The sequence below is a fragment of the Mycobacterium sp. genome, from assembly GCF_052143115.1.
Taxonomy (GTDB): domain Bacteria; phylum Actinomycetota; class Actinomycetes; order Mycobacteriales; family Mycobacteriaceae; genus Mycobacterium.
On record NZ_JBKQTQ010000108.1, the window covers coordinates 56949 to 109940 of the forward strand.

General features: G+C 64.4%; 50 protein-coding genes (1 of these 50 cut by a window edge). 19 read left to right on the plus strand and 31 right to left on the minus strand.

Annotated features, from left to right (window positions below; translation table 11 throughout):
* The 4 genes from ACLQI9_RS11290 to ACLQI9_RS11305 all read right to left on the minus strand — a co-directional run.
* On the minus strand, nt 1–317 hold the 5' portion of the coding sequence (locus tag ACLQI9_RS11290) for an FAS1-like dehydratase domain-containing protein (protein ID WP_442379175.1). It extends 157 nt beyond the left edge of the window; the window shows 317 of its 474 coding nt (coding positions 1–317); the start codon lies at nt 315–317; its stop codon lies off the left edge, out of view.
* A 71-nt stretch (nt 318–388) separates the two neighbouring features.
* On the minus strand, nt 389–814 hold the full coding sequence (locus ACLQI9_RS11295) for a nuclear transport factor 2 family protein (protein ID WP_442379159.1): 426 nt from the start codon (nt 812–814) through the stop codon (nt 389–391).
* 16 nt (nt 815–830) lie between these two features.
* Nucleotides 831–2441: an AMP-binding protein gene (locus ACLQI9_RS11300; protein ID WP_442379161.1), complete on the minus strand. Its 1611-nt coding sequence runs from the start codon at nt 2439–2441 to the stop codon at nt 831–833.
* Nucleotides 2441–3616: a Rieske 2Fe-2S domain-containing protein gene (locus ACLQI9_RS11305; RefSeq protein ID WP_442379163.1), complete on the minus strand. Its 1176-nt coding sequence runs from the start codon at nt 3614–3616 to the stop codon at nt 2441–2443. The genes ACLQI9_RS11300 and ACLQI9_RS11305 overlap by 1 nt, the downstream gene beginning before the upstream one ends.
* A 139-nt stretch (nt 3617–3755) precedes the next feature.
* Between ACLQI9_RS11305 and ACLQI9_RS11310 the strand changes: the two genes are divergently transcribed.
* The gene (locus ACLQI9_RS11310) at nt 3756–4991 is read left to right on the plus strand and encodes a cytochrome P450 (RefSeq protein WP_442379165.1); all 1236 of its coding nucleotides are present in this window, start codon (nt 3756–3758) and stop codon (nt 4989–4991) included.
* Between the two features lie 5 nt (nt 4992–4996).
* Here the strand turns inward: ACLQI9_RS11310 and ACLQI9_RS11315 are convergent, their stop codons facing one another.
* Both ACLQI9_RS11315 and ACLQI9_RS11320 read right to left on the minus strand, forming a co-directional pair.
* A complete protein-coding gene (locus ACLQI9_RS11315; protein ID WP_442379177.1) occupies nt 4997–5188 on the minus strand; it encodes a ferredoxin in 192 nt (63 codons plus the stop codon).
* A gap of 66 nt (nt 5189–5254) precedes the next feature.
* On the minus strand, nt 5255–7654 hold the full coding sequence (locus ACLQI9_RS11320) for a CoA transferase (RefSeq protein ID WP_442379167.1): 2400 nt from the start codon (nt 7652–7654) through the stop codon (nt 5255–5257).
* Nucleotides 7655–7845: 191 nt separating this feature from the next.
* Here ACLQI9_RS11320 and ACLQI9_RS11325 point away from each other — a divergent pair, with 191 nt between their 5' ends.
* Together ACLQI9_RS11325 and ACLQI9_RS11330 are read left to right on the plus strand one after the other, a co-directional pair.
* Nucleotides 7846–8667, plus strand: a complete 822-nt coding sequence (locus ACLQI9_RS11325) for a FadR/GntR family transcriptional regulator (RefSeq protein ID WP_442391686.1) — start codon at nt 7846–7848, stop codon at nt 8665–8667.
* Nucleotides 8668–8680: 13 nt separating this feature from the next.
* Nucleotides 8681–9400: an SDR family oxidoreductase gene (locus ACLQI9_RS11330; RefSeq protein ID WP_442384940.1), complete on the plus strand. Its 720-nt coding sequence runs from the start codon at nt 8681–8683 to the stop codon at nt 9398–9400.
* Nucleotides 9401–9410: 10 nt separating this feature from the next.
* Here ACLQI9_RS11330 and ACLQI9_RS11335 read toward each other — a convergent pair whose 3' ends face one another.
* Entirely contained in the window at nt 9411–10262 is an 852-nt protein-coding gene (locus ACLQI9_RS11335; protein ID WP_442384942.1) for an LLM class flavin-dependent oxidoreductase, read from the minus strand.
* 90 nt (nt 10263–10352) lie between these two features.
* On the opposite strand from ACLQI9_RS11335, the gene ACLQI9_RS11340 reads away from it, so the two are divergent.
* Genes ACLQI9_RS11340 through ACLQI9_RS11360 form a run of 5 tightly spaced genes read left to right on the plus strand, consistent with a single transcriptional unit; the run spans nt 10353 to nt 16150 of the window.
* A complete protein-coding gene (locus tag ACLQI9_RS11340; RefSeq protein ID WP_442384944.1) occupies nt 10353–11441 on the plus strand; it encodes an acyl-CoA dehydrogenase family protein in 1089 nt (362 codons plus the stop codon).
* Entirely contained in the window at nt 11441–12559 is a 1119-nt protein-coding gene (locus ACLQI9_RS11345) for an acyl-CoA dehydrogenase family protein (protein WP_442384962.1), read from the plus strand. The genes ACLQI9_RS11340 and ACLQI9_RS11345 overlap by 1 nt, the downstream gene beginning before the upstream one ends.
* Before the next feature lie 2 nt (nt 12560–12561).
* Nucleotides 12562–13710 (plus strand): acyl-CoA dehydrogenase family protein, encoded by a 1149-nt coding sequence (locus ACLQI9_RS11350; protein ID WP_442384946.1) that lies wholly within the window; start codon nt 12562–12564, stop codon nt 13708–13710.
* Nucleotides 13707–14651, plus strand: coding sequence for an acyl-CoA dehydrogenase family protein (locus tag ACLQI9_RS11355; RefSeq protein ID WP_442384948.1), 945 nt, complete (start codon nt 13707–13709; stop codon nt 14649–14651). Before ACLQI9_RS11350 ends, ACLQI9_RS11355 begins: the two co-directional genes overlap by 4 nt.
* Nucleotides 14648–16150: a class I adenylate-forming enzyme family protein gene (locus tag ACLQI9_RS11360; protein ID WP_442384950.1), complete on the plus strand. Its 1503-nt coding sequence runs from the start codon at nt 14648–14650 to the stop codon at nt 16148–16150. Before ACLQI9_RS11355 ends, ACLQI9_RS11360 begins: the two co-directional genes overlap by 4 nt.
* Before the next feature lie 14 nt (nt 16151–16164).
* Here ACLQI9_RS11360 and pstS read toward each other — a convergent pair whose 3' ends face one another.
* Entirely contained in the window at nt 16165–17262 is a 1098-nt protein-coding gene (pstS, locus tag ACLQI9_RS11365) for a phosphate ABC transporter substrate-binding protein PstS (RefSeq protein ID WP_442384952.1), read from the minus strand.
* 500 nt (nt 17263–17762) lie between these two features.
* Here pstS and ACLQI9_RS11370 point away from each other — a divergent pair, with 500 nt between their 5' ends.
* The 4 genes from ACLQI9_RS11370 (at nt 17763) to ACLQI9_RS11385 (ending at nt 22622) form a co-directional block, all read left to right on the plus strand.
* Nucleotides 17763–19268 (plus strand): MFS transporter, encoded by a 1506-nt coding sequence (locus ACLQI9_RS11370; RefSeq protein WP_442384954.1) that lies wholly within the window; start codon nt 17763–17765, stop codon nt 19266–19268.
* Nucleotides 19269–19417: 149 nt separating this feature from the next.
* On the plus strand, nt 19418–20452 hold the full coding sequence (locus ACLQI9_RS11375) for a hotdog fold thioesterase (protein WP_442384956.1): 1035 nt from the start codon (nt 19418–19420) through the stop codon (nt 20450–20452).
* 90 nt (nt 20453–20542) lie between these two features.
* Complete coding sequence (locus ACLQI9_RS11380) at nt 20543–21736, plus strand: amidohydrolase family protein (protein WP_442384958.1); 1194 nt, start codon at nt 20543–20545, stop codon at nt 21734–21736.
* A gap of 40 nt (nt 21737–21776) precedes the next feature.
* The gene (locus ACLQI9_RS11385; RefSeq protein ID WP_442384960.1) at nt 21777–22622 is read left to right on the plus strand and encodes an enoyl-CoA hydratase-related protein; all 846 of its coding nucleotides are present in this window, start codon (nt 21777–21779) and stop codon (nt 22620–22622) included.
* A gap of 66 nt (nt 22623–22688) precedes the next feature.
* Here the strand turns inward: ACLQI9_RS11385 and ACLQI9_RS11390 are convergent, their stop codons facing one another.
* The 9 genes from ACLQI9_RS11390 to ACLQI9_RS11430 are packed head-to-tail and all read right to left on the minus strand — an operon-like array spanning nt 22689 to nt 31685.
* Nucleotides 22689–24389, minus strand: a complete 1701-nt coding sequence (locus tag ACLQI9_RS11390; RefSeq protein ID WP_442375933.1) for an FAD-binding protein — start codon at nt 24387–24389, stop codon at nt 22689–22691.
* Nucleotides 24386–25768 (minus strand): aromatic ring-hydroxylating oxygenase subunit alpha, encoded by a 1383-nt coding sequence (locus tag ACLQI9_RS11395; RefSeq protein ID WP_442375934.1) that lies wholly within the window; start codon nt 25766–25768, stop codon nt 24386–24388. The genes ACLQI9_RS11390 and ACLQI9_RS11395 overlap by 4 nt, the downstream gene beginning before the upstream one ends.
* Before the next feature lie 22 nt (nt 25769–25790).
* Nucleotides 25791–27326, minus strand: a complete 1536-nt coding sequence (locus tag ACLQI9_RS11400) for an acyl-CoA synthetase (RefSeq protein ID WP_442375935.1) — start codon at nt 27324–27326, stop codon at nt 25791–25793.
* A gap of 17 nt (nt 27327–27343) precedes the next feature.
* Entirely contained in the window at nt 27344–28216 is an 873-nt protein-coding gene (locus tag ACLQI9_RS11405) for an enoyl-CoA hydratase-related protein (protein ID WP_442375936.1), read from the minus strand.
* 17 nt (nt 28217–28233) lie between these two features.
* Nucleotides 28234–28470, minus strand: a complete 237-nt coding sequence (locus tag ACLQI9_RS11410) for a biotin/lipoyl-containing protein (protein ID WP_442375937.1) — start codon at nt 28468–28470, stop codon at nt 28234–28236.
* Entirely contained in the window at nt 28463–29461 is a 999-nt protein-coding gene (locus tag ACLQI9_RS11415; protein WP_442375938.1) for an alpha-ketoacid dehydrogenase subunit beta, read from the minus strand. The genes ACLQI9_RS11410 and ACLQI9_RS11415 overlap by 8 nt, the downstream gene beginning before the upstream one ends.
* 4 nt (nt 29462–29465) lie before the next feature.
* Nucleotides 29466–30404 (minus strand): thiamine pyrophosphate-dependent dehydrogenase E1 component subunit alpha, encoded by a 939-nt coding sequence (locus ACLQI9_RS11420; RefSeq protein WP_442375960.1) that lies wholly within the window; start codon nt 30402–30404, stop codon nt 29466–29468.
* A 50-nt stretch (nt 30405–30454) separates the two neighbouring features.
* Entirely contained in the window at nt 30455–30775 is a 321-nt protein-coding gene (locus ACLQI9_RS11425) for a hypothetical protein (protein ID WP_442375939.1), read from the minus strand.
* A gap of 46 nt (nt 30776–30821) precedes the next feature.
* Nucleotides 30822–31685 (minus strand): mycofactocin-coupled SDR family oxidoreductase, encoded by an 864-nt coding sequence (locus ACLQI9_RS11430; RefSeq protein WP_442375940.1) that lies wholly within the window; start codon nt 31683–31685, stop codon nt 30822–30824.
* A 235-nt stretch (nt 31686–31920) separates the two neighbouring features.
* Here ACLQI9_RS11430 and ACLQI9_RS11435 point away from each other — a divergent pair, with 235 nt between their 5' ends.
* Both ACLQI9_RS11435 and htpG read left to right on the plus strand, forming a co-directional pair.
* Nucleotides 31921–33138 carry a CaiB/BaiF CoA transferase family protein gene (locus ACLQI9_RS11435; RefSeq protein WP_442375941.1) on the plus strand — a complete coding sequence of 406 codons (1218 nt, stop codon included), beginning with the start codon at nt 31921–31923 and terminating at the stop codon, nt 33136–33138.
* Between the two features lie 46 nt (nt 33139–33184).
* Nucleotides 33185–35116: a molecular chaperone HtpG gene (gene htpG / locus ACLQI9_RS11440; RefSeq protein WP_442375942.1), complete on the plus strand. Its 1932-nt coding sequence runs from the start codon at nt 33185–33187 to the stop codon at nt 35114–35116.
* Nucleotides 35117–35144: 28 nt separating this feature from the next.
* On the opposite strand, the gene ACLQI9_RS11445 is transcribed toward htpG, so the two are convergent.
* Together ACLQI9_RS11445 and ACLQI9_RS11450 are read right to left on the minus strand one after the other, a co-directional pair.
* Nucleotides 35145–36410, minus strand: coding sequence for an acyl-CoA dehydrogenase family protein (locus tag ACLQI9_RS11445; RefSeq protein WP_442375943.1), 1266 nt, complete (start codon nt 36408–36410; stop codon nt 35145–35147).
* Nucleotides 36410–37561 (minus strand): acyl-CoA dehydrogenase family protein, encoded by a 1152-nt coding sequence (locus ACLQI9_RS11450; RefSeq protein WP_442375944.1) that lies wholly within the window; start codon nt 37559–37561, stop codon nt 36410–36412. The genes ACLQI9_RS11445 and ACLQI9_RS11450 overlap by 1 nt, the downstream gene beginning before the upstream one ends.
* A gap of 182 nt (nt 37562–37743) precedes the next feature.
* On the opposite strand from ACLQI9_RS11450, the gene ACLQI9_RS11455 reads away from it, so the two are divergent.
* Entirely contained in the window at nt 37744–38577 is an 834-nt protein-coding gene (locus tag ACLQI9_RS11455; RefSeq protein WP_442375945.1) for a hypothetical protein, read from the plus strand.
* A complete protein-coding gene (locus ACLQI9_RS11460; RefSeq protein WP_442375946.1) occupies nt 38574–39239 on the plus strand; it encodes a hypothetical protein in 666 nt (221 codons plus the stop codon). Before ACLQI9_RS11455 ends, ACLQI9_RS11460 begins: the two co-directional genes overlap by 4 nt.
* A 9-nt stretch (nt 39240–39248) precedes the next feature.
* Here the strand turns inward: ACLQI9_RS11460 and ACLQI9_RS11465 are convergent, their stop codons facing one another.
* From ACLQI9_RS11465 to ACLQI9_RS11485, 5 genes are read right to left on the minus strand one after another with little or no spacing between them, the layout of a single operon-like run.
* Nucleotides 39249–40220, minus strand: a complete 972-nt coding sequence (locus ACLQI9_RS11465; RefSeq protein WP_442375947.1) for an alpha/beta hydrolase — start codon at nt 40218–40220, stop codon at nt 39249–39251.
* A gap of 5 nt (nt 40221–40225) precedes the next feature.
* Nucleotides 40226–40672, minus strand: coding sequence for a hypothetical protein (locus tag ACLQI9_RS11470; RefSeq protein WP_442375948.1), 447 nt, complete (start codon nt 40670–40672; stop codon nt 40226–40228).
* A 4-nt stretch (nt 40673–40676) separates the two neighbouring features.
* Nucleotides 40677–41837, minus strand: coding sequence for an amidohydrolase family protein (locus ACLQI9_RS11475; protein WP_442375949.1), 1161 nt, complete (start codon nt 41835–41837; stop codon nt 40677–40679).
* Nucleotides 41834–42943: an amidohydrolase family protein gene (locus ACLQI9_RS11480; RefSeq protein ID WP_442375950.1), complete on the minus strand. Its 1110-nt coding sequence runs from the start codon at nt 42941–42943 to the stop codon at nt 41834–41836. Before ACLQI9_RS11480 ends, ACLQI9_RS11475 begins: the two co-directional genes overlap by 4 nt.
* Nucleotides 42940–43299, minus strand: coding sequence for a Rieske (2Fe-2S) protein (locus tag ACLQI9_RS11485; RefSeq protein ID WP_442375951.1), 360 nt, complete (start codon nt 43297–43299; stop codon nt 42940–42942). Before ACLQI9_RS11485 ends, ACLQI9_RS11480 begins: the two co-directional genes overlap by 4 nt.
* Before the next feature lie 124 nt (nt 43300–43423).
* Between ACLQI9_RS11485 and ACLQI9_RS11490 the strand changes: the two genes are divergently transcribed.
* Together ACLQI9_RS11490 and ACLQI9_RS11495 are read left to right on the plus strand one after the other, a co-directional pair.
* The gene (locus ACLQI9_RS11490; protein WP_442375952.1) at nt 43424–44656 is read left to right on the plus strand and encodes a cytochrome P450; all 1233 of its coding nucleotides are present in this window, start codon (nt 43424–43426) and stop codon (nt 44654–44656) included.
* Nucleotides 44653–45810 carry a Zn-dependent alcohol dehydrogenase gene (locus ACLQI9_RS11495; protein WP_442375953.1) on the plus strand — a complete coding sequence of 386 codons (1158 nt, stop codon included), beginning with the start codon at nt 44653–44655 and terminating at the stop codon, nt 45808–45810. Before ACLQI9_RS11490 ends, ACLQI9_RS11495 begins: the two co-directional genes overlap by 4 nt.
* Here ACLQI9_RS11495 and ACLQI9_RS11500 read toward each other — a convergent pair.
* The 6 genes from ACLQI9_RS11500 to ACLQI9_RS11525 all read right to left on the minus strand — a co-directional run bounded on the left by ACLQI9_RS11500 (nt 45788) and on the right by ACLQI9_RS11525 (nt 50568).
* A complete protein-coding gene (locus ACLQI9_RS11500) occupies nt 45788–46534 on the minus strand; it encodes an SDR family NAD(P)-dependent oxidoreductase (RefSeq protein WP_442375954.1) in 747 nt (248 codons plus the stop codon). The two genes, ACLQI9_RS11495 and ACLQI9_RS11500, sit on opposite strands and share 23 nt — an antisense overlap.
* Nucleotides 46531–46971: a VOC family protein gene (locus ACLQI9_RS11505; protein WP_442375955.1), complete on the minus strand. Its 441-nt coding sequence runs from the start codon at nt 46969–46971 to the stop codon at nt 46531–46533. Before ACLQI9_RS11505 ends, ACLQI9_RS11500 begins: the two co-directional genes overlap by 4 nt.
* A 91-nt stretch (nt 46972–47062) precedes the next feature.
* On the minus strand, nt 47063–47551 hold the full coding sequence (locus ACLQI9_RS11510; protein ID WP_442375956.1) for a hypothetical protein: 489 nt from the start codon (nt 47549–47551) through the stop codon (nt 47063–47065).
* 171 nt (nt 47552–47722) lie between these two features.
* Nucleotides 47723–48943, minus strand: coding sequence for a cytochrome P450 (locus tag ACLQI9_RS11515; RefSeq protein WP_442375961.1), 1221 nt, complete (start codon nt 48941–48943; stop codon nt 47723–47725).
* A 25-nt stretch (nt 48944–48968) separates the two neighbouring features.
* Nucleotides 48969–50000 (minus strand): LLM class F420-dependent oxidoreductase, encoded by a 1032-nt coding sequence (locus tag ACLQI9_RS11520; RefSeq protein ID WP_442375957.1) that lies wholly within the window; start codon nt 49998–50000, stop codon nt 48969–48971.
* Between the two features lie 97 nt (nt 50001–50097).
* Entirely contained in the window at nt 50098–50568 is a 471-nt protein-coding gene (locus ACLQI9_RS11525) for a pyridoxamine 5'-phosphate oxidase family protein (RefSeq protein ID WP_442391687.1), read from the minus strand.
* 94 nt (nt 50569–50662) lie between these two features.
* Here ACLQI9_RS11525 and ACLQI9_RS11530 point away from each other — a divergent pair, with 94 nt between their 5' ends.
* Nucleotides 50663–52159 (plus strand): acyl-CoA carboxylase subunit beta, encoded by a 1497-nt coding sequence (locus tag ACLQI9_RS11530; protein ID WP_442391688.1) that lies wholly within the window; start codon nt 50663–50665, stop codon nt 52157–52159.
* A gap of 3 nt (nt 52160–52162) precedes the next feature.
* Here the strand turns inward: ACLQI9_RS11530 and ACLQI9_RS11535 are convergent.
* On the minus strand, nt 52163–52992 hold an 830-nt coding region (locus ACLQI9_RS11535), incomplete at its 5' end, for an SDR family oxidoreductase (protein WP_442391689.1).

A 52992-nucleotide genomic window follows, 5' to 3' on the forward strand; every position in this document is an offset into this window, starting at 1 on the left:
ACGGTCAGCAGGTCGCCCTCGACGATGGGCAGCGGAAATTCGGCCTCGTTGGCCGCATTGATAAAGGTGGTCCCGGGCAACGGCACCCGGATGGCGATGGCCGACACGGGCGGTCGCCCGGTCGGCTCCCACGGCGGCGGCGTCAGCCACCCCATCAGCAGCCCGGGCGGCGCCAACAATCCTCCCCAGGTACGCGTGGCGAATTCGGCGTCCCAATATGACGGATTGCCGTCACGGACCGTGGCAGCGAACATCTGGATCCGGGCCGCACTGACCACGGTGCCGGCAGTTCTTGGCTCGGATGCCACACCGACCATCCGCAGGGCGTCCTCATAGGTCCCGAACGCCAGCCGGTAGCTGATGGGTTTCACCTAGGGCGCCGCTTCCGTCACACCGTCAGCGAATGCCCGTTCGACACCGAATCCCATTCGAGCTCACGCGAAGTGAAGTACCAGCCGCCACGTTCGTAGACGAGTTGGTCCCGAAAGGTTCCGGTGGCACGCAAGTTGGTAGCGCCGTCCTCGCCGACGGCGAAAAGCAGTGCGACGCAACGCTGGGTCGCGTTGATGCCGTCGACGGTGATTTCATGATCGACGCTGGCCAGCCGTTGGTTGCCGCCGTCGAAGGCAGCACTCAAATCGGTGAATTCCTCACCGTCGCGGGTGAAACGGGCACCAGAGTGGCGGAACGTCGTGATCCAGCCTGTGCGGTCACCGTCGGAATAGCATCGGTTATGGCGTGCGGTCAGATTCAGGATGGCATCGCGCCCCGCCGCGCCGTCGAGTACGTACTGCTGTTGGTAGGTCATGGCCATCTGTTTTCTCCCTGTCTCACCGGCTGACGATGTATCCGTGACTTTCTCGGTCCCAGGCGCCGGGTCCGACACCTCGGCTGCGAAGAATATCCTTGCGAACCCGCCCGATAATGGTCTTCGGCAGCTCGTCGACTACCTCCACATATCGCGGCACACAGAAGTACGGCATCCGGGCGCTACAGAAGTCCAGCAGCTCCGGGTAATCCAGCGCGGAGTCCGGTCGCACCGTGACGACCAGCAGGATGTCGTCCTCGCCCAGGTCGCTGGGCACGCCGACCGCTGCGGCTTCGAGCACCGCCGGATGCCCCATCACAACGGTCTCGACTTCGACCGACGAGACGTTCTCGCCGCGACGGCGCAACGAATCCTTCACCCGGTCCACGTAAGTCAGGTTCTGGTCGCTGTCCAGCACGCCGAGGTCTCCGGTGCGAAACCACGGCGGGTGCCGGTCGACACCACCGCCAGCATGCACGTAGCCCTCGCTCATGACGTGCGGGTAGCGGGGCCGGCACGCGATCTCCCCCACCGATCCGTCCGGGAGCGGCTCGCCGTCCGGGTCGACGATCCGCACGTCGAAACTGGGATTGGGCCGGCCCGATGTTCCGGGCACGCCTTCGTCGGCAACGTTTTTGACCGCGATCGGAAAGGCCTCGGTCATGCCGTACATGGTGACGATTCGGCACCCGTAACGCTTTTCGATGTCGCGATACACCGAAGCGTCGATCGGTGCCGCGGAGATGTACCGTAGCGGCAACTGCACATCGCGTGGGTCGGACGGCTGGCGCAGCAGCATCGAGACCATGGCGCCGGCACCGGCGAATCCGACGGCGCCGCACGCGCGCACCTCGTCCCACACGCTTCCGGGGTGAAAGGCCGGCGCCAGCACGGTTGTCCCACCGACGAGCATCGGTGCCAGCACCGAGGGCGCCGCGCTCAGATGGAACAACGGCATCGCCGTCCACAGCACCTCGCCGGAGCCAAACCCCCAGGCCGACGCGACCGTCGCGGCCGTGGTGAACAAGTAATGCCAGGTGGTGGCAACCGCTTTCGATGCCCCGGTGGTGCCCGACGTGAAGAACAGCGACCCGATATCCCCGACGTCGCCGAGGTGCTCGCCGCCGGTACCCGCGGCCCCATGATTCAGTACCTCGTCGGGTGAATCGTCGTGTACCACAATGCTCGCCAGCCCGGGCAGCCGATCGGCCAACTCATCGACCCGCGACTGTCGCTCAGCGTCCGTGACAACCACCTTGGCTCGTGACAATCGAAGAGCGTGCAACAGGAAGTCGCCTTTGTTGGCCGCGTTCACCGCCGCGGCCACCGCACCGATACGTCCGGCCCCCAACCAGAAGTAGACCCACTCCGGGCAGGTGGCGGTGAACAGTGCGATGCAATCGCCTGGCCTAATTCCCAAGTCCAGCAGGGCATTAGCCGCCGCGCAAGACCGTCGCCGCATCTGCTCGAAGGTCACCTCGATGCCGGCAATGGACATCATCACCCGGTCGGGGAATTGCTCGGCACGCCGATCAAGTACTGTCGTGACAGTGAACCGATCGACGCCGAAATCGGCTGGGCCGATGGGCTTTCCGTCGCATGCGGGTGCCGCCCCAGCCGGCACGCGGGACATCAGGCTCCTGCAGCCGCCGGGTCAGGATCACCGTTGGCGGTGTAGCCGAAGTCCTCGGAGGAGCGTTCTTCACCTGGGTAAAAGCGATGCGCCCAGCGCCGCAGCGCCGCGTAGTCGTGCGCCTCTTCGGGAGCGAGGTTCGGCTTCTCCAGGTATTTCATGTTCTCCCAGGTGAAGAAGTCCTGTTTGATGACTTCTTGTTGCAGCGCAAGGAACTTGGCGGCACGGCCGGTGGGCTTGTCACCGGTGTCTCCCGGCTCGCGGACGGAGGCCTGGGTGTAGAAGTAGTCGGTGTAGTCCTCGTCGACGGGTGTTTGCCCGGTGACCTCGATGGTGGCCACCAGTTCGCTGGGGAAACGGACGAGACCCAGCCCCAGCGAGTAGTTGTCGTAGATGATCTTGGCGTCGACCGGCCCGTCGGGCGTCAGCCAGGTCGTTGCGCGACCGCCGCCGAAATGAGCGCTGACCGTGGCGTGTAGGTGATAGCCGGACACCTCGAACGATGTGGTGTTCGCGGGGTTGGCGGCCTTGTGCACGTACTGGACGTGGTACGGGTCGGCGGCGTTCTCGATGATCATCTGCGCGTGCACCTTGACGCGGTTGAGCATCCGGCTGTGCGGGTGCAGCGGGTAGTACTCGTTGGTCTCCAGCTCGGGCAGTACCGGCGGTTGCCAGTACGGCGCGCGGCCGTGCCGCTCGTGCCAGACCAGCATGTAGCCATACCACTCCGTGCTGTGGTAGGTGCGGACGCGGACGTTGTTCTTACAGCCGATCTTGCTGTACGGGATCAGCGCATTGGTTCCGTCACCGCGCCACCGCCACCCGTGCCAGGGACAGACAATGTTCTCCCCCTCCACCGTGCCGCCGACACCCATGTTGGCGCCAAGGTGCTGACAGTAAGCGTCCAACACGTTCAGCTGGCCGGACTCGGTGCGAAACAGCACCAGCTCCTCGCCGAAGTAGTGCACACGCTTGACTTCGCCGGCCGCCAGGTCCGAGGCAAAACCGACGATGAACCATCCGGTCGGAAATCGGTACGGCGACAGGCTGATGCCGCTCGCCCCGAACTCTCGTTCGGACGGATCTATGGAGGAGTCCGAAACCGTGTCCGTCACTGTCTGCTCCTTTTGCGTCCATTTCCCGCGCCAGCCAGGTGGCAGACGGCCGCGCTTCATACTCGCCGCGCGTGGACGACTCCCGTCTATTTTTACTATTTTAAGCATTGAACGTCAACGCGGGTCGTTGGTGGCGGTAGGGTTGGGTCAGCCAACGGCGCCAGCGCGGTTTTGGCGTCCGAGTGAATCGAGGTTGCGGATGACGGCTTCGGCGGTCGACCTGTCCGATTTCGCATTGTGGCGCAACGGCTTTCCTGATGAGCTGTTCGCCGAGTTACGCGGCACCCGACCACTGTTCCGCCACGGCGTGACGCCGGGTGTCGCCAAGACAGTTAAACGGGACTTTTGGATGGCCACCAAACACCGGCATGCCGTCCGCCTGCATCGCGATGCCGACTCCTTTACCGCCGCCGACGGACCGCTCATCCAGCCCGCCGACCTGTTCTCGTCGTATCCGACCATCATCAACATGGATCCGCCGGGGCTCAACAAACGCCGCAAGCTGATCTCCAACGCCTTCAACCCGCGAGCGATCGCCAAGCTGGAGGACGGCATCCGGGCCCGCGCGGCGCGGATGATCGACGACCTCCTCGCCAAGGGCGAAGGCGACTGGATCGAGGATGTCGCCGACGCGCTGCCGATGACGGTTATCGGCGACATCATCGGCATACCGGAGGAAGATCGGCCGCGGGTCTTCGATTGCCTCGACCGCATCCTGAAGTCGCGGACACCCGAGTCGCAGCCGAACCAGGAGCAGGACGTTGACTTCTTCGGCTGGATCTTCAACTACGCGATGGAGCTCACCGCGGAAAAGCGGCGGAACCCCACCGACGACATCTGGAGCACGCTCGCATCGGCGGTGATCACCGGCGACGACGGCGAGCAATTCAGTCTGGCTGCCAACGAACTCGAGTTCTTTTTCTTCGTACTGGCATTCGCCGGCAGTGACACGACGAAGAACGCCCTGGCGATCGGGCTGCAGGCATTCGTCGCGAACCCCGAGCAGATCGATCGGTATCGCGAAGAAGAGACACTGCGGGCTGGCGCCGTCGAGGAGGTGCTGCGCTGGGCTTCACCGGTGGCTTATTGGACGCGCACCGCCAAGGTCGACATCGAGATGGATAGTCAGCACATTCCCAAAGGTGATCGTGTGGTCTCCATGCTGCGCTCGGCGAACCGGGACGAGGAGGTCTTCGACCAGCCGTTTATCTTTGACATCGCGCGCCAACCCAACCCGCATGTCGCATTCGGCGGTGGCGGCCCGCACCATTGCCTGGGCGCCATGCTGGCCCGCGCCGAGCTGCGCGCGGTCTTCGACGAACTGCTGTTGCGCGGTGACCGGATCGCCCTCGGCAAGGCCAAGGTCACCTATCCAAACCTGACCACCAACATGTCGATCTACGACGAGATGGCCATTACGCTGACCGACCGGTGAACGGTTCAGTCCGCGATCCGCAAGGCGGCCTTCGGGCACTGATCGACCGCGGCGCGCACATCTATCTCCAAATGCTCCGGAACTTCGCCCTCCGCAACGTGCACGACGTCGGAGTCCCCGATCTCGAATACGTCCGGCGCCAGCGATTCGCAGAATCCGTTTGCCTCACATAATGTCTCGTCGACGATCACTCGCATTGAATACACCTCCTCATTGCCCGGCTCCTCCTCGGGCCGCTGCTCGGCCCGCATCGTCGCCGGGCGCTATAGACCTTTGGGGCGGGTTCCGATCACCCCGGCAGACGCCAAACCCGCGAGGTCCTGATCATTCAGCCCGCACAGATCGCGCAGTACCTCTTCATTGTGCTCGCCGAGCGTCGGCGGCGGACGCATAAGCCAGGTGCGCCGTCCGTCGAGCGGAGCGAACGGCGGCCGCGGGTAGCGGCCGGGGCCGGTGCGCGGATGGTCGAGCGGCTCCAGAAACCCGCGGTCATTGAGTTGCGGGTTCTCGGTGACCAGCGACGGCGACACCACCGGTGCGGCGGGAATGCCCACGCCGGCAAGGTTTTCCACCGCGCAACCCAGATCCTGGCCGGCGAACCAGTCCTGCAGCCGACGATCGATGTCGTCGCCCCCCTCGCGCCGTCCGGCGACGGTGCCGTAGCCGTGGTCCTCCGTCCAGGACGGCCGGCCCATCAGGTCAACAAGCGAGCGCCACTGCTGGTCGGTGCCTACGGTGACGGCAATCCAATCGTCGTCGCCCGCGCAGCGGTAGAGATTCTGGACGCCACGGCCATGACCACGGTTGCCGCGGCGGCTCAGCGTCACCCCGAATACCTCGGCTTCCATCGGCTGAATTGCGGTGGCGTTCAACACCGTTTCGATCATCGGCAGTTCGACGACCTGGCCGACTCCGGTGCGCTCGGCAAAGTTCAGCGCAGCCAGCACCGCGAACGCGGCGTGCACGCCGGCCAGCGGATCGCAGGCTCCCCTCGGCGGCACGGGCGGACCGTCGGGCAAACCGGTGACCCAAGCAAGCCCGGCGATCTGCTCCATGGTGGGCGCGAAACCAACGCGGTCACGCCACGGGCCGTCCAGCCCGAACGCCGGCATCCGGGCCATGACCAGCCGCGGGTTGACCGCCAACAAAGCATCCGCGGTGAGCCCGAAGTGGTCCATCACCCGCGCGGAGAAATTCTCGATCACCACGTCGGCGTCGGCGACCAAGCCGGTGAACAGCCGACGGCCTTCGTCAGACCCCAAATCCAGAGTTACCGAACGCTTGTTGGTGTTCATGGCGTGGAACACCCAGCCGTACTCCCACCAGTCGTCGACATCTTTGCGCATGCCGCCCGAGTACCGGATGCCGTCGGGACGCTGGATCGACTCCACCTTGACGACGTCGGCGCCGAAAGCCGCGAGCAGGTGCGTCGCGGCGGGCCCGGCCCAGAACGCGGTCAAGTCGACGACGCGAAGGCCCTCGAGCGGCAGCCCAGGTTCTATTGGTGGCACGCTTTGCTCGCGCTCGGGCCAGGGTCGGGTGTTATCGGCCTCGCCCAGCGACGGCGCGCTGCGCAGCGACGCGGACCGGCAGCGCGACATCAACCATGGCGTGCGGGGCTGGTGAAAGCCCGCCGGGTTGCGCACGAAAGCCCCGCGTTCCGTCGCGTAGGCCGTGTCCCGGACCGTGGCGCCGTTGCCCAAGGCCGCGATCGGCAGCCGGAACAGCTGCCCGAGTTCCACGACTTCCTCGACGGTGCGTTCGGCCAGCCAGGGACGGATCCGGTCCCGGATGAAGTCGCGGTATTCCCATCGGCCGATCTGAAAACTCAGCTGCGGAATCTCGCTCAGCTCGGGGCAGTCGACCATTGCCGCGAAATCGAGCCATTGCTGGCCGGTGACCATGGTGATCCCGATGTAGCCGTCCTTGGCCGGCTCGATCGACGGCACTTCGACCGTGCGCGATACCGGCGGCGCTTGCAACAGCTGGGAGTGCAGCCATTCGCCACTTTGCATCAGCGTGATCGCTTCCAGCATCGACAAATCCAGGTGCTCGCCGGGACCGCCGCGCTCGACGCGGCGGCGCAGCGCCAGCGCGCCGAATGCGGCGGACACCCCGCCCATGTACTCCCCGAGGTCACCACCGATCGCGATCGGTGGCCCGGCCGGATCGCCGCGGAAACCGGTTAAGCCCGACCACGCCTGCAGCGTGAATTCGCTGGCGGCACGGTCGGCGTAGGGACCGGTCCAGCCGAAGTCGGAGATCGTGACGACGACGGCCCGCGGATTATCCGCCAGCAACCGCTGCGGATTGATGCCCAGGCCCGCCGCCTGCGACCGGGTGGCCGTCACCACGACGATATCGGCGCCGGCAAGCTCGTCGTGCAAACGCCGGTCGGACCGCGGGCCGGCGGCGGCCCAGGTCAGGCTGCGCTTGCCGGCATTGAGGTAGCCGAACAGGGGCGAATCCGTCCCGTCCGGCACCGTCGAGCAGCTGGCAGTGAACCGCCGCAACGGATCCCCTTGCGGCGGTTCGATTTTCCTGACCTCAGCACCGGCATCGACCAGCAGCTTCCCGCAGTAACTGCCGGCGATCCGGTCGCTGACCTCGACAACACGGACGTCGTCCAGCGGTGTCGGTCGGCTGTCGTGCCCGTCGCTCAACCTGTATCCGTCTACATCGTCGGGGTCGTTGTCTATGCCATCTTAGTAACTTTGCCGGTCATGATTCGATGACGATGAACCGGGCGCTTGACCTGCGCGGCTATTATGCCATTACTGCTAAGATTGCAGTTAATGGAGTTCGCGGGTGCAGCGGCCGCGGCTCTGTCCGATCGTTTCGCTGCTGGAATCGGATGACTGCGCTGGGAATTGGCCCCGAGGCCCGACGCCGTTTGTCGGCGCCCAGGATCGCCGAGATCGTCGCCGATGAGTTGCGGCGCCAGATCATCGACGGCGAACTGGCCGACGGCGATTTGCTGCCGCGGCAGGAAATGCTCGTCGAGCAGTTCAATGTCAGCCTGGTCTCACTGCGAGAGGCGCTGCGCATCCTCGAGACCGAAGGGCTGGTGTCGGTCCGGCGCGGCAACCGTGGCGGTGCGGTTGTGCACGCTCCGGCAAAGACCAGCGCCGCCTACATGTTGGGTCTGCTGTTGCAGAGCGAGTCGGTTGTCGTCGCCGATCTGGGGACGGCGATATTGGAGCTCGAACCTGCGTGCGCGGCATTGGCGGCTCAGCGACCCGACCGCGCCGACACCATCGTCCGCGAGCTCAAAGAGATCAACGACGCGATGGCCGCGCATCTGGAGGACGGACCCGAATTCACCGAAATCGGCCGTAAATTCCACGATTCCGTCGTGCGTGGCTGCGGAAACCGCACGATCATCGCCGTGGTCGGCACCCTGGAGACGTTGTGGACCAGTCACGAACAGCAATGGGCCGACGAGAGCGCGGCTAAAGGCACCTACCCCTCGCTGGCCAAACGTCGCGCCGTGCTCAACACCCACGTCAAGTTGGCCGAGATGATCGAGGCCGGTGACGTCGACCGGGCACGTCGCATCTCTGCCCGGCACCTTTCCGACACGCAAAGCCACGTGTTGGCCGCGGGGCCCGACCAACGGATCTATGCGTTGTCACCGCAAGCGCTGTCGCGCCCGCGGGACAACCGCCATCTGTAGATCGCGGACGAGCGTGCGAACCGCGCTGGTCACCGGCGGCAGTGGCGGAATCGGCAAGGCCTGCGCGGGCAAACTGTGCGAACTGGGTTACGACGTCGTGTTGTCGGCCCGACGTGAGGGCCCGTTACGAGCGGCCGCCGACGAGATCGGGGCACGTTTTATCGCTGCCGATGCCTCTGATCCCGTCGGCTTTGCGCAAGCGATCAGCCCCTTGGAGACAATCGATTTGGTGGTACACGCCGCCGGAACGCTCGGTGGGACCTACGCACGCAAGCAGACTTTTGAGCAATGGCAGACGATCATCTCGGCGAACCTGGATTCCTGCTTCGTAGTCACCGCGGCCGTGCTGCCGCGCATGCGGGCCGGGTCACGGCTGGTGTTCATCTCGTCCTCCGCGGCGCACGAGCCGATGATGGCGCGGACCGCATACTCGGCGTCCAAGGCAGGGATGAACGCATTCGCCCGGGCGCTGGCACTCGAAGTCGACCGAGACGGCATCGCGGTGCATATCGTGACGCCGGGACCGGTGGAAACCGAGATGCTGCAGGATGTTCCGTTCGAGATGAACACGATTCAGGTGTCTGATGTCGCCCAAGCCGTGGCGTGGCTTGACACCGTGGACCCGTCGGTCGACCTGCCGGAGATCCGGCTGCACGCGGTGCGGCGAGGGCCCTTTGCCCGCGAGCCCGTTGTGCCCACCGAGGCTCGCCGGCGGGCGGCACAGCACCGATAAGCGGGCGGGCTTATCCCGGGAAGGCTTTGATCACCGTTTCGCCGAATTCGTGTAGCGATTCCGGGACGGCGAAATCGGCGAACCAGACATAGAACCGCTCGACGCCCTGGTTAGCCAGGCCGGTGAAATGTCCGATCAACTCGTCGGCGTCTCCGCATACCAGTCCGGAGCCGAGATTGCCGAACCGCCGGGTGCTCACCTCTCGCACGGCGTTGGGGTCGCTGTCCTTGCGAACGAAGCCCACCATCTGCTGAACCGACACCCGAGCGGACCCGGTGGCGGGGGCCAACCGCGCCAGCCGATCGAGATGGTTGGCCGGTATGTTCCACCAATCCGCATATCTGCGAACAAGTTCCATCATCCGGCGCCCGGTGCCGCCGAGGATCAGCGGTATCCGGTGTTGGGGCAGTGGCAATTGCCTGCGGTCCGGCGCCTCGTCGCGCCCCCAATACTGCATGATCAGGCCCAGATGCCGCTCGAGTTGCTCACCGCGGGCTATCGGATCTTCGTGGCCGACATCGAATCTGGCGAACTCAGCAGGCCATGAGCCGGAGCCGAGGCCGAGCTCGAACCTGCCGTCCGAGGCCTCAGACAAGGTGACCGCCTGTTTGGCCAGTACTGCCGGATGGCGAAACGCGTCGCAGAGCACCAAATGACCGATTCGCAACCGCTCGGTCTTCGCGGCTACCCAAGTCGCGATGCTCATTGCCTCCCAAATGCTTTCATCCCGCAGCCCTGGAGCCTCGAGGTGGTCGATGAACGCCACTCCGCTGAACCCGCTGGCTTCGGCGTGACGCGATCGCTCGACGATGTCGGCGACCGGCAGCCTCACTTGCGGCAGGAACAGATACCAGTCAGCCATAGCTGACCACCATACGGAGCCGTCCGGCAGACGCCGCACCGATTGACGTGCGTCGCGCTAGTTTACTATTTTTACTATGTTAGGGGCCTTATGGATGTCGGACTGAACTCCGGTCAGCTGGCGCTGCGTGACAGCGTGCGTGACGTCTTGCGCACCGAATGCCCGCCCGGAGTCGCCCGGCAGGCGATTACCGACCCGGAACACTGGCGCACCGTGTGGAAGACGGTCGTCAACCTTGGCTGGACCGAACTCGCCTTGCCCGCCGACGGCGGCGATGATTCCAGTGACTCCTTCGGTCGCATCGATCTCGCCGTTGTTCTCGAGGAATGCGGTGCGGCCATCGCCCCCATTCCATTGCTGTCCAGCATCGGTCTGGCGGCAGGTGTCCTGCGGGTCGCCGGTCCCGCGGTTGCCGACGTGCTGGCTGACGTCGGCGGCGGTGTGGTGGCCGCGTTGGCCGCTCACCCGCCCGGTTGTCGGCTGCCGGGTGTGCCGATGACGCTGCAGCGCGGACGCCTGCACGGGCGTGCGGTCGCGGTGACCGGCCTGCCCCGGGCGGAGCTGATCGTCACCTTGGCCTCGTCAGCTGACGGGCCGGTCGCCGCCGTCGTCCGCGTCGGCGACGGCGCGGCCGTGAAAGCCGTGGAGTGCACGGATCCAGCACAGCCGGTCGCCGACGTCGAAATCGACACGGAACCCGTCGTCACCGCGCCGGTCAATGTGGAATCGGCGCTGGCGACACCCCTGATCGCGGTGGCCGCCGATCTGGTCGGAGTGGCCGACGCCGCGCTGGCCCGCTCGGTCGAGCACGCGAAATCACGGCACCAGTTCGGCAAGCCGATCGGCGCCTTCCAGGGGATCAAGCACGCATTGGCCGACAACTACGTCGCCCTGGAGCGCGCCCGCAGCCTCACCTACGCAGCGGCAGCGCGCCTCGACGACCCCACGACCCCGTCCTCGGTCGGCTGGACCGCTGCGGCGCTTGCGAAAGCGGCGGCATCGGAGGCGGCGGTCGGATGCGCCCGCACCGCGGTTCAGGTCCACGGCGCTTTGGCGCAGACCTGGGAGCATGACATGCACTTGTATCTGCGGCACGCGTGGCAAGGTGCCTCGACGCTGGGAGACAGCCGAGCGCTCTACTACGCAATTGGTCGGCGCTTCGCGGGGGGCGCCGCATGATGTCCTCGAGCGTGGTGGGCGAGTTCTCGGCGTGGCTGACGGACTTCCTGCCGGACGACTACTACGACCGTTATCGCGACTATCGCTGGGACCTCGGGCTTCGGCGTGGCTATCAGCGTGCCGCGTTCGAGGCGGGGTGGTTGCAGCCGACCTGGCCACGTGAGCACGGCGGTCGATCGTTGGGCTTGCGGGATGCTATGGAGATCCGGCTCGAGGGGGCGATGCGATCGGCACCCAAGCTGCCCAACATCGCCGGCCCCAATGTGGCCGCGCCGGAGATCCGCCAGTTCGGCACCGCCGAGCAGATCGACCGTCTACTGGTCCCGCTGCTGCGCGGCGACGAGTGGTGGGCGCTCGGCATGTCGGAGCCGGAAGCCGGATCCGACTTCGCCGGCCTGCGCACCCGTGCTGTGCGCGACGGCGACTTTTTCCGGGTCAAGGGCAGGAAGATCTGGACCACCCAGGCACACCTCTCCCGGTGGTGCACGCTGTACGCCCGCACCGATCCCGACGCACCGAAACACCGCGGCATTTCCTGCCTGATCCTCGATCTCGAATCCCCCGGGGTGAAAATCGAACCCATCCGGATGGCGTCGATCTCCGACGAGACGTTCTGCGAAGTCATTCTCGACGACGTCGAGGTGCCGGTGGCCAACCTGCTGGGACCCTGCAACGGCGGTTGGCAGGTTGCGTTGTCGTCACTGAACCATGAGCGCCAAATGATTTGGATCATGAACTGGGTTGAGATCCAGCGCGGACTCGACTCCGTCCGGGGATTCGAGACCGCGCACGACGACTACGCCTCGGGTGAGGTCTTCACCGAGCTCGGCTCGCTACTCGCCGACGCCGAAGCGCTGCGGGCAACCGGATACCGCGCGCTCTATAACGAACTCGCGGACCGGCCAAGCCCGGAAGCCGACATTCTGAAATTGCTCGGTTCGGTTACGCTGCAGCGAGTTTGGGAGCTCTCCGCCGCGGCCGCCGGTCCTGGCTCGATCTACGATGCAGAACTGCTGTTCGAACGTCAGGACGCGTTGGCGGCGACCATCTACGGCGGAACCTCCGAGGTCCAACGCAACATCATCGCCGAGCGGCTGCTCGGACTGCCGAAGGGATGATTATGGATTACGACCTCGGTGCCGACGCTGTCGAACTCAGAAAGCGATTGCGGGAGTCGATCTCCGCACATATACCGGAAGGTTTTTTGGGCGCCTGCACCGACGACCCGCGAGACCTCGCCACCACCGAGTCCTTCTGCAAGCTGTTGGCATCCGACGGACTACTGGCCCTAGCCTGGCCGAAAGAGCATGGTGGCGGCGGCGGTTCGATATGGCAGCAGACCGTACTGCGCGAGGAGATGTGGGCCCACCATGAACCCCGTGGTGCGCAGTACATGGGTATCAACTGGGTCGGGCCCGCGCTCATGCGTTACGGTACCGCTGAGCAGAAGGCCCGACACTTGTCCGCCATCGCGAGCGGAGAAGTGATCTGGTGTCAGGGATTTTCCGAGCCGGAAGCCGGAACCGATCTCGCGTCGCTGCGCACCCGCGCGGTTCCCGATGGCGATGGTTGGCGCGTGACCGGCCAAAAGGTCTGGACGTCGTATGCGCAGATGGCGTCCTGGTGTGTGCTGGCGGCGTGCACCGACCCGGGCGCTCCGAAACCCAAGCGCCTCAGCCTGTTCCTGGTCCCCATGGACCGGCCCGGTATCACCGTGCGGCCAATCCGCTCGATGCTGGGACCGCACCATCTCAACGAGGTATTCCTCGACGGCGTTGAGGTGTTCGCCGATGAGGTCCTCGGCGAGGTCGGCGACGGATGGCGGGTGATGCGCGAAGCACTCGCCTTCGAACGGGTCGGGATCGCCCGGTACGCGCGGTGTGAGTCGCTGCTGGACCGGATGCAGACCGAACTCGGCGATGACTGGGACCGCTTACCCGAGTCGATCCGGGCCCGCTGGGTGCGGGCACTGATCGACCTCCGAGTCGCCCGGCTGCTGGCCTATCGCGCGGTGTCGCTACAGCACGACCCGTCGGCGGGCGCGGCAGCCAGCGCCGCCCGCATCGCGACGACCACCTGCGACCAACAGGTCGCCGAGCTGCTGTTCGACGTGCTTGGCCCTTCGGCACTGGACAGCGGCACCTCCGCGCGACTACACGGGGCGGTTGAAGACCACTGGCGTTATGCCCAGGCCGCCACCGTCGCGTCGGGAACCATCGAAGTACAGCGGATGCTGGTCGCACGGGAAGCTTTGGGGGATCACGGGTGAATACCGCTCTGCCAGAAGACATCACCGAGTTCGCTGCCGTCGCCGCCAAAAGGTTCGCTCGATTCGGCGGTCCGCAGGCGGCGCTGCGCGCGGAGACCGAGGAACACCTCCGCGACGAAGCGCGGTCCGCGCTGGCCGACCTCGGCGCATTGGACCTCGACGTCAGATCGTCCTCCGAGGATCTGCTGGCGGCCGCGGTGCTCTGCCAGGCCGCCGGGACAACGGCCCTGCCCTATCCGCTCGTCGAGGAGCTGCTCGCGATCGACGGGGCCCGGCTCGCCCTGGTGAATCCCGAAGCGCCGCGCATCGATCACGGCGACCTGGCCGGCGACTGGATTGCCGTCGACCTCGACGGCACGCGCTACCACGTTCAGCCGTCGTCACGAACCAGCGCCAAGCTGGGGCCGTTCCTGGTTCCGGCCACTCTAACTGGGCCCGACGGCACCGTCCCGGCGGCCGACGTCGATACGCACCTGACGCTGGGGTCTTGGCGGATTCTGGGCGCACTGCAACAGGCATTGGAGATCACCCGGCAGCACGTCACCGCGCGAATGCAGTTCGGCAAGCCGCTGGCCGAATTTCAGGCCGTCCGGTTCACCATCGCCGACGCATCGGTCGCCGTGCGCGGACTTTTCGAACTCGCCAAGTTCACCATCAGTAGAACGGAATCTACTGCGGCACAGGTGCGTTCGGCAGACGCGCTGGTACTCCGGCTCAAGGCCGCTGACACCGCGCGTCAGGTGCTGCGCACCGCGCACCAGTTGCTCGGCGCGCTGGGCTTTTGCGACGAGTCCGATGTCAGCGTCCTGGACAGGCACACCCAGCCGCTGATCCGGCTGCCCGTCAGTAGCGAGATGCTCGCGCTGCGCCTGATACCCGACGTTGGTAGTGGTCATCTGGAGACATTGTTCAGCGAACCGATCGCCGCGGAGCCGGTGTGAGCACCGGAACACTCGCGGACGAGGAGGCTCCCGGCCAACAGGACGACGGGGTTCCGTTCGGGACCCGACTGCAGGATCTCGCCCAACAACGCGGCGAGGAGCTGGCATTAGTCATCCTGGCGCCGGATCGAACCGCGCATGAGCTGACTTTCGCGCAGCTCGACGCCCGGGCTAATCAATGGGGACGGGCCCTGGCGGCTGACGGCGCGAAATTCGGTTCGCTTGTTGCGCTTGGAATTCCCAATTCCGAACACCTGGTGCTGGCTGCACTGGGCTGCTGGAAGATCGGCGCCGTTCCAGTTCCGATGCGCTGGGACCTACCAGAGTGGGAGCGATCCCGGGTGCTGGCGGTGATCGACCCGTCCGTCGTCGTCGACGAGCAACATCGCCACACGTTGGCGTCGGACGCTGCCGAACAGTCCGACGAATCGCTTCCAGAGGTAGTGTCCCCGAACGCCAATGGAATATGCAGTAGCGGCTCGACCGGGCTACCCAAGGTCATTCTGACTCTTGCGCAAGGGGTCTGGACGCCGGAGTCATCCTTCCCGTTCTTGGCTGCCTGGGCGCCGACGGCCCAGCCGCAGACCATCCTGGTGCCCGCTCCGATGTATCACACCAACGGTTTTTCGCCGCTCACATACCTATTGGGCGGCGACCAACTGATAGTGCTGGAAAAGTTCGATGCGGCAACCGTTGTCGACGCGATCGAACGGTATCGGATCACCAACTTCACCGCCACGCCGACGATGCTCTCGCGCATCGCGGCTCTTCCCGACATTCACCAACGGGATTTCTCCAGCATCGCGTGGATCTTGCAAGGCGCCGCGGTGATGCCGCAAGCGCTGCTGCACACCTGGTTCGATCTGCTCAGCCCGGAGCAAGTCGTGATGGCCTACGGGATGACCGAAGGCTTGGGGATCACCGCATTACGTGGCGACGAGTGGCTGGCTCATCCGGGCAGCGTCGGCCGTGGCTTCCGCGACACCGAAGTGCGGATCCTGGATCCACAGGGCCGGCCACTGGCGCCCGGTGAGCTCGGTGAGGTGTATTTACGCTCGCCGATGAGCGCCGGGTATCGGTATCTGGGCGGGGCGCCGCTGTTGCCGTCGACGGCTGACGGGTTTCGGACCGCCGGTGACATCGGGCACCTGGACGCCGACGGATACCTCTACATCGCCGACCGTCGCAGCGACATGATCATCACCGGGGGCGCGAATGTCTTTCCCGCGGAGGTGGAATGCGCGCTGGCCGGACACGACGACATCGCCGACGTCGTCGTCATCGGGCTCGCCGATCCGGCGTGGGGGCGCCGGGTGCACGCAGTGGTGCAACTCGCCGACCCCGCGACGCCGCTGACCGAGCAACAGGTCATCACCTACGCGAAGACTCGACTGGCCGCGTACAAGGTTCCCAAGACCGTGGAGTTCGTCGACGAGATCCCCCGCACCGCGGCGACGAAAGTGAACCGCTCGGCGATGATCGAGGCCCGCGGCGGCTAACGGCGGGCACGATCTCAGCTGATGCTGTTGACGGCGGCGGCAACCTTGGTCTGGAAATCGGACGGCAATGGGATGTAGCCGAGCGGGGTGAGGCCTTGCTGTCCGTCGGTGATGGTCGATTGCATGAACGCCTTCACGGCCTTACCGACCTCGGCATCAGGGTATTTGGAACAAACGATTTCGTAGCTGGCCAGCAGGATCGGGTAGGCGCCAGGCGTAGCGGTGGCATAGACCTTCGAGAGGTCGAGCACAAGGTCATTGGGATCATGGCCCTGGCCTTTGATGGTGACGTCCGAGATGGTCTTGCCGACCCAGTCGTTGCCGATGTGAACGACTCCGCCCGCAGTCTTGATTCCTGCCACATCGAGGTTCTGTTTCATGGCGTACGACCATTCGTTGTAGCTAATAGCGCCCTCCGTTTTCTTGACGGCCTCCGAGGTCCCCTCGTTGCCTTGGGCGGAAGTTCCCACGCCTCCGTTGAATACTTTGCCGGCGCCCTTGGTCCAGGCGCCGCCGGAGGCGGCCTGCAGGTACTGCTGGAAGTTGTCGGAGGTTCCGGATGCGTCACTGCGGTAGATGACGTGGATCTCCTCGGCGGGCATGGTTCCGTTCAGCGCGGTGATGGCCGGGTCGTCCCAGCGGGTGATGGCGCCGCTGAAAATCTTGGCGAGCGTGGGCCCGTCGAGTGTGAGGACGTCGGTCGTTTTGACGTTGAAGGTGATCGCTATCGGACCGAAGACCGCGGGCAGGTTCCACGCGTCGGTCCCGCCGCAGCGCTGCTTGGCGGCGCCGTACTCATCACCGTTCAACGGTGAGTCCGAGCCGCCGAAATCGGTCTTGGCGGCAACAAAGTCCTGGACGCCGGCTCCCGAGCCGCTGGCCGTGTAGGTGAGCTGCTTGCCTGAGCACGATTCCTCGTAGCTCGTGATGAAATGGGTCATCGCATTGGCCTGAGCGGTCGAACCGCTGCCGGTGAGGTCCTGCTTGCCCCCGCAGTCGACCTTGACGCCCTTGGCGTACGTCGGCGGCGTATCGAGTTGTGTACATGCCGAGAGTGCGAGACTGCCCGCGATGAGCAGGCCGGCCGCGGCCCGGGATCCGTTGTGCTTCATGATGTTTGCCTCCTCGAAAACAACCGATTAGCCACACATCGGCTGCCCGTTTCCCGGGCCAAAAATGCCACGTTGTGCACCACTCAGCGTCGCGCGTCGGGTCGAGCACGTCAGCGAGCATTAAACGTCACCAATATCGAAATCGAATCAATCCACAAGCGAACAACAGGTGAAGCAATCGTCGAGGTCGATGGTTTGCCATCCGCGTCGGCGTCAATAACCCCGAGGGGTATGGAATTCGCGGCTGCTCAAGGGCGCTGACGTGCATTTGACCTACCTGAACCCACTACGTTCTCACAGCATTCTTGCGGACTGTGTTCAGAGATCACCACAGTTTGCCGAATTCATCCCGCCGTTAGCGGCCGTTCAGTTATCTGACTTAGCGTCTGCGGGGTTGACGCTGGTCAGTGGGTTGTGTACGCCAGCGAAATCACGGTGCACTCCAGCACGTGCAGCGTCAGGCAGGCGAGGTCGATGGCGACAACTCTGGGAGAGATGACATGACCGACACGCTCGACAAATCGCAGGCACCGAAGGTCACTGGAAAGACGGTGCAGGAATACATCGACGAGCTGCCGCAGTGGTCTGACGGCACCGCATTGAAGTCGATGCCGATGACCGCCATGCAGTTCCGAATCTGGGCGCTGGCCTGCGCGGGCAAGTTCTTCGAGGGCATGGTCGTGTTCATGACCGGCGTCGCCCTGCCGCTGATCTCGATCCAATTCCACTTGAATGCGGCCGAGAAAGGCATGGTTACCGCGGCCTCCCTGGCGGGCATCCTGGTCGGTGCGACGGCCCTCGGTGGTTTGGCGGACAGCTACGGACGCAAATCGATGTTCATCGTGGAGATGATTATCTTCGCCGTGTTCTTGGTGGGTCTGACGTTCGCCCCGAACTTCATCACGCTGGTCATCTGTCTGTTCGGGGCCGGTATCGCACTGGGCTGTGACTACCCGACCGCGCACATGGTGATCTCGGAGAGCATTGCGACCTCGATGCGGGGCCGGCTGGTGCTGAGCGCCTTCGCGTTCCAGGCCGTCGGAGCGTTCTTCGGCACAGCGCTGGGCTTCGGCATCCTGTATGCCAACCCGAACTTGAACGCCTGGCGGATGATGTACGCGGCGGCGATCGTTCCGGCGATCCTTGTCGTCATCGGGCGCTTGTTCGTCACGGAGAGCCCGCACTGGCTGGTGTCGAAGGGCCGGATCGAGCACGGGGAGAAGGCCACCTCCCAATTGCTCAAGCGCAACCCGCAGTACCCCAAGACCGTGTCGCTGGGACACCTGGTCCACACGCACAAAGCCGCCGAAGGCAGCGGGAGCTACCTGGCGCTGTTCAAGAAGAGAAACCGTCGCGCGACGATTCTGGCCTCGGTTCCGTGGTTCCTGCAGGACCTGGGCGTCTACGGCATCGGTATCTTCACACCGACGATTCTGGGCGCCGTCATCGGCAAGGAGTCGAAGTCGCACGGGCTGTCGGACACCATCCACAACGACATTCTGGGTGCCAAGGGCTCGGCCATGATGGACGTGCTCTTCGTCTTGGGCATCATCGTCGCCATCCTCCTGGTGGACAGAGCCGGGCGTATCAGGTTGCAGATCATTGGCTTCATCGGCGCCGCGGTGGGTCTGCTCCTGGCCGGGCTGTCCATCCGCCCGGACGGCAGCAACGTCATGTGGTTGCTCTTCCTCGGTTTCACGCTGTTCTACTTCATGGTCAACTTCGGGCCGAACGCCATGACCTATCTGCTTGCCGGCGAGGTCTTCCCTACCGAGGTCCGGGGTAAGGGCGCCGGCTTCGCCGCGTCCTTCGCCAAGATCGGGGCGGTGCTGACGGCGTTCCTGTTTCCCATCCTGCTCAAGACCATCGGCACAACGGCGCTGCTATGGGGTCTCGTCGCGTGCTTCCTGCTGGGAGCCATCGTGACCTACTTGTTCCGGATCGAGACCGCTGGAGTGAACCTGGAGGACGTCGGTGCTGAGGAGACCAGCCCGGCCAAAGCATGATTTTCTAGCTCGATGACGACGGCCGCGTCGTGTCGCGTGGGCTGTTAGGCAACGACCCCGCAGCCATACCCCCACCCGTTGTCACCGTTCCCCGCCAAACCACGGTAACCTCATTCTCACAGCGTGATCAGCGCGACAGAGGAGGCGGGATGGCCCCGGACGACGACGCCGAACCGACGACCCGTGATGCCCGCTTCATCAAGACCGCGGTCGAGATCCTCGGCGAGACCGGGCGTACCGACTTCACCGTGCAAGAAGTCGTCGCCCGCTCCAAAACGTCATTGCGCGCCTTCTACCAGCACTTCAGCAGCAAGGACGAATTGCTGATCGCCCTATTGGAGAGGACGATGGCGCAGTCGGCGCAGGCCTGGCGCGCCGAGACCACCGGGCTGGACAGCACCGGTGCGATCAAACTGATCATCGACCGGATCAGCGCCGAGCCTAAGTCGAGCACCCAGGACAGCCTGAATCGGGCGATGAATCTCTACAACCAACATCTGGCCGAAAGCCGGCCACGTGACTATGCCCGGGTGCTCTCCCCGCTGCACGAGCTGATTCGCGACGTCGTGCAGCGCGGCATCACCGAGGGAGTTTTCCGAGCCAACCTTGACGTCGGGCCCGCCGCGGCGATCGTCATGCAGACCATTTTGGGCGCCCTCCGATTGCATTGGCTGGGAGCCGAATTGACCGGTGCGCCAATCGATGCGGCCCACCTGTATGACTTCTGCATCCGCGCCCTGGACACAGACGACGGCGTGCAGTTGGCGCCGCCGACACTCAGCGAGTTGTTCAGCCAGATCGGAATGCGGCCAGGCGCTCGCGATGGCGAATTCGCGATGACGATGCCGGTGAGCCCCCAGGTGGTCAACACTTCCGGCGCCCTGCAGGGTGGACTGGTCGCCACGCTCGTCGACGTCGCGGGCGGACAGTTCGGGCTGGAATATCTGCAGCCGGACACCACGATGACGACCGCCGACCTGTTCATCCGCTACCTGCGACCGATCCGTCAAGGCTCGGCGTTCGCGGTGCCGCGGATGCTGCGCAGCGGCCGGCGCGCGATGGTGATGCAGATCGATGTCTACGGCGACGGCGACGGCGACGAGGCACTCCTCGCGACGGCAACCGTCAACTTCGCCGTCATCAACGGGGCGACCCCGAAGCTTCCCGACTGGCCGCGCGCCTGACCCGGCCCCAACCCGATTACAGCTTGTTGCGCAGAGGTGGTAACGTCATTACCACCCGCTGAGAATCCAGACTTCTGCAAGGAGATCGCCATGCCGTCTCGCGAGCTTTCCTTTCCGGTGTTTGACGCCGACAACCACATGTACGAGCCGCAAGAAGCGCTGACCAAGTTCTTGCCGGACAAGCGCAAGAACGTCATCGACTACGTGCAGGTGCGCGGCCGGACCAAGATCGTGGTGCGCGGCCACATCAGCGAATACATCCCCAACCCGACGTTCGAGAAGGTCGCCAAGCCGGGCGCCCAGGAGGACTACTTCCGCAACGGCGCGCAAGGCAAGACCTACCGCGAGATCCTGGGCGAGCCGATGAAGGCCATCCCCGCGTTCCGCGAACCGGGCCCGCGGCTGGAGGTCATGGACGAACTCGGCATCGACTACGCGCTGATGTTCCCCACCCTGGCCAGCCTGGTCGAAGAGCGGATGAAAGACGACCCGGAGATGACCCACGACGTCATCCACGCACTCAACGAGTGGATGCACGAGACCTGGACGTTTAACTACCAAGAGCGCATCTTCGCCACCCCGGTGATCACCCTGCCCATCGTCGAGCGCGCGCTGGAAGAGCTCGAATGGTGCCTGGAGCGCGGCGCCCGCACCGTGCTGGTCCGCCCGGCGCCGGTGCCCGGGTACCGCGGGAGCCGGTCGTTCGGCCTCGAGGAATTCGACCCGTTCTGGCAGGCCTGCATCAAGGCCGAGATCCCGGTCTCGATGCACGCCTCGGACAGTGGTTACTCCGAGTTCGCAAACGTGTGGGAGCCTGGCGAAGAGTTCCTGCCGTTCAAGCCGACGGCGTTCCGCAGCTTCGCGATGGGCCATCGGCCGATCTTGGACGCGATGGGTGCGCTGGTGTGCCACGGGGCGCTGTCGCGCAACCCGGAGCTGCGGATCCTGTCGATCGAGAACGGCGCCGACTGGGTGCCAGACCTGTTCAAGGGCCTCAAGGGCGTTTACAAGAAGATGCCGCAGTCGTTCAGCGAGGATCCGGTCGAGGCGTTCAAGCGCTGCGTCTACATCACACCGTTCTGGGAGGACCGGTTCACCGAGATCGTCAACATGGTGGGCACCGACCGGGTGATGTTCGGATCGGACTGGCCGCATCCCGAGGGCCTGAAGGACCCGATCACCTTCGTCGACGAGCTCGCCGACTTCGGTGAGGAGGATGTCGCCAAGATCATGGGCGGCAACCTGATGAAGCTGATGAAGGTCTCCAAGCCGGTCAACGCGTAACCGCCTATCACCTACCCGTTGCCGTAATAGGGTCGCCGACATGGAGCAGCGCACCCTCGAAGCGGTTATCTACGAACGTGACCCGCCAATTGCGCGGATCATCCTCAACCGCGCCGACAAGGCCAACACCAAAGACGCGACGCTGGTGCGGGAAGTCGACGACTGCCTGCACGAGGCCGACCGCGACCGCGAGATCAAAGTGGTGATCCTCAAGGCCAACGGCAACGGCTTCTGCGGCGGGCACGTGGCCCGGTGGGGTCCCGACGAGAATCCGTACCCGGACTTCGGGGACACCTTCGAGGATCTCTACAAGGGCACCGCCGACCTGTTTTTGTGGCCGACGTTGTATCTGTGGGAGTTCCCGAAGCCGACGATCTCGCAGATTCACGGCTATTGCATGGGTGGTGGCATCTATCTGGGCCTGCTGACCGACTTCTGTGTGGCGTCCGAGGACGCCTATTTTCAGATGCCGCTTGCCCAGAGTCTCGGCGAGCCCGGCGGGCACACCATGATCGAGCCGTGGCTGCTGATGAACTGGCACCGCACCATGGACTGGCTGCTGCTGGCGCCGACGCTGTCGGCGCAGGAGGCGCTTGATTGGGGGCTGCTCAACAAGGTGGTTCCGCGGGAGGATCTCGAGGATGTCGTCGAGGAGATGGCGCGCAAGATCGCCCGGATCCCGTTGACCACGTTGATGGCGGTGAAGAACAGCGTCAAACGGGCCTGGGAATTGATGGGAATGCGGGTGCATCTTCAGGTGAGCCACATCTTGACCAACATGGTCGGCGCGGCTTCTGACGTTCAGGCACGACGGGCCGAACTCATGCAATCGGGCTTGAAGCCAAGGGATTTCGTCGACCGCGACGAAGCCGCGGACGACAGCTAGCGCGAGCAGACACAAAAGCCCCCGACACGCCGAGGCGTGCGGGGCTTGTGTGTCTTCTCGCCCGGGTCAGCGGCTCCTCTCGCCCGCGAGCCTGCGCCCTGCCGCGTGCCGCGCGGCGACATAACCGAACACCATCGAGCTGGCGATGCTCGCGCCGGCGCCCGGATAGGTTCGGCCCATCACTGTCGCGGTGGTGTTGCCGGTGGCGTACAGGCCGTCGATCACCTGGTCCTGCTCATCGAGAACCTGTGCGTACTCGTTGGTGATCACACCGCCGCATGTCCCGACATCGGCCGGAAGCACCCTCGTCGCGTAGAACGGCGCCCGGTGAAGCGGGCCGACGGCGGCGTTCGGCCGATACCCCGGATCACCAAGGCAGTCGTTGTAAGCCGACTGTCCCCGGCCGAAGTCGGGATCCAGGCCCTTGACGGCAAACTGATTGAAGCGCTGGATCGTGCGCGTCAGTTCGTCTGCGGGAAGGTCGATCTGGCGTGCCAGGTCTTCGATGCTCTCGGCACGTTTGACCGCACCCGACTCGATCAGCTCGGACGGCAGCCGCTGGTTGCGCTTCAGCAGGTTGACACTGGTGACGTATCTGCGCACATATCCGTCGTCGAAGATCATCCAGCAGGGCACCGCCTTGTTGGCGTACATCGCCTTGCCGACCTCCACGTAGGAGTTCGACTCGTTGCAGAACCTCCTGCCCGTCGAATCCACGTAGATGGCGCCGGGCCGCTGACGTCCCGAGCCCAACGACGCGGCGGCAGCCCCGCCGTTGGCAATGAAAATCGAAGGCAGCCACCACGCTTCGTCCAGCAGATCGGTCTTTGCGCCCAGTCGCATCGCGGTTTGCAGCACCTCGCCGGTATCACCCGCGTTGGCGATCGACCACTTGGCCTCGTTGGGTTGGTCGCCGCTGTAACGCCGCCGCATCTCGGCGTTGTGCCCGAACCCCCCGGCGGCCAGCAGGACTCCCTTGCGTGCCTCGACATTCAGCGGGTTGCCGTCGCGGACGATGCGCGCACCGACCACTCGGCCGTCTTCGACGATGAGGTCGTTCATCGCGGCGTTTATCCATAGCGGTGGCTGGCCGTCGCCGAGATCCATCAGCGCTTTGAGCATCTGACCGATGAGCGAGGCGCCGTTGGTGAGGATCTGGCGCCGGCGGATCCGGGCCGCCGCGGTGCGCAGGAAAACCCGGGTGGCCACGGCGAAGGCGCGGGGCGCACGGTTGAAATACTGAACGGAACGAAGCTCGTTGGTCAGCACTGCGTACCCGTAGTTCTTGGCCAGCGGCGGCTGCACCTTGTCACTCCAGCTGCCCAGCTCGGCGGCATCGAACGGAATTCCCTCCACCGCGCGGCCAGCTTCGTTGCCGCCCTTATGGTTTGGGTAGTAATCGCTCCAGCCTGCGCAGCGGATGAGCTGGACGCCTTTGCGGATCAGGAAATTGATCATCTCGTAGCCCGCGGTCAGGAACATTTCACGGCGCTGCGGCGACGACGGTGCACCGATGTCGCCGACGACGTCGGCCAGGTAGGCAAGCCCGTCTTCGTGCGAGTCCGCTATTCCATCGGCCCGCATCAGCGGGTTGTTGGGCAGCCACACGATCCCGCCGGACAGTCCCGTGGACCCGCCTACCAGCGCTTGCTTTTCGACGATCAGCGGCTCGAGCCCGCAGTCGAGCGCAGCGAGCCCGGCCACCATCCCGCCACCACCACTTCCCGCAACGAGCAGGTCGACGGAGTGGTCCCATTGGGTGGTCATCGCGCCTCCGAGCTGAAGCCGAGATCGACGATCGGCACATCGATGGTGGTGTTGGTTTTCTGGATCGCCGGTACCAGCGTGTCGTAGGGCAAGCCGGCGAGGAAGCCGTCGACGACGCGTTCAAAGTTCGAGATCAGCCCTTCGATCTGGTCTGACAGCCGCATGTATTCAAATCCCTTGGAATGCAGCCCTTTTTGCTGCCGTGGCAAGTTGGAGAAGTCCTGGGCGGGGATCGGCGGCCAGCGCGGGTCGTCCGGCGCCATCGGCTCCGGCGGTGTGGGCTTTCCCGCGGACAGGTCTGAAGGGAAACGGGTGAGCGACCAGATCTCGAAGAGGGTTTCCTCCGGTCCCAACGGCCGGATCCGATACGACGAGGCGCTGCTGTAGGTGGGCAGGATGAAGTGGTGGGGGAAGCAGAATCCGATCGCGTCGGTGATCCCCCGGCGGACAAGGTCGTTGAGGTCGGGCATGTCGCTGCCCCGCGCCCGATGCCAGCTGACGACGGCATCGTTGACGGCGCTGCGCCAGGCGGTCATCGCCTCGGCCGGATCGGATGGCAGATCGATGTTCTGCAGACCCTCGGCGATGCGGATGTCGTTCTCGTGCGTCATGCCTCCCATGCCGTCGCCCAGGGTGTGCATGAAGTACAGGCTGCTCGCAACCACCGGATGCACCGCTGCGGACGGACTGCCGGACTGCGCGGACGGCAGCAGCTGGGGGTGGGTTTGCGGGACATGGTAGCCCTCCATGAACGCCGCCGTCGCCAATTTCCAATTCACCGGTAGCCGACACGATTGCCACCACTCGACGCGCAGCGATTCCACCTTCCAGGCGTCATAGATCGACGCAAACGGCTCCGTGCAGTCACGTAGCGAAGGGGCGTTGTTGTCGAGGTTGATCCACGCGCATCCACCCCAGAGCTCGCACCTGACCGAGACGAGTTGCACGTCATCCGGACACAGATTCTCTTCGGCGAAGACTTCGGGTCGCAACACAAACGTGTTGCGTCCGTCGATGCCCCAGCACCAGCCGTGGAACGGGCAGACGAATGTCCGTCGATTTCCGTTGCCTTCCACCAGCTTTACCCCGCGGTGCCGGCACGCATTGTGGTATGCCCGGACGTTCTGGCTGTCTACCCGCACCACGATGATCGACTCGTCGAGGATCTCGTACTCCACGAAATCGCCCGGCTTGGGGATCTCCTCGAGCCGGCATGCCATCTGCCACACGCGCGGCCAGAACATCTCGTTCTCCAGCGCGTAGAAGTCCGCGTCGTAGTACCGCTGCTTGGGAATCCGATCGGCGGTCTGCACCGCCCACGGCACCGGAAGGGGTTCCCAGTTCACCTCGGATCGCAGCTTGCCTATCTCTACAGCCATCTCAGTATCCCCTTGTGTCAGCTCATACGATCCGTGATGCCCGGCCTTGCCAGTAACGTTCGCGGATACGCCTCTTATAGAGCTTTCCGTTCGGGTCCCGCGGCAACTCCGGGTCGAATTCAACTGTGCGCGGACACTTATAGCCCGCGAGATGTGTTCGGCAGTATTCGATGAGCTCGACCTCCAGATCGGGCCCGGGTGCGACGCCGTCGACCGGTTGCACGACGGCCTTGACCTCCTCACCGAACTCGTCGTTGGGGACGCCAAACACCGCTGCGTCGACGAGCTTGGGGTGCATCACCAGTAGGTTCTCCGCCTCCTGGGGATAGATGTTCACCCCGCCGGAGACGATCATGAACGTCGATCGGTCGGTGAGATACAGGTACCGGTCGTCGTCGACGTAACCCATATCGCCCAGCGAGCGCCACCCGCGGTCGTTGTACACCGACGCGGTCTTGGCGGGGTCTTTGAAGTACTCGAAGTCGGGTCCACCTTCAAAGTAAAGCTCGCCGGACTCCCCGGCGGGAAGTTCCTGGCCGTCCTCGTCGACCACGTGCACCGGGCTCATCGGTATGCCCACCGAACCCGGATGGGCAAGCCACTCCTCGGGCCCGATCGTGGTGCCCGCGAATCCCTCAGTCCCACCGTAATATTCGTGGATGATGGGGCCAAACCAGGTCATCATCTGGTGCTTGACGTCCACCGGGCACGGGGCGGCCGCATGGATTACACATTTCAGGCTTGAAACGTCATATTTCTCCCGGACGGCCTTGGGCAGCTTGAGCATCCGCACGAACATCGTCGGCACGAACTGGGCGTGGGTGACGCGGTGGGTTTCGATCAAGCGCAGCACGGCTTCGGCGTCGAACTTCCGCATGATGATTGCGGCGGCACCAACGCGGTTGACGGCCATCGTGTAGTTCACCCCGGCGGCGTGGTACAGCGGCGCCGACGACAGATACACGCTGGCGGAGCTCATGCCGTACTTGTGAATCAGCGCCATCTCCAGAACGGACTGGGCCCACGAGCCGTTGCCGTCGGTCGGAAGCGACCGGCGAACGGCCTTGGGCCGTCCGGTGGTGCCCGACGAGTACAGCATCTCCGACCCGTCCGACACCGGCGGCGCTTCACCGGCAGTCGCCACGGCGTCGTCGTAGGATTGCCAGCCGGCCACATTGCCCCCGACCGCGATGTGGACGTCGACGGCAGAATTGGCGCTGCGCAGATGCGCCGCCAGATCGCCCATCGACGCGTCGACGAATACCGCCTTCGCGTCGGAATCGTCAATGACGTAGGCGACTTCGTCGGGCGTGAAGTGGGTGTTGACGGCGGTGTAGTAAAGCCCGGAAAGCTGGCATCCCCAAGTGATTTCAAAGAACTCCGGCCGGTTCGGCAGAACCAGAGCGACGCCGTCGCCGCGACGTAACCCGGCACTGTGCAGCACCGCGGCGACCCGTTGGCTGCGGGAATGCAGCTCGCCGAACGAGATCGTGTCGCCGTCCGCGATGATCAGGGCCGGCGACTCTGCGGCTGTGATCGCGTGATCGACGATATTCACCAGCAGACCTCGAAGGGTTAAGTGGCCGTCGCGCCGTCGGTCGATGCGGCTGCGGCGGCCTGGCGTCGGGCTTGTTCGGACGGCAACACCTTGTCCTTGAATACCTGTTGAATCAACTGCTGCACGTCCTTACTGACCGAGGCGAGCGCCACCAGGTCGTTGGAACTCTGCCAGTGCACCCGCATGCCCATCAGCTCCCAGGCCCGTTTGAGGTTGGCCTTGGTGGCCAGCAGCGTGGTCATCGGCGCCTGAGCGATGTGACGGGCGATGGCCTCAACACGCGCGTCCAATTGGTCGCGCGGAACGACCTCGTTGACCAACCCGACCTCTAATGCCTTCTTGGCGTCGATGACCTCGGCGAGGTACAGGTAGTAGGCAGCGCGCCGCCAGTTCATGAAAACCCATGGCTCGATCGAGCATTCACCCGACGGCATGCCGAAACCCTGCAGCGGCGGGTAGGAGAAGTACGCATCCTCCGACGCGATGACGATGTCGGTAGTCAGCCCGTAGTGGGTTCCCCCGCCGACGCAGTAACCGTGCACCTGCGCGATGGTCGGCTTGGAGAACTCCCACAGGTTCAGGATCGGCTTGACGAACAGGTCGGTCTGCGGTTTCCAGGGCGTGCCCATGACCTGTGCGCCCTTGACGAATTCCGGGTAGTCGACCGCGTTGTTGCCGATCGCATGCCCCGAGCAGAAGCCCTTGCCGTTGGCCTTCAGGATCAAAACCTTGATGTCGTAGTCGCGGTCGGCGTCCAGCAGCGCGGCGTCGACTTCTTCGGCCAACTTCTGGTCCTGGGCGTTGGCCTTCTCGGGCCAATTCAGCGTTACCTTCGCGATGGCCCCTTCTTTTTGGTAGATGATTCTCTCGCGGGTCTCGTTGAGATCCATATGCGCTTACCCTTTCGTTATGACGTAATGACACCGATTTCGGCGCCGATGTCGTAGGTGGTTCCGACCTCGCCTGTCCATTGCACGGTGCCCGCGGCGCCGGCTTCGATTTCCTGTTCCACCTTCTCGGTGGCAATCACGTAGATCGGTGTGCCCTCTTCGACATGCTCCCCGGCGTCGACCAGCAAGTCGGTGAGCTCGGCCTCCGAGACGGCGACTGATACCCGCGGGATACGAATGACGAAGTCACCCATGGGCTTTAGCCGTCTGGAGGGTGCGCCGTGCGGCGTTGACGATGCCTGCTGCCGACGGGTAGACGTGCGCCTCGAGTGCGGCCGCAGCCGGGTTGGGGACGAACCTGGCACCCACCCGCTCGACGGGTGCGGCCAGTTCGCCGAACAGTTCGGACTGCAGGATCGCGGCGATCTCTGCTCCTGGCCCGGCGAATTGGACTGCGTCGTGGACGATCACGGCTCTTTTGGTACGGCGGGCAGATTCGACGATCGTCTCGACGTCGAGGGGAACGAGAGTACGTAGATCGACGACCTCCGCGCTCACACCCTGGTCGGCCAATGTGGCGGCGGCCGCGAGGGCTTCGTGAACGCTGCGACCGTAGCTGATCACGCTGACGTCGGTGCCCGCTCGCTTGATGTCGGCCTGGCCGAGCGGAATTGAGAACCCGGGTTCGACGGGAACGGGTCCCTTTTTGCTCTGCAGACGAATGGTTTCGACGAACAGGCAGGGGTCCTCGTCGAAGATCGCCGTGGTCAGCAGGCCTTTGCCGTCGCGTGGGGTGGAGGGCACGATCACCTTCATCCCCGGGATGTGCATGAACCAGGCCTCCAGACTCTGCGAATGCGTGGCGCCGGTGGCCAGACCCGCATACACCTGAGTACGGATGGTGATTGGCGCGGTGGTACGCCCGGCCGTCATGAATCGCAGCTTGGCGGCGTTGTTGATCAGCTGGTCGGCAGCGATGCCGATGAAATCCATGATCATGATCTCGGCCACCGGCAGCAGCCCGTCGATCGCAGCCCCGATCGCCGCACCGGCGATCGCGGCTTCCGAGATCGGTGTGTCCAACACCCGGTCGTGCCCGTACTTCGTCGACAGCCCTGCGGTCGGGCCGGACGCCCCGGGATCGGCGATATCCTCACCGAGCAGAAACACCCGGTCGTCGGCCTGCATCGCCTGATCCAGCGCAAGGTTCAGCGCCTCGCGCATCGTCATTTCTCTTTCTTGCATGTCCTCACACCGGAAACTTGATCGGGGCCGCGTACACGTCGCGGTCGAGTTCATCGATGGATGGGGAGTCCGCGCTCATCACGGTTTTCAGCGCGGACTCCACCGTCGCTGCAGCCTCGTTCTCGATGCTGTCGAGCTCGTCCGCACCGCAGATGCCGGCTTCGGCGAGGTGGTCGCGGAATCGCGGCACCGGATCGGCAGCCATCGCCGCGGCCAGCTGATCTTTGGGGATATACGGCATCCGGTCACCGAAATAGTGGCCACGAAAGCGGAATGTCACACCTTCGATGAAGGTGGGGCCATCGCCGTTGCGCGCCCGCTGCAGTGCTTCATCGAGCGCGGCCTTGACGGCCAGCGGATCGTTGCCGTCGACGCGTACGCCGGGCATGCCGTAGCCGGCCGCCCGGTCGGCGACGTGTTCGAGCTTCATGGTGTCGGCGGTCGGCGTCATTTCGGCATAGAGATTGTTCTGGCACACGAAGACGACCGGCAGATCCCACAGTGCGGCCATGTTGGCCGCTTCGTGGAATGAGCCGGTGTTGGTGGCGCCGTCACCGAAGCTGACCACCGTGACGCGGTCGAGTCCCTTGCGCTTGGCGGCCATCGCCAGACCGACCGCCACCGGTGGCCCGGCTCCGACGATCCCGGTCGAGAGCATCACGCCCTTATCGGGTTTGGCGATATGCATGGTGCCGCCCTTGCCGCGGCTGGCACCGACGGTACGGCCCATCATCTCGCCGTAGATCTCCTCCAGCGGCACGCCCTTGCCGATCAGATCGTGCAGCCCACGGTAAGTCGTGACCAGCTGGTCGTCGGGTCGCAGCGAATCGCCCATCGCGGCGGCGATCGCCTCCTGCCCGCGCGACGGCCAGTACACGCACATAAACTCGCCGGTCCCGATGCCCTTCGAGAGCCGGTCGTCGGCCGCCTTCATCAGCACCATCAGCGCATAGATGCGCTTCTGGATCTCTGGAGCGACCTCTGCGGCGCGAGTCACTTTGTGTAGGAGCCGATCTGCCGATAGACCTTGGGAATTGGCGGCGTCTCCATGTTGAGCAGCTCCAGCGACGACATTTTGCCGCTGGCACCAAGCTCCCCCAGCCGTTGGACCACCGAGTCGAGGTCGTCGCAGTCAAGCTCGTAAATTGCGATGAATGGCCCCTTTCCGTCGGTGGGCGCGAACCGACGGGCGGAGACGATGCCGTCCACGGAACAGATCTCCGCAAGATGCGTGTCGTTATACCACTTGTGATAGTCCTCCACACGGTCCGGCGACACCGGCATCGACTCCAGGTAGATGAACCCTTTGGGCATGCTCACCTCTCCACTTCGGTTGGGGTGCAGTTTGATTGACCGTGCCTTAAGCGCCAGCCCATGGCTTCACCTTGAGAAATCCTCCGGCGTCGACCCGGAGCTGCTGGCCGGTGATGTAGCGGGCGGCATCGGAGGCCAGAAACAGCACGGCCTCGCTGATGTCCTCGGGTTCGACGTAGGGAATCGGCATCGCCTGGACTAGCGGGAAAACCGGTTCGGCGTCTTCACGAGTCGGATTCTTCAGGTCGGGCCGGAAGGCCCGGTACATCGGCGCACTGTGCAGCATGTCGGTGTTGACGTTCGTCGGGTGCACTGCATTCATCCGGATGGAGAACTTGGCCAGCGCCAGCGCGAAGTCGTTGACATAGTGCGCGGCAGCTATTTTCGCAAACGCATATCCAGCTCCGCCGGGGCCGCCGTCGATGCCGGTGGTGTTCATCGACGACATGAATGCCGCGTTGGATCCGATTACGATGATCGAGGCGCCGGCGTGCAGGTGTTTGAGGCTGGTATGCACGAGGTTGAGCACGCCGACCAGATCGACGTCCACCGCGTCGGCGAAGGCTTGCGGCGGCAGGCCCGCGGTGAGCGGACAGATGCCTGCGTTGGCGACCACGACGTCAAGATGACCCAACTCGGCGACGCCCCGCTCGATAGCCGCGGATAGGGCGGCGCGGTCGCGAACGTCGGCGATCTCGGTGTAGGCGCGCTGCCCCTCCTTCTCGACGAGCCGGGCCGTTTCGTCGAGGTCCTCCGGTCGGGCCAGCGGGTACTCGTTGGTTTCGATGTCGGCGCACAAGTCCACCGCGATGATGTCGGCGCCCTCGGCGGCGAGCATTCGGGCATGGGAGCGGCCCTGACCGCGCGCGGCCCCGCTGACCACCGCTACCTTGCCCGTCACTCTGCCCATCACCGGTCCTTTCTCAGCGCCTTCGACGAGAACGAATCAGGTTGAAGCCCAGGCTTATTGGTGCCATGCGCCAGATGACCGACAGGTGCGCCGACCCGGCCAACAGGTGGGACCGGACGAGCGTTCGACTCCATCGCATCTCTTCCACGACGCTGCGTCGTTGCAGTTCAGGCTGACGAATACCTATAGTATCTATACTACCTAAAATAGAAAAGACACCGAAAAGAGTGGGCAAATGTCAGGCGTGCTCAGTGGCGTCCGGGTCGTCGAGCTGGCTTCGTGGACGTATGTTCCTGCTGCCGGTGTCGCTCTGGCGGACTGGGGCGCAGAGGTCATCAAGGTGGAGAGCATCGTCGGTGATCCCGGCCGGGCGCTCGTCGTCGGAGGGTTCACCCGGCAAGCGGCGCGTGCCGACACCGACTTCATCCTCGAGCTGAGCAACCGCGGAAAGCGAAGCATCGCATTAGATCTCAAGAATGAGACCGGTCGAGAATTCTTCGGGCGACTGCTGGCCGCAGCGGACGTATTGCTCACCAACTGGCTCCCGGCGGCGCTGGAGCGGGCGCGCCTGACGGTCGACGACATCCGCGCGTTCAACCCGAACATCATCATCGCGCGCGGAACGGGGTTGGGTGTGCGAGGCCCCGACCGCAACCGGGGCGGTTTTGACGCCGCCACCTATTTGGCTCGCGGCGGAGTCGCGTACACGCTCACACCGTTCGGCACCGAAAATCCCGCCGTGCAGGGCCCGGCCTTCGGCGACCTGCAGGCCGGGATCACCCTGGCTGGCGGCGTCTGCGCAGCACTGTTCCACCGCGAACGCACCGGCGAGCCGACGATCGTGGATTCGTCGCTACTGGCCCAGGCGATGTGGAGCATCGCTCCGTCGATTTCGGTCGCCGACCTCTTCGGCATCGACGGCATACCGGGAGCGCCACCGGGGTTGGCGATGAACCCCCTGGTCAACCGGTACAAGACCAAGGACGACCGGTGGATCCAGATGGTGTTTCTCCAGCCGGACAAGTTCTGGGCCGGATTCTGTCAGCGGATTGGATTGCCTGGGCTGGCCACCGACGAGCGCTTCGTACCGTCGTCGAATCTGGTCGCCAACGCCGCCGAAGCGACCGCCCTGCTCGCCGACAAGTTCGCCGAGCACGACCTCGAGCAGTGGCGGCAAGCACTGGCCGATGAACCCGGCGTGTGGGCGCCGCTGGCCACCCCACGTGAGACGCTCAACGACCCGCAGAGCAAACCCAACGGCTACCTGATCACCAATGTCGACGACCAGGGCATCGAATACGAAATGGTCGCTGCACCAGTGCAATTCGATGAAAATCCACCTGGCCCGGGACGCGCGCCCGAACACGGGCAGCACACCGAGGAGATTCTGCTCGAGCTCGGCTTCGACTGGGACGACATCGCCAAGGCCAAAGACAGCGGAGCAATCCTGTAGCCTGCCCCTCGAATGTGAATCTTGTGGAGGGCGTAAAGGGGAAGTCATGACTGCGGGCGTCGAACAGCTGGAGTTTCAAGCCGAGGCGCGACAGCTGCTGGACTTGATGGTCCACTCGGTCTACTCGGAGAAGGATTCATTTCTGCGGGAGCTGATCTCGAACGCCTCCGATGCTCTGGACAAGCTGCGGATTGAAGCGTTCCGGAACAAGGACCTAGAGGTCGACACCTCCGATCTGCACATCGACATCGAGGTCGACAAGGACGCGCGGACCCTCACCGTCCGCGACAACGGCATCGGCATGACCCGCGCCGAGGTCGTCGACTTGATCGGCACCCTGGCCAAGTCAGGTACCGCCGAGCTGCGTCAGCAGTTGCGCGAGGCTAAAAACGCCGCCGTTTCCGAGGAGCTGATCGGTCAGTTCGGTATCGGTTTCTATTCCACCTTCATGGTGGCCGACAAGGTCGAGCTGCTCACGCACAAGGCCGGCGAGAGCGAGGCGACCAAGTGGGAGTCGAGCGGCGACGGCACCTACACCATCGCCTCGGTCGAGGATGCTCCGCAGGGAACGTCGGTCACCTTGCATCTCAAGCCGGAAGACAAAGAGGACGCACTCCACGACTACACCTCGGAGTGGAAGATCAGGACGCTGGTCAAGAAGTACTCCGACTTCATCGCCTGGCCCATCCGGATGGAGGTCGAGAAACGGACCCCCGCTTCAGAAGACGGCGGGGAAGAGACCGTCACCATCGAGACCGAGACCCTCAACTCGATGAAGGCGCTATGGGCCAGGCCCAAAGACGAGGTCTCGGACGAAGAGTACAAGGAGTTCTACAAGCACATCGCGCACGCCTGGGATGAGCCGCTCGAGGTCATCGCGATGAAGGCCGAGGGCACCTTCGAGTACCAGGCCCTGCTCTTCATCCCGTCGCACGCCCCATTCGACTTGTACGAACCGGGCGCGGACATCGGTGTCCACTTGTACGTCAAGCGCGTCTTCATCATGGCCGACTGCGCCGAGCTGATGCCCAGGTATCTGCGGTTCATCAAGGGCGTCGTCGACGCACAGGATCTGTCACTGAACGTTTCCCGCGAGATCCTGCAACAGGATCGGCAGATCAACGCGATCCGGCGCCGTTTGACCAAGAAGGTCCTTTCGACGATCAAGGATCTGCAGTCTGAGCGACCGGAGGACTACCGCACGTTCTGGGGCCAGTTCGGCAAGGTCCTCAAGGAAGGGCTGATGCGGGACTTCGACAACCAGGAGACCTTGCTGCAAATCTCCTCGTTCGCCTCCACGCACAGCGACGAAGAGCTCACTACTCTCGCCGACTACGTGGAACGGATGAAGGACGGCCAGCAGCAGATCTTCTACGCCACCGGCGAGTCGCGTCAGCAGATCCTCAACTCACCGCACCTGGAAGCATTCAAGGCCAAGGGTTACGAGGTGCTGCTGCTCACCGACACCGTCGACGAGATCTGGCTGGGGTCGGTGACCGAGTTCGACGGCAAACCACTGCAGTCGGTGGCCAAGGGCGAGGTGGACCTCGACACCGAGGAAGAGAAGACGGCCCACGACGCCGAGCGCAAGGAGCGGGAGAAGGATTTCGCCGACCTGCTCGGTTGGCTGAAGGAGACCCTCAGCGAGCACGTCAAGGAAGTGCGGTTGTCCACCCGGCTGACCGAGTCGCCAGCCTGCCTGATCACCGATGCCTTCGGCATCACCCCGACGCTCGCCCGCATGTACCGGGCTTCCGGCCAAGACGTTCCGGTCGAGAAGCGGACTCTGGAACTCAACCCGAACCATCCGCTCATCACCGGCCTGCAGCAGGCGCACAAAGACCGCGCCGACGACCCATCGGTCGCTGAAACCGCCGAGTTGCTTTATGGCACAGCACTTCTCGCCGAGGGTGACACACCCGAAAACCCGGCACGGTTCGCCGAGTTGCTCGCGCACCGGCTGGCCCGCACGGTATAGACGCACTTGGCCTCTAGGCTGGGCGGCTTTAGTTGCCGTGCCGCACTTGGCTGAACGGCACACCACGGTCAGCGGCGTACTCGCGGGGGAAGTTCAGCACCCGCTCCCCGATGACGTTCCGCGCCATTTCGATGGTGCCGCCGCCCATGCAGACCGCTTGCCGGGCCAGGTACCGCAGACCGGTCTGCAGGCCCTCCCCCTCTGCGCCCACGACACCGGCCGTTCCGGTGATCGCCAACCCGGTGTCCATCTCCAACGTCACGGTCTCGGCGTGGAAAAGCCGGATCAAGGTTCCGGCGGCGGGCGGGAGGCTGCCGTCGCGGACACTGCGGTAGACATGGCCGCCCAGCTGATCGCTGACCGCACGGTGCACCAGTGCCCGACCGGCCAACTGTTGTACCCGCTCGTTGTCGGCCTGCCCTATCGTCTTTGCCAGCGCCACATAGTTCACCGGCGTCGCCCGGCCGCCCTCGCTGCCACTGCCGCTGGCGAATTCCGAACCCATTCCCACCGCGCGGCGCTCATGGTAGAGCTGGCGCGAGGCCACCGCCCACCCCTCGTTGACCTCGCCGACAACGGCGTCGTCGCCGACGTCGACACCATCGAGGAACTCCTCACAGAACTCCGTGGAGCCATTGAGTTGAGTGATGCGCCGCAACGTGATTCCGGGATGCTTGATGGGCACCAAGAACATGGTCAGGCCGTCGTGCTTGGGCACATCCCAGTTGGTACGGGCCAGACAAAGGCCGTAGTCGGCGGCGAATGCGCTTGTGCTCCAGGTCTTTGCGCCGTTGATCACCCAGCGGTCGCCATCGCGCTCGGCACGGGTGATCACACCGGCCAGGTCCGATCCGCCGCTGGGCTCAGACAGCAGCTGAACTAGCACCTCGTCACCCCGCAAGGCCGCGGCGATGTGCTGACGTTTCTGCTCCTCGCTCCCAGTATCGAGCAGCGTCGCGCAGCAGATGGTGAACGTGGGCGTGTTGAGGATCAGCGGCATCTCATAGCTGAGGCTCTCCTCGTCGAATGCCCGCTGGTAGTCGTAATCCAGACCCAGCCCGCCGTACTCGCGGGGAAAGCAGATTCCGGCGAATCCGCCGTCATAGAGCCGCTTTTGCAGCTCGCGAGCCCGCTGCCAGCAGCGTTCCTCGTCACGATGGGCGGCCGGTGGAAACGCGGGATCGATGGGTGGCGTGTTGTCGGCCAGCCAGGCTCTCGCCCGGGCGCGGAACTCATCGATGGATTCGACGGGTGCCGCTGTGTCGGTTCCGAAGGCCTTGGATGTCTTAGCCATCAAGCAGACCTCGGGGCCCGGTTTCCTGCCTCCTGCCACTGGTACACCCGCAGGTTGTGCTCTTCGGGCGTGCCGAACATGGACCGGTACAACGCAACCCGCCGCAGGTACACGTGCAGATCGTGCTCCCAGGTGACGCCGATTCCACCGTGCATCTGCACACAGCCCTGCACGATCTCGGTCGCCATTTCCCCGACGTACGACTTGGCGATGCTGGCCGACAAACCGGCCTCGGGCGAACGGGCCGCGATGGCGGCAACCGCCGCGGCCGTCGTTGCCCGGCATGCCTCCAACCACATCTTCATATCGGCGAAGCGGTGTTTGAGTGCTTGGTAGGACGCCAGCGGACGGCCAAAGGTGTGCCGGTCCAATGCCCATGCGACGGTGAAGTCGAACACAGTCTGCAGAATGCCGACCACTTCGGCGCACTGCAGCACTTGCGCGAGTTGGCTTTGATGGTCGATCAGCCCGGCGGTCTCGGCGGCGCTGCCGACGGCCGCGCTGTGGTCGACGTCCACGCCGTCGAAATGCACGCGGGCGTAGTGCTTGACCAGATCGACCGACTGTTGCGGTTCGATCTGCACCCCGGAGGCCTTGGTAGGCACCAGGAACTGGCGCACGCCGTCGTCGCTGTGTGCCACCACAAGCAGCAGGCCGCTCTGGGCGCCCGCTTCCACGCGATCTTTGACGCCGTCGATGCGGTAGCCGGAGTCGGTGGGTGTGGCAGTCACCGCCGGTTGATGGGGCGCCCAGCCCTGTCCGGGCTCGTAGACGGCCCAGGAGGCCACCGTTTCACCGGAGATCAACGACTCGATCGTGGCCGCATGAGACTGCCGCTCGGCGCAGTCGACCAGACTGGCGAGCACCGTGCTGACGGGATACAGCGGCCCCGGCGCCACAGTCTTTCCGAGTTGTTCGGCGACCATCGCCAGATCGGCGACGCCATCGCCCGACACGCTGCCGCCGCCGAGTTCCTCGGGAACCAGCAAGGCCGTCCAACCCAGCTCAGCGGCCCGCTGCCACCAGGTCTGGTCGAAGGAGACGCCCGCCGCGTGCAGCTCCCGCACCCGGCTCAGCGGAACCTCTTTCTGCAGAAAAGCTTGGGTGGTGGAGGCGAAGAGTATCTTTTCGGGGGAATCGACGGCAGTCATGATGTTGGCTGGACCTCCATGGCCTTCCTTCACCGTTGCGGATGAAGGCTGGGCGTGTCCTGGTCATCCGTCCGATTCGAACCCAGTCGGGGTTCACTGGTGCCTTCGATGGTAGCAATGAGCAATACAGTTAAGAGATACCGGAGTTCAGTCGATAATGACGTCTAGAAGCTGTGGTCGCTGTGGCTGACGCTGGCGAACGGCCGGCGGATTCCGCCAAGGCGAAGGCGGACGCGATCGCGTTAGCCGAGCAGGCCGAGGCCGAAGCGGCTGAGGCAGAAGCGCTGGCTGCGGCGGCGCGCGCACGCGCCCGAGCCATCAAATTACGGCGTGAGGCGCAGGCGCAGGCGGAAGCGGAGGCGGAAGCCGACAACGATGCCGAAGACACCACCACGGTCGTCGAAGCCGCAGACGACACCGCAGAGGCGCCCGAAACGCCCGAGCCGTCCGAGCGCTCCGAGCCATCCGAGGAGGCGGAGCCACCCGCGGGGTCGACCGAGTCGACCAGCCAGCGGTGGCGGGTGCCGGGGTTGTCCGGGTTGTCCAGGGTCCTCACCGCTGCCGCCATCGTGGCCATCTGCGGTCTGCTTGGAGCGAGCGGATGGATGCTCTGGCATCACCACACCGTCCTGGCGGAACGGCAGCGATCCGCGGCGTACGTCGCTGCCGCCAGGCAAGGCGTCGTCAACCTGACGTCACTGGACTTCAATAAGGCCAAAGAAGACGTCCAGCGGGTACTCGACAGCGCCACCGGCGAATTCAGAGACGACTTCCAGCGTCGCGCGGACGATTTCGCGTCGGTGGTAAAAGATTCCAAAGCGGTTACCCAAGGGTCGGTCACGGCCAGTGCGGTTGAGTCGATGAGCAAGGATTCCGCCGTGGTTCTGGTGCTGGCCAACGAGCGCGTCACCAATTCGGCTGGCGCCAAAGACGATCCACGCGCTTTTCGGTTCCGGGTTTCAGTGGTCCGAGACGGTGATCAACTGAAGATTTCGAAAGTCGAGTTCGTGCTATGAGCGCCGACGACAAGACCGAGCAGCAGAACGTCGAGGGCGTCGCCGATCTGGAGCCCGGCGACGGGGTCGAGATCGACAAGACGGCCGCAGACGAAGACGAAGAAGCCGACGAAGGCGACGAAGCCCAGCAAGACGACGACACCACCTTGGGCCTGGGCGATAAGGTCGCGCGCCGGCGACGCGTCAAAGTCGCCCCGCTGGTTCTCGTCCTGCTTCTGCTGCTGTCCGGTGCGCTGGCGACGTGGTTGTACGTCGTTCAGTACCGACCCGATGAGCAGACCGACACCGCAGCCGCTCAAATGGCGATCAATGCGGCGCGCGACGGTACCGTCGCGCTGCTGTCCTACAAACCGGACACCCTCAACCAGGACTTCGCCGCTGCCAAATCCCATCTCACCGGAGATTTCCTGAACTACTACGACCAGTTCACAAAGGAGATCGTGACCCCGGCCGCCAAGGAAAAGGCGCTGACCACTACAGCTCAGGTGGTGGGGGCGGCGGCGACCGAACTGCAACCGAATTCAGCGGTCGTGTTGCTTTTCGTCAACCAGGCCACCACCAGCAAAGAACGGCCCGACCCGGCGATGGCGTCGAGCAGCGTGCTGGTGTCGCTGACCAAGGTCCACGGCACGTGGCTTATCACCAAGTTCCAGCCGGTATGAGCTGAGCAGCTAAATGGCAAACGAGCGGCGAAGCACCTGAGCGTGCAGCGCGGCGCTTTCCCGGGATACCACCCACTCCGGCACCACTGAATCGAACCCGTGAAACGTGGCCGCGACGACATGCAACTCGGTGTGCACATAGGCGTGCAACAGCCGGTTCGCGTAGTCAATGGCTTCATCGCGACACGGGTCGATCTCCGCGCAACTGATGAAGGCCGGCGGCAACCCCTCCAGGTTCGCCCGCTGGGCCGGCACCTGTTGGGCCGTCGCGGCGGTGTGACCGAGATAGTGCCCCCATGCCCGACTCACCGCGGGGCCGTTGAGTCCCGGCGTCCGCTGGAATTCCCGGCGCGATGGTGTCGCGTCGGAGTCGAGCATCGGCTGGTGCAGCACCTGGGCCAGGATCGGCGGACCCTCCGCGTCGAACATGCGCTGAGCCAACGCCGCGGCCAGAGCCGCACCCGCATCCCGGCCCATCACCACGACGCGGGTGCCGTCCGCGCCAAGGCGGGCACTGTTCTCGACGGCGTAACGAAACGCCGCTTCGACGTCATCAAGTGCTGCCGGGCACGGGTGCTCGGGTGCGAGCCGGTAGTCGACCGACACGACGAGGCAGCCGGCCGCGCGGGCCAGGTCTACACAGTGCAGATGGTCGGTATCGAGGTTTCCGGTCACGAAGCCGCCACCGTGGGCATACAGTGCCAGCGGCGCTGCCGACTTGGTCAGGCCGCGGTAGAGGCGCAAGCCAAGCCGTCGATCCTGCGGACCGGTGATGGCGCGGTCTTCGATCTCGACGCTGCCGGTGTCGACGGCGGCCGCGCGCTCGGCAGCCAGCCGCTCGGCGCGCTCCCGCTCGGCCGGAAGTGTCTCCGCACGGAATTCGACGATGTCCAGGCTGGCTGCGGCGTCGCGCAGCGCCGGGTCGATGCGGCTGATCCTTCTATGGCCTTTCGGCTGCGCGCGATCGGTCTCGGTCGTCATGCTCTCTAGTCTTTCAGCCGTTTCGAATGGTGTTCACCTAAGCCTTCGTCAAGGTAGACCTGCGACTCCATGTGGTGAAAGATGCGGTACTTCTCGCCGCGCGCCACCACCAGCCAGGTGATCCAGCTGCTGCCGCTGTGCTCGACGTCGGATTCACGTCCGGCGAAGCTCCATCGGCTCAGCACGACGCAGCGCGCGAAGCCGTCGGCGAGCAGATCGGCCGATCGCAGCTGCGACGACACCGACGCGCGCTTGAGGCGCCCGGCGACCCGTGCCCAGTGCCGGTCGAGCTCGTCGGCGCCGATCAGCGGCATCGCGTACTCGTCGCCGATGTACACCGGCTGCGGCGTGTCGTCTTCCCAGAGGGCGGCAACCCCCACGAGATCGAGGGCCGACCACTTTGCGTCGTATTCATCGACAAGGGCACTCAGCCTGGCGGCCGGCTCGGTCACTGCCTCACTCGAAACTGACACCGACCGGGGGCTGTTCCCCGGGCAGGGCTTTCACGGTCGCCGGCAACCCATACAACGCGGTCGCGTTGCCGCGCATGATTCGCTCCCGTTGCGCCGCGGGGAAACGGTTGATCGCGTAGGCCGGCGAGTCGTAACTCCAGTGCGGATAATCCGTCGAGAACATCAGGTTGTCGCCCAGGTCCATCATTTCCAGATATTCACGGAATTGCCTGACGTCGGCGTCTTCCAGCGGCTGGGTGGTGAACCGGACGTGTTCGCGGACATACTCCGACGGCCTGCGACGGACGTGCGGTAGGTCGGCGCGGCGGGCTTCCCAAATCCGGTCCATGCGCGCCATCACCGGCATCGCCCAGGTGAAGCCACCCTCGATGAACACCACCCGCAGATCGGGGTGCCGGTCGAAGGCACCGTCAAACACCAGGCTCATCAAATGCGAGACGTATAGCAGCGGCCAAGAGGCAAAGAAATCGTGCCAGTGCGCCGGATTGCCGACCGGATAGATCGGAATCAGCTCGAACGGCGTCTGCCCCATCAAGTGAGTGGCCACCGGCAAACCATTGCGGGACGCGGCCTCGTAAAGCGGATCGAAATGCGGGTTGCCGAAAGGGATTCCACGTGTCTGCGGCGTCATCAATATCTGCGCCATGTAGGGATGCCCTGCCCACCGCTCGACTTCGCACGCCGCCTGCTCAGGTACCTGCGCGCTGACGCTGATCGAGCCACGCCAGCGGCCGTGCGCATTGTTCTGATCCAGCCAGACGTCGGCAAGCCAGTCGTTGTAGGTGGACTTCAGCACATGCTCGGCCTGCGGCAGCTGCGCGTCGCACATCGGCTCAAGTGATGCGATGCTGACGCCGGCGTCGACCAACAGTTGTTTCGCCGCGTAGTCGGGATCGCTACCGGCAACACCGCCGCCGGGCGGGGCGGCGTCGACACGCAGTGACATGGTCTTGTATGAGTCCGGTGTGTCGTAGAAATGCGGCAACGGGCTGACCGCGTTTCCGGACGGCCAGATCTTGTCGACCCACTCGGCTGGCGCATACGACTTGAGCACGTCGGTTGAGACGGGCAGAGGGTGCACATCGGTGTCGACGATGGCGACCGCGATCTCGGTCTGCGGTTCGACCCGTTCGATCGTGGTCATCGGGCTGTCTCCTTTGCTCCAAGCCCCTTGGCTCCAAGCCCGTTTGCCTGGAGCCCTTCGACTGCTAGCCCGTAGAGCTCGCTGGCGTTTTGCCACAACATCCTGTCGCATTGTGCGGCGTCGAGACCTGAGGCCGCCACGTCCGGCGACGACGTCGACCAGTGCGGGTAGCTCGAGCCATACATCAGCAGGTCAGCCTTGCCGGTGAAGTCCATCCAGCGCTGCATCTGACCGGTGTCAGTCGGCCCGTCGAACGCCGACGAACAGAACCGAACATGGCCGGGCAGGTACTCGCTGGGATAGCGGTCGACCCACGGCGTCTGGTCACGCATCGACAACCAGAAGGTGTCCAGCCGCCACATCAGCGGGGTGAGGATGTCGTATCCGCCGTCGGCAAAAACGAATTTCAGATCCGGATGCCTGCCGAAGACGCCTTCGACGATGAGCGTCGCGAGGTGGACGAAATAGTTGAGGGGCATGAAGGCCGCGTAGCCGGCATAGGTGTGCGCGTGGCCGGCGAACGTCGGCGGGTAATCGACGCCATTGCCGCCGTTGATGTGCAGCGCAACCGGCAACCCGTAGGCGGCCGCGGCCTCCCAGATCGGCTCGAACATCGGTTTGCCATAGGGCTCACGGGACTGCATCGGGACACCGACCTGAACCAGCTTGGGATGTGCGGCAAGGCGTTCGATCTCGGCGACCGCACCTTTGGGATCCTCGGGGTTGACCCGGATGGTCCCGCGGAAACGGTCGGTGATGTCTGGCTCCAGCCAGCGGTCCAGCAGCCAGTCGTTGACCGCGGCGCAGATTCGGCTGTTGAGCAGATAGTCGGCAATGTTGCCGCGGGTCAAGGGGTTCAAGATGGCGTACTGGACCCCGGCGTCGTCGAAAAGATGACGAGCAACGGTTTCAGGATCAGACCCCGGGTAGTGCTCTCCGTACAGGTCTTGCCGGTAGTCGCCACCCGGGGCTTGATACCACTGCTGTTCGACGTCGGGAATCGACCGCAGGCGGTGGGCGGCAGGGAGGTAACGCCGGATTTCGGCGTTATAGCCGAAATGGGGCTGAACATTGGCATCGATGACCGTGCCGACCGTGGTGCTCATGCAGTCAGGTACACCTCGCCGTCGTTGACGTCGACCTGGTAGGTCCGGATGCGCCGCCGCGGATCGGCAACGTTGCAGCCCGTGGTGAGGTCGAATTCCCAGTTGTGCCAAGGGCACCGAACGATCTGCCCGTCGCGGGTGCGCCGAAGCCCCTCCGGAGCGCCCGGGTCGGCCTCGTTGGTTCCGCCGATGTAGCCCAGACACAAGGGCGCACCCTCGTGGGAGCAGTAGTTGACGATCGCGTGCAAAGACCCGTGCACGTTGTACACACCCACACCGAACTTCCCGACATCAACCAGCTTCATCGTGCCCGGCGGCAACTCGTCGAGGTAGCAGACCAATCGGCGTTTCAGCACGGCCGAATCACCGCCTCCCTGATGATCGTGCAGGTCAATACTGTCCCCATTACGGTAAACACCACAACCCGTTGGGCTTGATTGCTATTTATATTATGATAGCGAAATTCGATGCTCAGGAGGGATGCTGGTGACGATCAGCGCCGAGCCGCACGGCGAACCCATCACGCTCGACACGACCGGTGAAACCAGTCCCTACCCGTTCTTCGAATACAAGAGGCACACGGAGCCCGTCCATCACGGCTCCTTGATGGACACCGATCTGTTGCCCCCGGAACTGAAGCCGGACGACGAATGGGTCCTGTTCGGCCATGACGGCGTCTTTCAGGCATTCCGCGACGACCGGATCTTCACCTCCGCCGCCTACGACAAGACGATCGGATTGGTGATGGGCCACACCATCTTGGCGATGGGCGGCAAAGAGCACCACGACCATCGCAGCTTGGTGGCCAAGGCCTTCCGCGCCAGCGCGCTGGAACACTGGGAGCCGTCGGTCATCGGCCCGGTCTGCGATCAACTCGTCGACGAGATCAAAAACGACGAGCAGGCCGACTTGGTGAAGTCGCTGACATTCGAATTTCCGACGCGAATCATCTCGACACTGCTCGGACTGCCCCGCGAGGATCTCGACCTGTTCCGGCGGCTGTCCCTGGACCTGATCTCGATTCCGACCGACATCATGGCGGGGTTGAACGCCGCGACGGAGTTGCACGGCTATTTCCTCGACCAAGTCGAACAGCGGCGCCGCAAGCCAACCAACGACATCATCGGTGACCTCGTTGCCGCCGAAATCGGCGGCGAGAAACTCACCGACGAGGCCATCATCGCGTTTTTACGTCTGTTGTTGCCCGCCGGCTTGGAGACCACGTATCGCTCCTCGGGCAATCTGCTCTACCTGTTGCTCACCCACCCCGAACAGTTGGCGATGGTCTACCAGGACCGCTCACTGATTGCGGGCGCGATCGAAGAGGGACTGCGCTACGAAACACCACTGACCATGGTCATGCGCACCACCACCGAGGAAGTGGAGGTGAGCGGTCACACCATCCCCGCCAAGGCGCAGGTCGACTTGTGTATGGGATCGGCCAACCGCGACGAGAGCCGGTGGACCGACTCCAACACGTTCGACATCCGCCGCCCGCGCCAAGCGCACATCGCGTTCGCCGGCGGCATCCACATGTGCCTCGGAATGCACTTGGCCCGGCTGGAAACCCGGGTGATGTTGAATAGCTTGCTTGACCGGGTCGCGAACTTGGCCCTCGTGGCCGACGACGGAACCGGTGAGGACTCCAGAATTGTCGGGCTCACTTTCCGGTCGCCCAACAAGCTTCCGGTCAGCTTCACCCCGGTGTCATGAAAAGCCGGGCGGCGATTCTGCATGACGTCGGCGGCCCTTGGTCTGTCGAGGAATTCGAGCTAGACCCGCCGCGTGCAGGCGAGGTTCTCGTCCAGATGGCGGCCGCCGGGTTGTGCCACTCCGACGACCACATCCTCAAGGGCGACATGGCGGCGCCCAACGAAGTCCTTCGCGCGATGGGGCTGCCCACGATGTTTCCCACCGTCGGCGGCCACGAGGGTTCGGGCATCGTGCGCGAAGTCGGCTACGGCGTTACCGATTTCGAGCCCGGGGACCACGTGGTGACGTCGTTCGTTGCGGTCTGCGGCCAATGTCGCTGGTGCGCTACCGGCATGGAGTACCTGTGTGATGAGGGCATCGGGACGCTGACCCCGGGGATGCCGACCGACGGTACCTTCCGCCACCACACCGCCGACGGTAAGGATCTCGGCCACCTTGCGAAGGTCGGTACGTTCGCCGAACACACTGTCGTGTCGACGAATTCGATTGTAAACATCGAGCGGCACCTACCACTGGTGCCGAGCGCGCTACTGTCGTGCGCCATTCCGACCGGCTACGGTTCGGTCGCCAACCGGTCCAACATGCGGGCCGGCGACACCGTCGTGGTCGTCGGCGTGGGCGGCATCGGCACCGGCGCGATCCAGGGGGCCCGCATCAACGGCGCCGCGCAGATCGTCGCCGTCGACCCGCTGGAGTTCAAGCAGAAATCGGCGATGAAGTTCGGCGCCACCCACACCATCGCAACGGCAGCCGAGGCGCTGGATCTGGTCAGTGGTTTGACATACGGGGTGATGGCCGACGCCGTCGTGGTCTCGCCGTCTCTCATCGCCCCCGAGGACGTACGCGATGCGGTGAAACTCACCCGCAAGGGCGGGACATGCGTGCTCACCGGGATGACCTCGCAGTTGACCCACTCCGTCAAGATCGACCTGCAGGATTTCATCCTGATGAACAAGACGCTGGCCGGCACCATATTCGGGTCGTGCAATGCGAAGTCGGATATCTCCCGGCTGGCCAGGCTCTATGAGACCGGTCAACTGTTGCTCGACGAGATGATCACCAGACGATACCGGCTCGACGACATCAACGACGCCTACGCGGACCTGCTCAACGGTGAAATCGTCCGTGGTGTCATCGATTTCGGGGCGGCGTGACCGTCCCACGCAGTCGCTGCATCTGACCATACGCGTCGATCGGGCTGTGCAGCGCGAGGCCACCGTCGGCGTGCACGATCTGGCCTGTCACCCAAGGTAATTCGAGGACACCCACGATGACACCGGCGACGTCACCGGCCTCGCCGAGACGTCCCAAGGCGGTGCGCTCAGACAAACCTTCCACCCAGCCGGGCAGCTGCTCCGGTTCGCCCAGCATCGGTGTCCGGGTGACACCGGGCCCGACAGCGTTCACCCGGATGCCGTAGCCGCCCCATTCCACAGCCGCGACCCTGACCAGCATGTTCAACCCCGCTTTGGACACGCAGTAGGCACCCATATCCCGGTCGGCAACCGTTCCGCTGATGCTGGAGACGACGACGATCGATCCGCCGATTTCCGCGTCGATCATCGCCTCAGCGGCTGCCCGAATGGTCAGCCAGCTGCCGGTGAGATTTACCGCCAGCACCCGCTGCCACTGCTCAACCGACTGCGCCAGCAGTGTGCCGGATGCGCCGATGCCCGCGCAGGCCACAATTCGCGTCGGCACGCCGTGCTCGCGCACGGTGTGGCTCATTGCCGCCGCTACCGCCTCCGGATCGCTGATATCGCAATCGATGTCGCCGCCAGCCTGATCCCACACCACCACGTCGTGGCCGTTGTCGCGCAACCGGCCGGCGACTTCCCGCCCGATACCAGATGCACCGCCAGTGACGAGAGCGCTCATGCCGGCGGTCCGATCAACTCGACCAGTACCCCGTCCGGTGCGGTGATGACTGCCATCGGGACCGTCGCGCCGCCCGGTGCAGGCACACTGATGCGACGCACGCCGTCGGTGAAACCCAAAGCGGCCAAGCCGGACAGCGTCGCGTCGACGTCCCGCTGCAGGGAGAGTAGGAAGAATCCGTGCCGGGGGGCCGGAGCTGGCGTCGGCGCGTCGCCGGCTCCCTCAAAGACCACGAGTTCGACGATGCCGGTGTCCGGAGTCTGCGGATCACCCAGAAATATCGACCGCAGCTGATCGGAGCCTGCCCCGAAGAGCTCGGGCCAGTTACCGCGGAACGTGTGGTCGAACAGTTCGGTGAATCCTAGCCCTTCTCGCCAGAATCTCATCGACCGCTCGACATCGGCCGTACAGATTGCCGCATGATGAACGCCCAACACAGGCTTGCTCCCCCATCCTCAGACACCATCGTCACAATGGTGCGAGTTTAGGAGCAGAGCTGATCCGCGAGCGCCGATTCGGATCTCTGGGTCAGGGCACCAGCTGGAGTTGGATGTCCGCAGTCTCTGGTACCCCGGGTGGAAAGCCGCAGGCGCCCTCCTTACCGGTGGATTGGACGGTGCCTGCGAGGGTGTTCGGGTCCCACGTGCGGTGGGCAGCGATGGCGTTGGGAACGCTGGTACCGTCCGGGCATTCTGCGCCATCGGTGGTGTCTAACACCCATTGGCCGTTCACCAAATTAGCCTGCCCCAAAGGCGGTCCACCGGGTGTGCGAGCTGCTGAGGCGCATCCGTCACCGCAGGGACTGAAGTACCAATCGTTGGTGACCGGATGACCCTCGACGGTGAACGGCTGACCGGTTTTTGGGTTTATCTGAGTCGAGATGTAGTGGGCGTTCGTCTGGAAGTCAGAAGGAAACGGTGCAGGCGCGGCCGGTCCCCACGCGCCGGCGGGTGCGGCCAGTCCGAGAGCGAGACCGGCGAGAAAGGCGGTGGCGGTGATGCACCGTGCGACAGCCATGACCTTAGTTCCTCCTACGAAGCCGTTAAGAATATCCACTACCGGTCGGTCTATCACGGGAGATCCTCGGGTTGGAAGGTATTTGGCATTTCCGCCCGACGGTGTTTCCTAATCTAGGGGTTGTGTTTGCCTGCTGTTAACTTCTCAAATCCAGCGGCGTAGCCGGCCGACTCAGTGGAATTGGTACCGAACCGGAAGGTGCTTGAGTCCGCCGACGAATGTCGTGGCGACGAATTGCGGCGCCCCGGTCAACTCAACGGATTTCACCCGCGGCAACAACTCGGTGAAAAAGCTGTTGACCTCCATGCGGGCCAGCGCTGCACCCAAGCAAAAGTGGACGCCGTAACCGAACGCCAAGTGTTTGTTGGGATCGCGGCCAACATCGAAGCGGAACGAATCCTCGAAGACGTCTTCGTCCCGATTGCCGGACACGTACGACAACAGCACCGACTCCCCCGCCGCGATCGGGACTCCACGCACCGTGGTGTCTTCGGCGGCGGTGCGCATGAATTCCTTGACCGGAGTGACCCATCGGATCATCTCCTCGGTGGCCAGCGGCATGATGTCGAGATTCTCGCCTAACCGCTGGAGCTGGTCCGGATTCTCGATGAGAGCATGCAGGCCGCCCGAGATGGTCGCGCTGGTGGTGTCGTGGCCGGCGGTGGCGACGATCAGGTAGTACGACACCGTGTCGATGTCGGACAGCGGCTCGCCGTCGATGCGGGCGTTGGCGATAGCGGACGCGAGATCCTCGGTCGGATGTTCACGACGCGACGTCGTGACAGCATTGAAGTATTGGAACATGTCGAGCAACGCGGGCAGCTGATCCTCGCCGGTGCTGCCGCGCTTGAACTCGCTGTCGTCGCTGCCGAACAGCTCCTGGGTGAGCTTGAGCATTCGCGGGAAGTCCGACTCGGGGATCCCCAACAGCGACATGATCACGTAGAGCGGGTAATTGACCGCGACCTCCTGGACGAAATCGCATTCAGGGCCCACCGTCATCATCTTGTCGACGTAATTCTTGGCCAGCTCGTCGACACGGACCTTCAGCGCCCGCATCGCCTTGGGACGAAACCAATCCGCGCCGATCGCCCGCACCAGCCGATGTTGCGGATCGTCCAGGTGGATCAGTGTGCGCACCTCCGCGGCGGCCTGCAACTCATCACCCTCCGCCGTCGTCAGGACCGGGCGCGGCCAGTTGGTGAACAGCATGTTGTCGCGCTCGATGTCCATGACGTCGGCATGCTTGGTGATCGCCCAGAATGGCCGGTAATTCGGCACCTCGACCCAGGACACTGGGGCGTTGGCACGCAGATGAGCCAGCGCCGCATGCAACTTCGGCTCGTCGGCGTATGCCAGCGGATCGGCGAGGACCTTGGCAGCTTCATCCATCGTCGGCGTACTCATGGGCAGCTCCTCACTGACGCAACTCTTGTAGTACGGCGGTGATAGTGGTCGCGGAAACGGTGCGGGGAAACGCCGGCATTACCCGGTCGATGACGCCCTCGCAGCGGTCGCGAAGCGCGCCTGCGAGTTCGTCGTACGTCGCAACGACAGCGAAGGCGTCCAGGATCTCGTCGTCGATCAGCGCTCCCATGGCATCCCATTCCCCCTGCAGTGAAAGTCGGTGCAACTCCGTCGCCACAGCGCCCCAACCGTGCAGCTCAAGCACCTTGCAGTAGGCGGGCGTTGATCCGTAGAAGGCAATCTGCTTGCGGACATCGGCCGCACCCAGCCGCAATTCCGCGTTGTCGTTGCCGGTCACCACGAACACCGGGCATGCCACCTGGAATGCCTGCCGATCACGACCGGAGCGCTGCAGGCCACGCTGCACCGCGGGCATCGTCACCTCGTGCAAATAGCGCCTCGTCGTGAACGCATGGGCCAGTAGGCCGTCGGCGACTTCGCCGCACATCTCGGTCATCGCTTCGCCGACAGCGGCGATGAAGATCTTGGGCGCCGAAAACGGTTGCGACTCAGGCGTGAACATCGGCGTCATGAGCTTGTGGGTGTAGAACTCACCCTCGAACCGCAGCCTGGTGCCGTCCTTCCAGGCCGACCAGATCGCGTCCAGCGCCTCCACGAATTCGCGCATCCGGGCCACCGGATGACTCCAGGGCATACTGAATCGCTTTTCGATGTGCGGCTTGATCTGGGTACCCAGGCCGAGGAAGAACCGGCCCTGCGAATAGGTCTGCAGATCCCAACCGAGGTTGGCGACGATCATGGGGTTGCGCGCGAAAGCCACTGCGATACTGGTGCCCAGCTCGAGTCGGGTGGTGTGTTCGGCCGCCAGCAGCAGTGGCAGAAACGGATCGTGGTTGATTTCGCCGGTCCAGCAGGCGTCGTAGCCCTGTCGCTCGAGCGCGCCCGCCAGTTCCGGCACCCGAGCGAGGTCGGTGAAGATGCCCCCGTCGACCCTGAGGCCGGACGCCAGCGTGGCGCTCATACTCGTGAAGCTACAGTAAGCTATTCGGTAGGGTCAATTTCGGCTATCCCGACAGCCGCAAAAGCCATGTCGCACCAGCTACTTCGTCATGACTCCGTCATGCGATGCGGGAGTTGTCCCAGGTCAGGATTCGGCCCTCTGGCACGAAGCGCAGAAATACCTGACTCGCGTAATACGTCTGGGTCGCTGCGGGCAGGCTGGCAACGGGTGGGCGAAACGCCACGTACTTGTCGTTGACGGCGGCCTCGATTCGCGAGATGGCCGCGGCGTCCTGGACGATCTCCGCACGTCCGGTGAGATGAACAGCGCGTAGCTCAACCCAGCGCTCCCCCGATTCGACGAGAAACGACGCCCGGGGATCATGCTGGACGCGTGCAATTTTCTTGGTGCCGGCCGGAGTCATCATCGCTACCGTGCGATCTTCGACGACGAACCACACCGGCAACGCAATCGGCATACCATCGCGGCGCAGGGTCGTCAGAATGCCGGTATGCGCCGCGCCGACTGCTTCCCATGCCTCGTCAGGCGTCAACCGGATCCCCATCGCGCTACCCCATCTCCCATCCATCTCCATCTCGTCATGCGGCCGCTGGCCGCCTCCCTCTCGCAGACGCTACAGTAAGCAATTCAGTACGTAACAGCCGACGAGTGAGGACATGCCCATGACAAAGTCCCCCGACTGGCAGGAGACGCTCGACGACCTCGACCGTCGCCGTCAGCAAACGCGGGCGATGGGCGGTCCGGACCGGCTTGCCAAACACCGCGGCAAGGGCAAGCTCGACGCCCGAGCGCGGATCGACCACCTCCTCGATCCGGGTACATTCCGCGAACTCGGCACGCTCGTGGGCGGAGAGATCGCCGCCGACGGGATCGTCGTCGGCTCCGGCTTGATCAACGGCTCACCGGTGATGCTCGGCGCGGAGGACTTCACCACGATGGCCGGCAGCATCGGGCCGGGCGGCAACTCCAAGCGCTACCGCATCGCAGAATTGGCGCTACGCGACAAGATTCCGCTGGTGATGCTGCTGGAAGGCGCTGGCTATCGTCCCACCGGCGGGCACTACGGGCGCAGCCCGACCGACCTACTCGCGCAAGCGCAGTGCTCGGGCCGCGTTCCGACTGTCGCCGCCGTCCTTGGCCCCTCGGCCGGACACGGCGCGCTGGTGGCCCCGGTGTGCGACTTCCGAATCATGAGCTCCCAGGGCGCCATCTTCACCGCTGGCCCTCCGGTCGTCAAAGAGTCCACCGGAGAAGACATCTCGAAGGAAGACCTCGGCGGACCGGACGTCGCGTTGCCCAGCGGGGTGATCCATAACGCCGCCGAAGACGACGAGACCGTGCTCGACGACATCCGCCGTTACCTGTCGTATTTCCCGTCGAGCGCATGGTCGTACCCGTCGCCGCTGCCGGCTGACGAGACCAGCGAACCGCGGCAGACACCAGAGCTGCTCGGCATCGTGTCCCGTGACAACCGCCGCGTCTACGACATGCGCGCAGTGCTCGACGTGGTCTTCGACCGGCCCGACTGGTTCGAGGTCCAGCCCCAGTTCGGCAAGGCGATGATCTGTGCGCTGGCCCACCTGGGCGGCCACCCGGTCGCGGTGGTCGCCAACCAGCCCAAGGTGCTGGCCGGCTCCATCGACGCCGACGCCGCGGACAAAGCAGCGCACTTCATCATGGTGGCCGACTCGTTCCACCTGCCGATCGTCTTCCTCGCCGACAACCCCGGCATGCTGCCCGGCAGTCGGTCCGAGCGCACGGGCGTGCTGCGGGCCGGCGCGCGGATGTTCACCGCCCAGACCGCGGCCAACACGTTGAAGCTGCACCTCACCCTGCGCAAGGCCTATGGGTTCGGCTCGATGGTGATGTCGCTGCTCAGCTTCGACGACCAGTCAGCGACCTTCGCCTATCCCGGCGCGATGATGGGCGCCATGAGCGCGGCGGCGCTGAGCCGTGCGTCGCACGCCGGCGAGGACCTCACGACCAAGCTGCGGGAAGCGGAGCTACAGGCGTCCTATCGGTCGGCCGAACACATGGGGTTCGACGAGCTCATCGATCCCCGCGAAACCCGCGACGCGCTGTTGGCTTCGTTGCGGCGGGGCCTGTCCAGCCGGCAAGCCGCCGCCGAACCGGTGAGCCGGACCGTCATCATGCCCTGAGGATCAGCAGACATAGTTCTCGCCGCTCGCCCGTACCGTCACGTCGCTGATGTTGATTCCCCAGGGCTGATCGATGACATGTACCACCGCGTTCGCCAGGTCATCGGGAGTGATCAGCCAGTACTCCACTGAGTCCACGTCGGTCTGCTCGGGTCGAAGGGCTCCGTTTTGCAAGTTGCCGACATTCTCGAAGAACTGTGCACCCTTCTGCCCGGTGATGCCGATGATCGCCGCTTCGTTGACGACCCCGCCGGCGAGATTGGTTCCGAGGACGCCCGTCGGCTTCACCGTGGTCACCTTGATCCTGCCTTGGGCCTCGACCCGCAACGAATCCGAGAGCACATCGACTGCCGCCTTGGTCGCGCTGTAGACGCCTGAGCCCTCGGTCCCGGCGTTGCCGTAGATGGATGAAATGTTGACGACCTGGCCTCGGCCCTGCTTGATCATCGTGTCGTAGACGGTCGAGATGCCGTTGACGACGCCTTTGATGTTGATGTCGATCGCCTTGTGCCATTTCTCCCACGCACGCTCGTGGTCGGCGAAGAACGCCAGCGGCATCACGCCTGCGTTGTTCACGATCACGTCGATGCGACCGTAGGCGTCGACGGCGTGTCGGCCCGCCGCCTGGACCTGGGCCATGTCGGTGACGTCCGCAACATGGGTGGTCCCTTCGAAGCCAGCGGCCCGGATGCTCTCGAAGACCTCGTTCAAGCCTTCGACGTTGACGTCGACCCCGACAACCTTCGCCCCACCGGCAGCACACTTTTCCGAAATCAGCTTGCCGAAGCCGCTGGCTGCGCCGGTCACGATAATGACCTTGTCCTTCAAGTACT

Excerpts from the sequence above, each read along its gene's own strand:
- ACLQI9_RS11295 (WP_442379159.1), bottom strand. The coding sequence starts at position 814 with ATGGCCATGACCTACCAACAGCAGTACGTACTCGACGGCGCGGCGGGG.
- ACLQI9_RS11300 (WP_442379161.1), bottom strand. The coding sequence starts at position 2,441 with ATGTCCCGCGTGCCGGCTGGGGCGGCACCCGCATGCGACGGAAAGCCC.
- ACLQI9_RS11305 (WP_442379163.1), bottom strand. The coding sequence starts at position 3,616 with ATGAAGCGCGGCCGTCTGCCACCTGGCTGGCGCGGGAAATGGACGCAA.
- ACLQI9_RS11310 (WP_442379165.1), top strand. The coding sequence starts at position 3,756 with ATGACGGCTTCGGCGGTCGACCTGTCCGATTTCGCATTGTGGCGCAAC.
- ACLQI9_RS11315 (WP_442379177.1), bottom strand. The coding sequence starts at position 5,188 with ATGCGAGTGATCGTCGACGAGACATTATGTGAGGCAAACGGATTCTGC.
- ACLQI9_RS11325 (WP_442391686.1), top strand. The coding sequence starts at position 7,846 with ATGACTGCGCTGGGAATTGGCCCCGAGGCCCGACGCCGTTTGTCGGCG.
- ACLQI9_RS11335 (WP_442384942.1), bottom strand. The coding sequence starts at position 10,262 with ATGGCTGACTGGTATCTGTTCCTGCCGCAAGTGAGGCTGCCGGTCGCC.
- ACLQI9_RS11340 (WP_442384944.1), top strand. The coding sequence starts at position 10,353 with ATGGATGTCGGACTGAACTCCGGTCAGCTGGCGCTGCGTGACAGCGTG.
- ACLQI9_RS11345 (WP_442384962.1), top strand. The coding sequence starts at position 11,441 with ATGTCCTCGAGCGTGGTGGGCGAGTTCTCGGCGTGGCTGACGGACTTC.
- ACLQI9_RS11350 (WP_442384946.1), top strand. The coding sequence starts at position 12,562 with ATGGATTACGACCTCGGTGCCGACGCTGTCGAACTCAGAAAGCGATTG.
- pstS (WP_442384952.1), bottom strand. The coding sequence starts at position 17,262 with ATGAAGCACAACGGATCCCGGGCCGCGGCCGGCCTGCTCATCGCGGGC.
- ACLQI9_RS11370 (WP_442384954.1), top strand. The coding sequence starts at position 17,763 with ATGACCGACACGCTCGACAAATCGCAGGCACCGAAGGTCACTGGAAAG.
- ACLQI9_RS11375 (WP_442384956.1), top strand. The coding sequence starts at position 19,418 with ATGGCCCCGGACGACGACGCCGAACCGACGACCCGTGATGCCCGCTTC.
- ACLQI9_RS11380 (WP_442384958.1), top strand. The coding sequence starts at position 20,543 with ATGCCGTCTCGCGAGCTTTCCTTTCCGGTGTTTGACGCCGACAACCAC.
- ACLQI9_RS11385 (WP_442384960.1), top strand. The coding sequence starts at position 21,777 with ATGGAGCAGCGCACCCTCGAAGCGGTTATCTACGAACGTGACCCGCCA.
- ACLQI9_RS11390 (WP_442375933.1), bottom strand. The coding sequence starts at position 24,389 with ATGACCACCCAATGGGACCACTCCGTCGACCTGCTCGTTGCGGGAAGT.
- ACLQI9_RS11395 (WP_442375934.1), bottom strand. The coding sequence starts at position 25,768 with ATGGCTGTAGAGATAGGCAAGCTGCGATCCGAGGTGAACTGGGAACCC.
- ACLQI9_RS11405 (WP_442375936.1), bottom strand. The coding sequence starts at position 28,216 with ATGGATCTCAACGAGACCCGCGAGAGAATCATCTACCAAAAAGAAGGG.
- ACLQI9_RS11410 (WP_442375937.1), bottom strand. The coding sequence starts at position 28,470 with ATGGGTGACTTCGTCATTCGTATCCCGCGGGTATCAGTCGCCGTCTCG.
- ACLQI9_RS11415 (WP_442375938.1), bottom strand. The coding sequence starts at position 29,461 with ATGCAAGAAAGAGAAATGACGATGCGCGAGGCGCTGAACCTTGCGCTG.
- ACLQI9_RS11420 (WP_442375960.1), bottom strand. The coding sequence starts at position 30,404 with ATGGTGCTGATGAAGGCGGCCGACGACCGGCTCTCGAAGGGCATCGGG.
- ACLQI9_RS11425 (WP_442375939.1), bottom strand. The coding sequence starts at position 30,775 with ATGCCCAAAGGGTTCATCTACCTGGAGTCGATGCCGGTGTCGCCGGAC.
- ACLQI9_RS11430 (WP_442375940.1), bottom strand. The coding sequence starts at position 31,685 with ATGGGCAGAGTGACGGGCAAGGTAGCGGTGGTCAGCGGGGCCGCGCGC.
- ACLQI9_RS11435 (WP_442375941.1), top strand. The coding sequence starts at position 31,921 with ATGTCAGGCGTGCTCAGTGGCGTCCGGGTCGTCGAGCTGGCTTCGTGG.
- htpG (WP_442375942.1), top strand. The coding sequence starts at position 33,185 with ATGACTGCGGGCGTCGAACAGCTGGAGTTTCAAGCCGAGGCGCGACAG.
- ACLQI9_RS11445 (WP_442375943.1), bottom strand. The coding sequence starts at position 36,410 with ATGGCTAAGACATCCAAGGCCTTCGGAACCGACACAGCGGCACCCGTC.
- ACLQI9_RS11450 (WP_442375944.1), bottom strand. The coding sequence starts at position 37,561 with ATGACTGCCGTCGATTCCCCCGAAAAGATACTCTTCGCCTCCACCACC.
- ACLQI9_RS11460 (WP_442375946.1), top strand. The coding sequence starts at position 38,574 with ATGAGCGCCGACGACAAGACCGAGCAGCAGAACGTCGAGGGCGTCGCC.
- ACLQI9_RS11465 (WP_442375947.1), bottom strand. The coding sequence starts at position 40,220 with ATGACGACCGAGACCGATCGCGCGCAGCCGAAAGGCCATAGAAGGATC.
- ACLQI9_RS11475 (WP_442375949.1), bottom strand. The coding sequence starts at position 41,837 with ATGACCACGATCGAACGGGTCGAACCGCAGACCGAGATCGCGGTCGCC.
- ACLQI9_RS11480 (WP_442375950.1), bottom strand. The coding sequence starts at position 42,943 with ATGAGCACCACGGTCGGCACGGTCATCGATGCCAATGTTCAGCCCCAT.
- ACLQI9_RS11490 (WP_442375952.1), top strand. The coding sequence starts at position 43,424 with ATGCTGGTGACGATCAGCGCCGAGCCGCACGGCGAACCCATCACGCTC.
- ACLQI9_RS11495 (WP_442375953.1), top strand. The coding sequence starts at position 44,653 with ATGAAAAGCCGGGCGGCGATTCTGCATGACGTCGGCGGCCCTTGGTCT.
- ACLQI9_RS11500 (WP_442375954.1), bottom strand. The coding sequence starts at position 46,534 with ATGAGCGCTCTCGTCACTGGCGGTGCATCTGGTATCGGGCGGGAAGTC.
- ACLQI9_RS11510 (WP_442375956.1), bottom strand. The coding sequence starts at position 47,551 with ATGGCTGTCGCACGGTGCATCACCGCCACCGCCTTTCTCGCCGGTCTC.
- ACLQI9_RS11515 (WP_442375961.1), bottom strand. The coding sequence starts at position 48,943 with ATGGATGAAGCTGCCAAGGTCCTCGCCGATCCGCTGGCATACGCCGAC.
- ACLQI9_RS11520 (WP_442375957.1), bottom strand. The coding sequence starts at position 50,000 with ATGAGCGCCACGCTGGCGTCCGGCCTCAGGGTCGACGGGGGCATCTTC.
- ACLQI9_RS11525 (WP_442391687.1), bottom strand. The coding sequence starts at position 50,568 with ATGGATGGGAGATGGGGTAGCGCGATGGGGATCCGGTTGACGCCTGAC.
- ACLQI9_RS11530 (WP_442391688.1), top strand. The coding sequence starts at position 50,663 with ATGACAAAGTCCCCCGACTGGCAGGAGACGCTCGACGACCTCGACCGT.